The organism is Methylobacterium aerolatum (assembly GCF_022179085.1).
GTDB lineage: Bacteria > Pseudomonadota > Alphaproteobacteria > Rhizobiales > Beijerinckiaceae > Methylobacterium > Methylobacterium aerolatum.
The window spans coordinates 54,400-111,374 of sequence record NZ_BPQE01000005.1 but is presented as its reverse complement, the minus strand read 5'-3'; the positions used below and the strand labels follow the sequence as shown (position 1 = coordinate 111,374).

Below are 56,975 nucleotides of genomic sequence, written 5' to 3'. Positions count from 1 at the left end.
CAGAGGTATACTCATAGAAAAAATAGCAATCGTCAGCTGGCCTCAAATGATAATGAAGCTCTTGAGTAAGTTCGTCGATTTTTTGAAGTCGAGTCATCTTAGCCTAGATGCTGCCAAATATCAGCAGATTCCTGCACCCGAATGGCGCCTTGCTTTTCAAATCTTGCGGGCCATGTAAGGTCCGTCCTTTTGAAGCAAGAGTCCAAAATGAAAAGCTTTCGGCCTTGATAAAGTGCTGCTCGAGCCTGTGTCAGAGTCCCAGATGTTTCTCCAGCCTCCACTATGATAGTGGCCTCGGTCAATGCGCTCATCGTCACATTTCGTTCTGGGAAGAATAGGCGATTTTGACCGGGGTGCTGCTTGCTATATCTCAGCACTGGAATCTGAGAAATTACCAGAAATTGTTTTGCAATCTTTTCTTGAAGCTCTCGATTGGCGGCTGGGTAAACCGAATCAAGAGGTGTGCCCACAACAGCAATGGTGCGACCGCCTACCTCGATCGCCATAGAGTGCGCTTCGCGATCTATGCCCGCTGCCAAGCCCGATACAACTGTAAAATCACGCTCCACCAACTCGCGCGCGATTTTTCGCGCACGTCGTTTTCCATCCTCACTTGGTTCCCGAGTGCCGACGACAGCGACAGAACGCGTTTCGGTAAGCTCCCAATCTCCTCGATAATATAGTAGCTCAACAGGGTATTTCGCATCTCGAAGCCTTGAAGGATAATCACCCGCATGATGTACGCGGACGCCGAAGCGCTTCAAGCCTGCATTATCAAAACGCTCAATGACGGCACGGGCGCACCGCTCTGCCTCGCCGGGGGACACAAAATCTGACGGCAGAGCATGCGGATCGGCTGCGAAGCGATCCGCGATCGCCTTGAAAGACGCACCTTGCTGCAGCCAAAGTGCCTCATACGCACCCATTTCCCGGTACTGGGAAACAGGGGCTCGAGCTGCACCGGACGCCTCACCAAGCGTTGCCAGCATTCTAGACCCTCGCATTGCGTGCAAAGTGGCTTGAGCGATGCCCGGAGCACAAAGCCGCTTGCACACCCGAACTCATACCATCAACCCTTAAGAATGTCGTTACGATAAGAACATACAGAGAACAAGCGTTCATATGGGGCTAGCTATCATGCCGCAACGTCCAGGCTGTGCCGATGCTGGGTCGTATCACAGACGAAACTGTCCCCCCGATTTTGCGCCTCCGAAGCGCTTGAGAAACGCGTTTCGTGACCTCGCCCATTGGCTTCCTATCTCCTGCTGCCTGAGCTGCTACTGATAGGATCGTCCGGGTGATCTTTCGGCTAGAAAAAGGGTTTATTGCCTCTTGCAGCGCTTCAAGACACCCCCTGGTCAATTCGCCAGTCCCGAACAGAACTCGACGCTTTCGTCGTGGCATGGCGACATCAAGATCGCCCTCATAGCAATGGCGACGCTACGAACCCTGATTGAGCTGGAACGGAACAAAGACAACTCAGTGTGTCATCTGAGACAGTCGATCCAAGGCAGCCTCTCAATGCCAGCCGCAACGGCCTTCACTGTCACCTCGCCGTAGCTGCCTCCTGTCGTCCTCGGCGCGTGGCCTTGAATGGCGTCGAGTACGCGCTCGCCTATCCCGGCCTCAATCCCGACCGTTTTGAACCTATGCCGCCACCCGTGGTTCGGGGCCACGTTCGGGTCGGGGACGATGGCGCGGGCGAACTCAGCTAGCCGGTTCTTCACTCCCTGCCGTGGGCCAGCGACGTCTCCTAAGACGCCCAGGCGGAGGAAGAGGTGGCCAGGCGGCGCAGCGAGCACGAACTCCGGGAAGCCCTGCTCGACTAGGTGGGGGTGAAGCACCACGTCCCGCGCCTCATTAGTCTTCACGGTCCCAGCCTCGGGTGTGATGCGGATCACCCAGTGTGCCCCTTCCCGGCGGAGGTCCTGCTTGCGTAGCTGGGCCAGCTCTCCCACTCGCGCCCCGGTATAGGCCGCCAGCCATGGCACCCACCGTTTGGCGGCGGCGGTCTGCGCCATTTCCTGCTCCCCCCGGCGGTAGGTGAGCGCGGCCTTGAGGATCGCGCGGGCCTCGTCGTCGGTGAAGCCCTGCGACCGGACCTTAAGCGGCTTGCCGAGCTTCAGCGTCACGTCCTTCGCCGGGTTGGTGGCCATGCGCCGGTTCGCCACCGCCCACCCGAAGATGGCTTTGAGGCCCGAGATGTCGCTATCCTTGACGGTCTTCGGGGAGATGGGCTTGCCGGTGCGTGGGTTGATGGTGCGGAGGCGGTGGTCCTTGAACGCGATTACGTCCTCTACCGTCACCCGGCTCGCGTCGTCATGCTTCAGGAAGGCGACGAACGCAGCCATCGACTGCCGGTAGCTCTCGTGCGTGCTCGGCTTCAGGCCGGCGGCCTTCCGCTCCGCCCACCACCCGTCAACCAGCCCAGTGAGGGAGGTCTTCGGGGCGGCCTCGGGCGAGGGGCTTGGCGGCTCCCAGTCGGGGAAGCGAGCGGCCTTCGGGTCCGGGCTATAGTCCCCGTCTGCGTTCCTCGCCCGGCTGGCAAAGGCGTCCCTTAGGGCCATGGCAAAGGCATCGAGTAGGTCCGCGCGGGTCTCGGCGGTGATGGAGGCAAAGCCCCGCCTTAGGAGGAGTCGGTCTACCAAGGGCCCAAGTAAGGGCTCAAGGCTCTCCGGGTCGGCCCCTTCGAGCTTCGCCACCTGCCCAGCAAACGCTTCCCGCTCCTCGTCGGCGGTAGAGCGGTCCTGCACCCACTGCCCGGCGGTGAGTGTCATGGCGAGGGTTCGCCCCCGATCCTCATTCGCCCACCCCCGGTAGAGGTCGCCAGCGAGGGCGTTGGCTTGGCGGCGGCTTAGCGTAACGGGGCGATGGGAGCGGAGCGCAGCCCACGTGGCCGCGAGGTAGGCGCACACCTGCCCCTGTCGCGCCTGCACCTCGCTCGGGTCGCTTGTGCGCAGTGAAAGCCGGATCGCCGCCATACGGGGAGTGACGGTGATGAGGACGGTCTCGGCACCCACGGGGATCGCCAGCGTTCGGCCAACCGCGAGGGCTCGCACGTCGGCGGGGATGCGCTTGTCGAACTGCGCAAAGCGGGAGTCGGGGCGCTTCACCGGACGGACCAGCCGAAAGAGCATTTGCCACACGCCGTTGCTACACGGTCGCTTCGGCGTAACGTCCTCGTAGGGCTTAAAGTTCTGAGGCGAAAGCGCTTCTCAGAAGAATGGTGCCCAGGGGCGGAATCGAACCACCGACACTGCGATTTTCAGTCGCATGCTCTACCAACTGAGCTACCTGGGCATCGTCCGGTGCCGTGCTCGGCTGCGGACGGGCGGGGTATAGTGAGTGTCCCGGCTCCTGTCCAGCCTCTTCTCCGTACGATTGTGGAGACGCGGTGCCCCGGCTCGGAGGAGCCTGCGATCGTGGCCGTTCGGGCCATCCCCAAACGCGGCGCGGCGCGCTAGATCGCTGAGCTGGACAGGGAGGGTCCGTCGGCACGCCCCTCCCCTCGACCCGACCGGACGGAGACGACACCCGATGGATACCGCGTCCCCCGCCCACCCCGCACTGAACCGCAAGGCCGTGGGTGCGGTGGTCCTCGGCAACGCCCTCGAATTCTACGATTTCACCGTCTACGCCTTCTTCGCCAAGCCCATCGGTGAAGCCTTCTTTCCGGCCAAGGACGCGAGCCACAGCCTCCTCGCCTCCCTGGCCCTGTTCGGCGCCGGCTACGTCATGCGGCCGATCGGCGGCGCGGTGATCGGGGCGCTGGCGGACCGGGCCGGGCGCAAGCCGGCCATGCTCGTCACCATCGCCCTCATGGCGGTGGGGATGCTGATCCTCGCCCTCTGTCCGAGCTACGCGCAGATCGGCGGCTGGGCGCAGGTCATCGTGATCGTGGGCCGGCTGATCCAGGGGCTGGCGCTCGGCGGGGAGGTCGGCCCGTCCACCGCCTACCTCCTGGAGGCGGCGCCGCCGCGGCACCGGGGCTTCGTCGCGAGCTGGCAGATCGCCAGCCAGGGCTGCGCCGCCCTGTTCGCCGGCCTGATCTCCACCGTGCTGGCTCTCTCCGTCGGCGATGCCGCCATGAACGCCTGGGGCTGGCGGGTGATGTTCCTCCTCGGCCTCGCCGTGGTGCCCGTGGGGCTCATCATCCGCAGCCATCTCCCGGAGACGGCGGGCGAGGGCGAGGATCCGCAGGCGGCGGGTTCCACGGCAGGCGTCCTCCGGCGCCTCGTGCGCGACCACGGGCGCCTCCTCGCCCTCACCTTCCTGGTCATCGCCGCCTCCACCGTCTCGAACGCGGTGGGCACCAACATGCCGGTCTATGCCGGCGCGACGCTCGGCCTCAGCGAGACCGCCGCGACGGCGGTGCCCATCGCGCTGGGCCTCGCCTCGGTGGCCTTCCCCCTGCTCGGCGGCTGGCTCGCGGACCGCTACGGGCGGCGCCCCGTCATGATCTGGCCCCGGGCGGCGATCCTCGTCCTCGCCGTGCCGGCCTTCGTCTGGCTCCTGCGTTCGCCCGGGCCTGCGGCGGTCTACGCGGTGACGTTCCTGCTCTCGGCCCTGTCCTCGATCAACGCGGCGGCGATCATCGTCGGCATCCCCGAATCCCTGCCCCGCTCGGTGCGCAGCACCGGCCTCTCCATCGTCTACGCCCTCTCGGTCTCGATCTTCGGCGGCAGCACCAACTTCCTGATCAACTGGCTGGTGACGACGACGGGCGACCGCCTCGCCCCGGCCTACTACCTCGCAGCCTTCAGCCTCGTCGGCACGATCGCCGCGCTGATGCTGCCGGAGACGAGGGGGAAGGACCTCGACGCAGAAGTCTCGCCCGCCGCCACCCCCGCCGCCCGCGCGGCGGCGGAATGAGGGCCGGGCCGGAGGGCGACGGCCCGGCGATGCGGGGGCCGGAGGACGCGGCAGCCCTGCTGCGGACGCTGCTGGCCGATCCCGAGACCGCCTGGAGCCTCGGCAGCTTCGGCGCCATCGCCGAGTTCGTCCGCGATCCGGACGAGGCGGCCCGGGCCATCGACGACGGCCGCCTCGGCCTCGCGACGGAGCGGGGCGCCATCGCCCTGTCTCCCGTGCCGGAGCTGCGACCGCTGGCCTACGAGACCGCCTTCGCCTCGGGTTGGAACCACGCCATCGCCCTCTGCCTGCCGGAGGAAGCCTGCGCCATGGCCGGGCGCGCCACGGTGACGGAACTCGGCCCGGATGCGGAAGCCGCCCGGCCGGAGGATCGCGGGTCCATCCTGTTCGATCTCGGCCTCGGCCTGCGGGCTGTCGATGCCTGCGTGCGCACCGCCGACCCCGGCACCCTGGCCGCCCTGCGGCAGGGGGCCGGGCGACCGCTCTTCTCCCCCGGCAGCCCCGTCGCGGCGGCCCTGGTCGCGGCGGGCCCGCACCGGGTGTTCCTCACGCGGATCGGCCGGATCGAGGTGTTCACCCCGATCCCCGGCCCGGGCGGGACCAGCCCCGAGGGGCCGCACACCCACATCCTCCCGAAGCTCCTCTCCGCCGGGCGGACCCATGCGGCGACGACCCCGATCCCGGCCGGGCTCGTTCCCTGCGGGGCCATCCACCCGGCCCATCCCTACAAGGATATGCTGGGCCGCCGCATCCCCTTCCGGCGGGACCGGCTGGAGGCCTTCCAGCGCCACCTCGATGTCTGGGGCGATCCGGCCCTCGTCGCCGTGAAGCGGGCGGCGGAAACGGGGATCGAGGCGGGAGACAGGTCGTCGTGGCCACCGGGCCTGCGGCGGCGCGACGTCCAGGGCGCCCGCCGCGCCGCGGCGGTGCAGGCCGCCTTCCTGCGGGGCGACGACCCCCCTCCCCCCTCCGCCGGGGACGAGGCCGACGGGGAGCGCGGCCATGCCTGATGCGGCGATCCCGAACCCCGCCGCGACGCGGGCGCGCTTGTCGCGTCGACCGTCGGCGCCCTATCGTCTCCCGTGATCGCAAGGACCGACGTGACGCCGAACCCTCCGCCCGAGGCGCCCTTCCCCGGATCCGTCCGCCGCCGGATCGGTCTCCTCGGCCTGTTCCTGGTCGCCGGCAACGTGGCCGCCTGGGCCTGGGCCTGGATGCTGTTCGCCGAGCGCCCGGCCCTGCTCTCCACCGCCCTCCTCGCCTACGTCTTCGGGCTGCGCCACGCGGTCGATCCCGATCACATCGCCGCCATCGACAACGTGACCCGCAAGCTGCTGCAGGCGGGCCAGCGGCCGGTCTCGGTGGGGCTCTGGTTCGCGCTCGGCCATTCCACCGTCGTGGTGGCGGCGGCCGCCGCCCTGGCCCTCGCGGCGACGAGCCTGCTCAGCGCGCCGCCGGAGTTCCGGGAGCTCGGCACGTTGATCGGCACGGGCGTCTCCGCGGGCTTCCTCATCGTAATCGGCCTCGTGAACCTCGTCGTCCTCGTCGGCATCTGGCGCGGTTTCCGGGAGTTTCGCCGCACCGGGCGGGCCACCGCGACCGACCTCGACGGGCTCCTGTCGGGCCAGGGCCTGCTGGCGCGCCTGCTGCGCCCGCTGTTCCGGCTGATCACCCGGCCCTGGCACATGTACCCGCTGGGATTTCTCTTCGCCCTGGGCTTCGACACCGCAACGGAGGTGAGCCTCTTCGGCCTCTCGGCGGCGGAGGCGAGCAAGGGAACCGACCCCTGGGCGATCCTCGTCTTCCCCGCCCTGTTCACCGCCGGCATGGCGCTGGTCGATGCCCTCGACGGCGTGCTGATGCTCGGGGCCTACAGCTGGGCCACCGTCCAGCCGATGCGGCGCCTGTTCTACAACCTGACCATCACGTCCCTGTCGGTGGTGGTCGCCCTCGGGATCGGAACCCTCGAAGCCCTCAACCTCCTCGCCGACAGGCTCAGCCTGCAGGGGGCGTTCTGGGGCTGGATCGGCGCCCTCAACGACAGCTTCGGCCTCCTCGGCTTCGGGATCGTCGGCCTGTTCGCCGGAGCCTGGGGCCTGTCCTTCCTCGTGTACCGCCTCGGCGGCTTCGACCGCGCCGCCGCCATCCCCGCCGATCCGCGCTAGTGCAGACACGCACTCACGTCGTTCACGCGTGTCTGCACGAGCTAGTTGATCTTGCATCAATTTTTCCAGTCTCGGCTGACGCCTCCGACTGGATCGATGCACGAGGCCGCGCCGTCCCCGGCCTCGGCGCCCATCGGCCTCAGGCCGCGCCGCCCCCGGACGCGAACCCTTCCAATTCGGATTGGGCCTCCGCCAGCCGCCGTCCGGCCGCGCCGAGGAGCGCGGGCAATTCGCCCCGGAAATAGTACGGGCCCACATGGATGGTCCGCATCCAGGGCGCCGCGTAGAGGCGGCCGCCGATGTCGCGCCACTTCTTGCAGAAGGTGAGATCCTCCGAGAGCAGCCGCCCGTCCGTCTCGGTGACGAAGGCGAAGTGCTCCACCAACTCGTCGATGTCCGGCACGAGGTGGCGGTAGGCGTCCGGGAACTGGCCGCGGGCGGCGGGATAGGCCGCCTCGAGCTTGGTGAAGACTCCGTGGGCCAGCATCATCAGCCCCGTCCCGCCCGCGAAGATCTCGTTGAGCTCGTTCGGCTGGAAGCTCGTCTGGCCCTCCAGACCGTAAAAGTTCGTGCTGTAATCCGCCGCGTAGAGCGCGATGTCGGCCGGGGGCAGGTCGGGCCGTTGCCGGGCCATCTGCACCACCGAGCCCCAGTTGATGTGCTTGGCCGGGTAGGGCCCGAGCACCATTTCCTGACCCGTCCGGAACATGCGGACCACGTCCTCCCCCTCGAAGCCCACGTCGGCATCGATGAAGAGCAGGTGCGACAGGTCGCTGTGGTGCATGAAGGCGGCCACGGCCACGTTGCGTTGCTGGTGCAGCAGCGCCGTGCCGCTGACGTAGAAGTAATCGAACCCGATTCCCGCCGCGGCGCAGGCCTTCTGCAGCGAGAGCATGCCGGTGACGTAGGGCATGTAGCAGGACGCGCCGTAGACGGGGCTGGCGACGTAGATGCCGGGGCGGCGGGGTCGAGGAGTGGTCACGGAGCTTCCTGCCGCTTCGGTTCGGGCCGTTGCGAAGCGATGTACCGCAGAGAACTCGAATGCGAAAGTATTAATCCTCGGATTTCAAAGTAAATGCTCTGGTTGTTATTTGTATATCTAAACAATTCTGAGTTGGATCCGCCCTACCGGCGTTCGGGGTGAGCCGAGGAAACCTCGCGCCGCCGTCCCGGATCGCGGGCCGGCCCCGTCACGCGGAGCGGTGGGGCGCCGCGCGGCGCCCCCGATCCTCAATGATGGTGGTGGTCGCCACCGCCCTTCGTCGCCGTCGCGTCGCCCGGCGCCTTGGCGGCGAGGGTCTCGACCGCATAGGTCACCGGCACCGTTCCGGCCTTGGCGAAGGTCAAGGTGCCCTTCACCGTCTCGCCCTTCTTCAGCGGTGCCTTCAGGCCCATGAACATCAGGTGGTAGCCGCCGGGCTTGAGGGTCACGGTCTCGCCCGGCTTGATGGTCAGGCCGCCCTCGACCGGGGCCATCTTCATCACCCCGCCCTCCATCGACATGACATGGATCTCGACGGCGCCCGCCGCGTCGAAGGTGCCGCCCGTCAGCGAATCGGGCTCCGTCCCGGCATTGGTGACGGTGAGGTAGCCGCCCGCGACCTTCGCCCCGTTGGGCGTCGCCCGCGACCAGGGCTGGCCGATGGTGAGGGACCCGGCCTTGAAGTCCTCGGCCAGCGCCGTCCCGCTGAGCAGCGGCGTGAGACAGAGCAGGGCGAGACGGAGGGATTGACGCATCGAATGACCTTTCCTCGAGATGGGCGGGGCGACGGCCCCGGCCGGGGGAGCGGAAGTGCCCGTCGAACCGACGCGCGGACAACCGCCGAAGACGTTTCGCGCCCGGCCGGCCGGGAGGGCGGCCGGGGCCGGAGGGCCGCCAGGCACGGTGCGGGCCTTGGCGGGCCTCGTCCACGACCGGGATGTCGGGCGTGGTGCCGGGTTTTGCCAGATTGCGGGCCCCGTGCTCGGGCCCTCTCACGTCGGCCGTGCGAGTGAGCACGGGGCCAAGTCTTCGCATCGATCGGTCCAGCCCCGGCGGGCGCCTCCGTCCGGATCGAGGCATCGGCCGAGGGCGACACGCCGTAGATGGCGCCGATCCGGGACGCCGGGTGGCGGATACCGATCCGCGGACGGCGCGCGGGACCGGGCACGGTGTCCGGAAGTTCGGCAGTTCCCACGGGCGAGACGGCCCGGCGGGGGGTTAGCCCGGGAAGGCCGAACGCTCAGGCGGTGGGCGGGCCCCGGGCCTGCGGCAGGGCACGGGGCGACGTCCGGGGATGCCCGGCCGTCTCCTTCCGCCAAGCGAGGCCGATAGAGGGCCGCACCGGCCGGACGACGGCCGGCGTGGCCGGATCGGGCTCTAACGCCGGGAATGCCGGAAGGGCGGCCGTGCAGCAGGGCGGCAGCGCGTGCGGCGGCGCGGGCCGGCCGGGTTCGCCGCCGTGGTCCGCCCCCTGCGCGCAGAGGCGAGGGCGCGGCCCGGCATGATCCGCCGCCGCGACGCCACCGAGGATCGATTGGAGGGCGAGCGCGTAGAGCGCGGCCACGACGATGGCCGCGCGAAGAATCACCCGTCCGGTCGACCGGGAGCCGCGCATGGACGAGGGATAGGGCCTCGCCCGAGGGGGCGTCAACGGCCGTGCCCGCCCCTCCCCGCCACCGCCCCGGCCAATGTCCGGGCGGTGTCGGGGGGGCCTCCCGGGCTGGAGCGGTCCGGTTGTGGATCGATGACGGACCGGGATCACGCTTCTCCGCAGTAAAATTTTCGGTTCCTAAATATACAACTCCGAGTCCAATTTCATAAATCTGCACATAATCTCGAAATAGAACTTGATACGTAAAGTTTAAATCCCGAAAAATTTGGGCACATCCAATTACCGTAATGATGGCGGTCTATTGGAAGGGCCAACGGGAGACTGAGCGCCTTGGCGATGTGATGCCGTCCTCGCGCTGGTCGCGAGCAGGGCGAAATGCCCTCGATCCCGACCCTTAGGGTGTGAACCGGATCAAGGCATTGCAGTGTTTGGCAGTTTGTGATTCCAGGCGGCTGTTTGCGGCCTGGAGGTGACGATGGCGGCCCTGTTCTGGCTCTGCGACGAGCCGTGGGCGGTGATCGCGCCGTTCATGCCCTGGGACCAGCCCGGACCCGAGGGGAAGGACGACCGGCAGATCATCTCGCTGCGCGGTCCTTCGGTTCGGGTATCCTGCACGTGCTCACGTCAGGCTGCCGCCGGCGCGACTGCCCGGCCGCGTAGGGTCCGAGCACCACGGTCTACAACCGCTTCAACCGCTGGTCGCGGCGCGGCTTCTGGAAGGCGATGCTGACCGCACCGGCCAAGGCTGGGTGGGCTGGTGATGCGACGGCGCTGGATAGCAGCTACGTCCGGGCTCACCGGTCTGCTCATGGCGGGAAAGGCGGGCGCGGGCGCAGGCCATCGGCCCGTCGCGCGGTGGTCAAACGACCGAGATCCACGCACTCACCGATGCCCTCGGGCGGCCCGGCGTCCTCCTGCTGACGCCGGGCAACGCCAGCGACGTGACGACTGCCCCAGCGGTGCTGGCCGAGGCGCCGGGCCGGATCCGCCGCTTGAGCGCCGACACGGGCTACGATGCCGACTAGCTGCGCACCGACCTCCGCAACAGGGGGGGCACGCCCGTCATCCCGGGCAAACAGGGAAGAGACGTCGATGTGTGAAAGCGTGTTGCAGCGCGTGGCGGTGCGACGAAGGTCTTCAAGCCGGTTGTAGACCATGGTGCCTGGGCCATGCGCGGGCGTGCAGACGCTCCAAGCGACAATCCACTACTGCGTGTATTGGTGCAACATAATATAATACTATGACAGAATTTGCGCGCATAAATGCCCTTATCTATCAGTAAAACTTGCATTTCTTCGAAAAAATGAGTGTCTTCGATGATGTCGAGCCAGTGGTGGTCCCGGCATGAGAGGAGATCCGTACATATGAGCGAAATCGTCGCCAACTGAGATCAGGATCGGCAATCAAAAACAGTCACATTTGTGGCAACCGATGGCTCCGGCTCTTCTCTCGGCAGTGAGCACACGGGCAACATATGCGAGGATGGCAGCGCGATAGTCTTCGCGAGTGACGGTAGCGATGGAGGGCAGCAATCCGCGATGGATCCCCCCGTCACCGCTCAGGTCCGCATGCGCCTGCCGGCCGTCGGGGCGTATCGTGAGGTCCAGAGTCGTCGCACATGGATGGCCGTCGAGGAAGAGGCGGATTTCTACCGCGGCGAGATCGGCTGAGGCCGCCCGATCGTCCGACATGGACAGATAGCAGCCCACCGCGGTGAGTTCGGCATCGATCTCGACCACTGCTTCTCGAAGGAGGGTCCGGGCCGAGGTCCATTGCTGAATTTGCGCCGCCCGGCGCCGCAGACTCGAGCGGCGCGCGGCCTGAGCTTGGCGGCGCATGACATCGGCCTCTCTCTTCGACCGGGAGCGCCGGTCGAGTAGCGTGGCGATGATGGCTCCGATATCGCTGTGGCTCTTGGCCAAACCGGAGCCCCCGTTCACAGCCTGACGCTGCGTAGCAGCCTCGGCCAATCCGCGATCACATGGCTCGTCCATGATGGGGCTCAACGCTTCGCTGGATCCATGGCTGCTCTCTCCGAGACCGCTTTCCGGGTGCCTCGGCGACCCTCAAGATGCCGGGATAACCGGGTTCGGAAGGCCGACGTGGCCATTCCGAACCGCGTGTAGCGACCGCCCGTCAGCTGGCCAGCTTGATCGTTGAGCGGGAATGATCGGCGAGCACGGATTCCGTGCTGCCACGCACGGCTTGCAACTGGCGCAGGCTCCGTTCGTCAAAGCCGGCGTTCACGGCAACGATCTCGACCCCGTCGATCGTGCGCGGCAGCCCGAGCGGCAGGGCGTGGATGTGCAGTTGCAGAAGGCGCAGAAGCCAACTCGTCGGCATCTCGGAGACGAAACCTCGAATTCCCCGCGGCAGGCCCCATTCGACGATCGCCGTCAGGAGATCGAGCGCGGTGGGATTGAGCCGCCGCCCGGACGTCCGCACCTTCTCGGAGACACCGATCCGGCTCCACTCGACGATGTGGGGCGCTGAGGGCGGCGGCCCCTCGCAAAGCTCCGGCAGGTGGCTTGAGAGGACGTAGGGCCGGGTCGTCGGCAGCAGCCGGGAATAGCCGACGAGTTCCCCATCTGCGACGGCCAACAAATGAACGGCATGGTCGTCGTCGAATTCGTCGATTTCGCGCCCGTCGTCTCGTGCGATGGCGGACCAGCCCATTTCCTTGACGAAGATGCGGTGGCGCAGCCTCCAAGCTTCTTCGAGTAAATCGTGATAGTTGCGGAATTGATCGGCGTTTACAACGTGTATCATGGATCACCTCCGAGCACCGTTGTGATCGAGGGCCGTTCTTCCCGAAAGTACGCGTTCTCGTACGTTTTCCCTCGTGCTCAACGGTGCGCTGCGATAAGACGAAACTTGGGGTGATTCACTTGCGACATAACTCAATAAATCATACCGCCTTAGCGTGAGATCGAGCTATGAGTGTCGCATCTTTATCGGAGACTGTTTCCCTGCTGCGTCAGATCGACAAAGCCCCAAGCATTGAGCAGATCGTGAGCCATCTCGCCGCGCAACTCGCGAGCTTCGGGGTCGAGGCTATCATCGCCTCGCTTCTTCCCGGATCGGGCGACCTATGCCGCTACAATCGCCGCTTTCTCGTGATGGCAAAGATTTCGGAAGACTGGCAAAAGCACTACTTACGTCGGCAATACGCGCTGCAAGACCCGGTGGTGAGCGAGACGCTATGCCGTTCGTCCGGCTTTGGCTGGGACGACGAAGATTTTCTCCCCAAGCGAGCCGGGCGTGCGGCGCGGATCATGGATGAGGCCGCAGAGAACGGTCTTCGCCGCGGGTTCACCGTTCCCGTGGCGACCATCGAGGGCGCCCATGGGGGCATGACCTTCGCCGGACGGTTCATGGACCTCGCTCCGGAGCAGAGGGGCGCCCTGACGCTTGTGGCCGCGTACGCGTTCGGCCACGCCCTGTTACTTCATGACCATACCTCGAAACCCAAAGGAGCCCTCTCTCCGCGGGAGCGCGAAGCGCTGCATTGGATGGCCGAGGGGAAGACCGATATTGAAATCGGCGCGTTGATGAGGATCTCAGAACACGGAGTCGATCGCCACCTCCGGGGAATCCGGGCGAAGTTGGGATCGAAAAACCGTGCGCAAGCCGTAGCGGAAGGACTTCGTCACGGCTTCATCGCGTAGCAGGCGAAGCGCGAACCTTTCTGATCGTCGCATTTAAACTGGCCCCTGTGTCGGAGACCGCGTGCTTCAACCTGAGACATACCCGTGGAGGCCGGGCGTCGCCTCAGCTCACCGTCACGGTTGAGGACGCTCAGCGCACCGTACCTCGGACCGGGAGTGGCCAGGCCGAAGTTTGGTCGCGCCCCCCGTGGGCAAGTTCGCGGCCTCGCGCAGGTACTCGACGTTCAAGCTTCCGCGCTCGCCACGCGGAGCGCGGGCGGTCTCCGATACCTGGGCGACCGCGCGGATGCAGGTGTTGTGGCCAAGGACGATGAGCTCCTCGTAGGCCTCTTGGCCTTCGAGATTGATTCAACGACAAACTCTATGAAACCCGATCGCACGGGGTTGTCCAACGTGACCTTCTGCCTGATGCGCGGTGTGATTTGCTCGAAGGTGTAAGCCTCCGTCTTCGTGCAGCGTAACCTAAGGCGTTGGCCGCTCAGGATGATAGGAAGTCGCTAGTTGTCATTGAAGCGCAACAGTGTACGGATCGCCTTAAGATCGAGGTTTTGATATTCGTCCACCAACAAAAATTTGTCGTCGAGGCTCGCAAGATGCGCGTATTTCTCAGCGGCAGATTTCCATTTGCAGCCTGTCTTGTGAGCATGATTCCAATTTCCGGCTTCGATAAAGCCGGTGTGCATGCCCTTCGTCGTCTTAAACCGAGGCTATTCATCCAGAAGGAGCGCAGGACTGTCGTCCTCTCCAATCTGTCGGACCGACATCGTCTTGCCGTTACCAGGTCGGCCTACGACGAGCGGCACGGCTCGTCGTTCGATCGAAAATTGGACCGCCCCGCCAATCTGATCGTAGATCGAGGTTAGACAAATCGTCGAAGCCTCGCGGGTGTGTGGACATTCATAACGGATCTCCAGAGGTAGCGGTGCGATTGGCTTGTCTTTTGGCGAGGGCGGCGCGGCATCTGGTTCGCCTGGCAATAGAATCAGCTTCCGCGCGATTTCGTGCTGTTTCCTGGCGTCGGGCGAGAGCGGTCGTTGCGTGAGGCGAGAGCCCCGCGTTGAGGACGACACTCTCGGCTTCGGCGGAGAGGATCAGGCGCGCGAGGGGGCGGCTAGTGTCGGCGGGCTAGGCAATGTCAGGGCGAGCTTCCTGCGTCCGTCGAGCCTCTGTCGTGCCGCCGGTACAGAACGTCCACAGGATGAACGTCGCCAACCCAAATAACGGTAGGAGCAACGCCTGCTCTTAAGCACTCAATTCTTGGCTTCGCGGTCTCATAAGTCGTCCGATCTGCCTTGAAGGTGTGGACCCTCCGATAGCCGCGTTCGGCACGGATTGTATGGTAGGGAGCGACGCTGATTGCCTTCAGTGTCGTGGCATCGCCTGCGATGCCCGCCGCGCGGGTCAATTACACAAGGCGGCCAGCGGCGTAATATATGAAAGCGTCCCTCCGGCCTTGTCGAGACCGCGCACATACTGCCTCAGTTTCTGCGCTATACGTCGCTTCACCGGGTCCTCGAAGGGAACGATACGGTCCCAGGCGCGGCTCACGATGACGGCAGCTTCGCCGCTGTCCGCTCGCTTCTTGCACATGAGAGCCGTAAAGCTACCGAGGGGGGCTGGCCGTTCGAAGGCGTCGATCCAGCGCTGGAGGGTTCGCTCGCCGACACGCGCTCGTCGACCCTTCGACGATAGGTGCTCCCGACCAGCGATCTCACGCACAAGCCGAGCGCGATCCGCATAGCGCCTTGGAACTGCTAGAGATGGCTGAATCAATTCATATCGCCACTGGCACACAGCGGCGATGGTATCATCGGCCTTCAACGCCGGTGACAACGTTCAAGAAATCTTCGTTTTCAACGCCATTTGCCGATGGCAGCCGACCGCCGTTTTCTTCATCGACGGGCGCAGCACCGACGAAGGCCCGCGCTTCGCGCTTGCAGAACACTTGCGGAACGCTTAACGTGTTCGCGATTTGTTTCAGTGCGCCCGTCGCCGATCCGCGAGACCAAACCGATGCTCACGCGCAAGCAGTTGGACCTTCTGCGCTTCATCCAGCAGCGGATGCAGGAATGCGGCGTGCCGCCGTCCTTCGACGAGATGAAGGATGCCCTCGATCTGAAGTCGAAGTCCGGGATCCATCGCCTTATCACGGCCCTGGAAGAGCGGGGCTTCCTGCGGCGCTTGCCGAACCGGGCGCGCGCGATCGAGGTGATTCGCCTGCCCGACGCCCTCGGGCGCGGCCTTGAGGCGGCGGAAGCCGCCGCGGCCTCGGCGCCCGAGCCCCGGCGCTTCACCCCGAGCGTGGTCGAGGGCGGCCTGTCCAAGCAGCCGGCGGCGGCGGCGCCCCCGGCGCCCCGCGCCTATGAGGAGTTCCGCGGCGTCTCGATTCCGGTCATGGGCCGGATCGCCGCCGGCACCCCCATCGCCGCGATCCAGAACCAGAGCCACACGGTGACGATGTCGCCGGATTTTCTGGCCGGCGGGGAGCATTACGCCCTTGAGGTGCGCGGTGATTCGATGGTCGAGGCCGGCATCCTCGATGGCGACCTCGTGGTCATCCGCAAGCAGGATACGGCCAACACGGGCGACATCATCGTGGCGTTGATCGACGACGAGGAGGCGACCCTCAAGCGCCTGCGGCGCCGGGGCTCCTCCATCGCGCTGGAGGCCGCCAACCCCGCCTACGAGACCCGCGTGCTCGGGCCGGACCGCGTGCGGATCCAGGGCCGCCTCGTGAGCCTCGTTCGGCGGTACTGAGGGACCGGGCCGGCGCGTTCGGTCCGTCGCCGGGGGCGATGCTTGCCGGTCCCTGCGCAGGGCGGGGTCGGACGGGCGGTCAGAGCGGTCCTGGCGGGGCCTCGTCGGGCGCCGTGTCCATCGGCTCGCCCGTGGCCGATTCGCCTTTTCCGCCCTGCTCCGTCCTGGTCTGCTTTGTCCTGTCCTCGTCCGCCGAGCCCTGTGGCGGGCGCCAGGGCGGGATGCCGCGGCTGTTGGCGTGGGTCACCCGCACCCCATCGCCGTCGAGGCGCAGTGCCGCCGCGCCCCGGGCCGACAGGCGGCGGCGGTCGAGGACCAGCGGGGCGGCACAGGTCTCCGGCGCCGAGAGCGGGCTGATGACCACGGCCGCGCGGGCGCAATCCTCGGGGAAGGCACGGCGATCCTTCACCAGGGCGACGGAGCGCCCATCCGCCAGCGTGCCGGTGCAGCCGAGGCGGTCGCAGTGCCGGCCGGTGCCGGCGGCGAGGAGGTCTGCGGCCCGGCGCGCGTCGCCGTCGGCCTTCAGCCATTGTTCCAGCACGAAGGCGGAGGGCTTGCCGAGCACGGCGAGGTGTCCGTCCGCGCCCCGGAGTGCGGCGCCCAGGCCCTGGCGATCGACGTAGAGGTCGTGGTGCTGCGGTGTCGCGGCCAGGGCGAGGCCCGCGAGGGCCGGGGCGAGGGCGAAGCGGCGCAGGCCCGTCGCGGGCAGGGTCGCGAGGAGCAGCGCCGCGGCGAGCAGCATGAGCGCTCCTGGGCCGAAGGCGGGCACCACCACGATCGCCCGGCCGAATCCGGCGATCCATTCGGAGATGGCGAGCATCCCCGCCACCGCCTGCCCCATCAGCCACCAGACCGGCCGGTCGAGGGCGAAGGGCGCGGCGAGGGTGCCGAGCACCGCGCAGGGCATCACCACCAGGGACACCAGCGGCAGGGTGAGGGCGTTGCCGACGAGGCCGAAGGGCTGGACCGTCTGGAAGTGGTAGACGGCGAAGGGCGCGGTCGCGATCTGCGCGACGAGGGTCGTGGCCAGGGTGCCGACCGCCGTCCGCGCGGCGAGGCCCGTCAGGCGCCGCACGGGCCCGGCCCCCGGCCGGATGAAGAGGCTTCCGTCGATGAGGCGGGCGCAGGCCACGAGCCCCGCCACCGCGCCGAAGGACATCTGGAAGCTCGGGCCGAGCAGGGCCTCCGGCTCCCGGGCGAGGCCGATCAGCGCGGCCATGGCGAGGTTGCGCATGGAGAGGGCGGGCCGGTCCACGAGAATCGCGCCGAGCATCACCAGGGTCATCACGAGGCTGCGCTCGGCGGCGATGTCCCATCCGGAGAAGGCGCAGTAGGCGCTCACCCCCACCATGGCGCAGGCGGCGGCGATCTTCTTCACCGGCCAAGCGAGGGCGCAATGAGGCACCAGGGCCAGGACCGCCCGGACGAGCCAGAACACGACGCCCGCCGCGAGCACCATGTGGAGGCCGGAGATCGAGACGACGTGATAGATTCCCGCCGCGCGCAGGGCATCGTTGGCGCGGGGGCCGATCAGCCCGCGCTTGCCCGTCACCAGGGCGGCGGCGACGGCGCCGGGCTGGCCGCCGTAGCCCTCGGCGATCCGCCGGGTGAAGGCGTTGCGGGCGTCGTCCAGGGCGGCAGCGAGGCGCAGGCCGAGGGGCGCGTCGGCGGCGGGCGCCACCGTGATCGGGCCGATCAGGGAGCCCACCGCGCCGATGCCCTGGAAGTAGGCATCGCGGGCGAAATCGTAGCCGCCGGGCCGGGCCGCCTCGGGCGGCGGCATCAGCCGGGCGGTGGCGCTCAGCCGGTCCCCCGGCCGCAGGGGCGGCGCCTTGCGGAACGACACCCGCACCCGCAGGGGCCGGACCCCGGCGGCGAGGGCCCCGAGCGTCTCGACGCGCACGATGAGCCGGGCGCCCTCCTCCCGCTCGTCCAGCGCCTCGATGACACCGCTCAGGGGCGCGATCATCACCCGTCCCAGCACGGGGGCGGCCACCCGCTCCACCCGCCAGGCGGCGGCGGCGAAGCCGAGGCAGGCGAACCCCAGGGCGAGGGCGGCGGCCAGCGCCACCGGTCGCTCGCCGAGGCGGGCGGTCAGGGCGAGGGCGGCGGCGGCCGCGATCAGCGGCGCCGGGAGCCAGGGGCGCCCGTCGGTGAGGCCGAAGAAGACGAGGATGCCGACCCCGAAGGCCACGGCGAGCCAGGGGAAGAGCCGGCGCTGCTCCGCCTCCCGGCCCAGGGCCGAGGCGAAGCGTCCGCGAAGCAGACTCGGCACGGGCGCGCGCAGGACGGCGATGACGCCCCCCGCCGTCCCCGCGCCGATGCCCTGCATGGAAGTCGTCCGTGAAAGTTCGCATCGTCAGTGCGAGAGAAAGCCAAGCAATCCGGGGCGGTGGGACCTCGCGAGAACCCGGTGCATCCCCGGATTGCTTGGCTGTGCTCGCAGGGACGAGTGTGGCTCAGCTTGCGACGGCGGTGCATTCGCCACAAGGCGCCGGAGCCCGCTACCCACGCCTTCCGGCGGGGAACCGCGCGGAGCGCAATGACGCGCGCCCGCCGTGACGGGACTTGACCTCGAAGCCCTTGACCCGGAAGGCGGAGCGATGCCCTGTCCTGCGACGCGGTCCGCGCCGCGCATCGGGCCGAACGGGACTTGGCCCGCCGGCCTTCGACCCCACTTCCGTCGTCATCCCCTTCGGGGTCACGTCGTCCAGCCCTCTGCCGCACCGGGGGCTCGGCCGACGCCGATCCCTCCGCATCGCCGAAACATCATTGCAATGTCGTCAGACGTCGTCACGCGCTTCGCCCCCTCCCCCACCGGCTTCCTGCACATCGGTGGGGCGCGCACCGCCCTGTTCAACTGGCTCTATGCCCGCCACCACGGCGGGCGGATGCTCCTGCGCATCGAGGACACCGACCGCGAGCGCTCCACGAAGGCGGCGATCGACGCGATCCTGGAAGGGCTGACGTGGCTCGGCCTCGATTGGGACGGGGACGTGGTGTTCCAGTTCGCCCGGGCCGACCGGCACCGGCAGGTGGTGGAGGAGCTGCTCGCGGCGGGCCGGGCCTACCGCTGCTACGCCACGCAGGAGGAGCTGGTGCAGATGCGCGAGCAGGCCCGGGCCGAGGGTCGCCCCCTCCGCTACGACGGGCGCTGGCGCGACCGCGACCCGTCCGAGGCGCCCGCGGGCGTGAAGCCGGTCATCCGCCTGCGGGCACCCACCGAGGGCGAGACCTCGGTGGACGATGCCGTGCAGGGCCGCGTCACCTGGGCGAACCGCGACCTCGACGACCTCGTGCTGCTCCGCTCCGACGGGACGCCGACCTACATGCTCGCGGTGGTGGTGGACGACCACGACATGGGCGTCACGCAGATCATCCGCGGGGACGACCACCTCACCAACGCCGCCCGGCAGAGCCAGATCTTTTCCGCCCTCGGCTGGGACATCCCCCGGATGGCCCATATCCCGCTGATCCACGGGGCGGACGGGGCGAAGCTCTCGAAGCGCCACGGGGCGCTGGGCGTCGAGGCCTATCGCGACCTCGGCTACCTGCCGGCGGCGCTGCGCAACTACCTCGTCCGCCTCGGCTGGAGCCACGGCGACCAGGAGGTCTTCTCCACGGAGGAGATGGTGGCGGCCTTCGATCTCGGGGCGGTCGGGCGCTCGCCCGCGCGGTTCGACTTCGCCAAGCTCGCCAACCTCAACGGGCTCTACATCCGCCACGCGGCGGACGCGGACCTCGTGGCGGCGATCGAGACGATCCTGCCCCAGGTCGGCCCCGAGCGCGGCATTCCGGTCCCGATGGGCGACGACCTGAGGGACAAGCTGACGCTGGCCATGCCCGGCCTGAAGGAGCGGGCGAAGACCCTGATCGAACTCCTCGACAGCGCCTACTACCTCACCGCCGTTCGACCCCTCGCGCCGGACGACAAGGCCAGCGCACTCCTGTCCGAGGAAGGCCGCGCCCGGATCGCCGCGGTGCTGCCCGCCCTCGAGGCCCTGCCCGATTGGAGCGCGGCGGCCACCGAGGGTGCAGTGCGGCAATTCGCGGAGGCGAACGGCGCCAAGCTCGGCCAGATCGCGCAGCCCCTGCGGGCCGCCCTCACCGGGCGGACCACCTCCCCGCCCCTGTTCGACGTGATGGCCGTCCTGGGGCGGACGGAGAGCCTCGCGCGGCTCGGGGACCAAGTCGGGGACCAAAGGCCGAAGGGCTGAGGCCCCCTCGCCCGCCGGCCCGTCCAGGTCCTCCCTTCGCTTTGCGCCCCGCCGCCTCGCCTCGCGCCGCCGCGACCTCCCCCGCCCCGGCCCGATTTTCGCTTTCCGGCTTCCGGGCTTTGTCATCCGCTCCGTTGCTGTTGCAGCGCCGTTCGGCTAACCGGGGGTTCTGTGAGCACCCGCAACAATCGCGGTGCGCTTGCGGGTCCGGGGACGCCTCGGGGAGGGCGGGCCCGGCCTCGTCACGTCTCTTGAGAAGGGTCCACGTCCCATGAGCGCCACCAGCACCATCACCGTGGACGGCAAACAGATCGATCTGCCGGTCAAATCCGGGACGATCGGGCCGGACGTCGTCGATATCAGCAAGCTCTACGCCCAGACGGGCGCCTTCACCTTCGATCCGGGCTTCACCTCGACCGCCTCCTGCGAATCGAAAATCACCTACATCGACGGCGACGAGGGCGTGCTCCTCTACCGCGGCTACCCCATCGAACAGCTCGCCGAGCACGGCGACTTCCTCGAGACCTGCTACCTCATGCTGTTCGGCGCCCTGCCGACCGAGGCGCAGAAGGCCGACTTCGACTACCGCGTCACGCGCCATACCATGGTGCACGACCAGATGAACCGGTTCTTCACCGGCTTCCGCCGCGACGCGCATCCGATGGCGGTGATGGTCGCCTCCGTCGGCGCCCTCTCGGCCTTCTACCACGACTCGACGGACATCACCGACGAGAACCAGCGGATGGTCGCCTCCATCCGCATGATCGCCAAGATGCCGACGCTCGCGGCCATGGCCTACAAGTACTCGATCGGCCAGCCCTTCGTCTATCCGAAGAACGACCTCGACTACACCTCCAACTTCCTGCGCATGTGCTACGCGGTGCCCTGCGAGGAATACGAGGTCAATCCGATCTTCGCCAAGGCGCTGGACAAGATCTTCATCCTGCACGCCGACCACGAGCAGAACGCCTCGACCTCGACGGTGCGTCTGGCCGGCTCGTCCGGCGCGAACCCCTTCGCCTGCATCGCCGCCGGCATCGCCTGCCTGTGGGGCCCCGCCCATGGCGGCGCCAACGAGGCGGCCCTCAAGATGCTGATGGAGATCGGCAAGCCGGAGAACGTCAGCAAGTACGTCGCCAAGGCCAAGGACAAGAGCGACCCGTTCCGCCTGATGGGCTTCGGCCACCGGGTGTACAAGAACTACGATCCGCGGGCCCGCCTGATGCAGAAGGTGACCCACGAGGTCCTGAAGGAACTCGGCCACCAGGACGATCCGCTGCTCGAGGTCGCGATGCAGCTGGAGCAGATCGCCCTCAAGGACGAGTACTTCATCGAGAAGAAGCTCTACCCGAACATCGATTTCTATTCGGGCATCACCCTCAAGGCGATGGGCTTCCCCACCGACATGTTCACGGTGCTGTTCGCCGTGGCCCGTACCGTCGGCTGGATCGCCCAGTGGGCCGAGATGATCGAGGATCCGTCGCAGAAGATCGGCCGTCCGCGCCAGCTCTACGTCGGCCCGGCCCAGCGGGACTACGTGCCGGTGAACGCCCGCGGCTGAGCGGTCAGGGGTTTCCGAAGGGCGACCCTTTGGCGGCTGCAGGGCGGTGCCTTGCCAGTCCAGGGGCGTTGCCCCTGGACCCCACCAAAGGGATGACCCCTTTGGGAACTCCGATTTGCCCGTGACTCTCTTTCTGCCCGTTCGGGCGCCCTACGATTGGGCAGGGATCCGCGCCTTCCTCGCGGCGCGGGCCATTCCCGGCGTCGAGAGCGCAGACCCCACCGGGCCCTATGCCCGAACGATCCTGATCGCCGGCCGGCCCGGCCGCGTCACCGTCGTGCCCGAGGGCGATGCCCTGCGCGCGACGGTGGAGGGCGTCGCCCCCGTCGACCTCCCCGAGGTCGAGGCCCGCCTGCGCCGCCAGTTCGACTGCGATGCCGACCCGGCGGCCATCGGCGCGGGCCTGTCGCGCGATCCCCATCTCGCCCGCCTCGTCGCCGCCCGGCCGGGCCTGCGCCTGCCCGGCGCCTGGGACCCGTTCGAGACCGGCTGCCGGGCGATCCTGGGCCAGCAGGTCTCCGTGGCGGCGGCCCGGATGCTCGCGGGGCGGCTGGCGGCAGCCTTCGGTGCCCCCTTTCCCGGCCCCGGCGACGCTGCCCCCGACCGCCTCTTCCCCACGCCGGAGGCCCTGGTGGAGGCGGACGTGGCGCAGGCCCTCGCCATGCCCCGCGCCCGGGGCGCCGCCGTGCGGGCGCTGGCGGCGGCGGTCCTCGCCGACCCGGACCTGTTCGCCCCGGGCGACGGCCTCGACGCGGCGGTGGCGCGCTTCGTGGCGATTCCGGGCATCGGTCCCTGGACCGCGCAGTACATTGCCATGCGGGCCCTCAAGCTGCCGGACGCCCTGGCCGTCGGCGATGTCGGCCTGCTTCGCGCCCTCGACTGCGGGGCGGGACGGCCGAGCCCGGCCGACCTCGTCGCCCGCGCCGAGGCGTGGCGCCCCTGGCGAGCCTACGCCGCCCAGCACCTCTGGGCGGCCGACGAGGCGCGGGGCCGGCCCCGGCCGACGAAATCCGGTATCCGCCGCACGAAAGTTTCCGAATAATCTTTGGCCTGTCGCCAAGGGGATTTTGAATGCATCCCGCGCCCTCTTCGGATCGGCGCTTCTTTTTGTGAGGGCGGCCGTTTCTCAGACTTTCGGCCCACTTGGAGGCCCCCGGCAACGTCGCTATAGCCAAGGCCGAGAGGCATCGCGGCACTGCATAAGACCGCGGACACTTGAGGAGATCGACATGGCGGCGAGCGCTGCGCTCCAGGAGGCGGGTCGCGAGGTCAAGGACCTCTATGAGATGGGTGAGATTCCCCCGCTCGGCCACGTGCCGGCCAAGATGTATGCCTGGGCGATCCGCCGTGAGCGCCACGGGCCGCCGGAGCAGTCCCACCAGCTCGAAGTGCTGCCGGTCTGGGAGATCGGCGACGATGAGGTGCTGGTCTACGTCATGGCCGCGGGCGTGAACTACAACGGCGTCTGGGCCGGCCTCGGCGAGCCGATCTCGCCCTTCGACGTGCACAAGGGCGAGTACCACATCGCCGGCTCCGACGCCTCCGGCATCGTCTGGAAGGTCGGCCCCAAGGTGAAGCGCTGGAAGGTCGGCGACGAGGTCATCGTCCACTGCAACCGCGACGACGGCGACGACGAGGAGTGCAACGGCGGCGACCCGATGTTCTCGCCCTCGCAGCGCATCTGGGGGTACGAGACCGGCGACGGCTCCTTCGCCCAGTTCTGCCGGGTGCAGTCGCGCCAGCTGATGAAGCGCCCGCAGCACCTCACCTGGGAGGAGGCCGCCTGCTACACGCTGACGCTCGCCACCGCCTACCGGATGCTGTTCGGCCACGCCCCGCACACGGTGAAGCCCGGCCAGAACGTGCTGATCTGGGGCGCCTCCGGCGGCCTCGGGGTCTTTGGCGTGCAGCTCTGCGCGGCGTCGGGCGCCAACGCCATCGCCGTGATCTCGGACGAGTCGAAGCGCGACTACGTGATGAGCCTCGGCGCGAAGGGCGTCATCAACCGCAAGGACTTCGATTGCTGGGGCCAGCTGCCGAAGGTCAACAGCCCCGAGTTCCACGCCTGGACGAAGGAGGCGCGGAAGTTCGGCAAGGCGATCTGGGACATCACCGGCAAGGGCAACGACGTCGATATCGTCTTCGAGCACCCCGGCGAGGCGACCTTCCCGGTCTCGGCCCTGGTGGTGAAGCGCGGCGGCATGGTGGTGTTCTGCGCCGGCACGACCGGCTTCAACATCACCTTCGACGCCCGCTACGTGTGGATGCGCCAGAAGCGCATCCAGGGCTCGCACTTCGCCCACCTGAAGCAGGCGTCCTCGGCCAACCAGTTCGTGCTGGACCGCCGGATCGACCCCTGCATGAGCGAGGTGTTCCCGTGGGACAAGATCCCCCACGCCCACACCAAGATGTGGAAGAACCAGCACCCGCCGGGCAACATGGCCTGCCTCGTGAACTCGCCCCGCGCCGGACTGCGCACGGTCGAGGACGTGATCGAGGCCGGCCCGCTCAAGCGGTAAGCCCCCGGGACCGGGGCGGCGCCGCCTCGTGCGGCGCTGCCCTGCGCCTCGCGCCCTTGCCCGTCGCCGGGCCGGGCGCGACAACGGCCCCGCTTGACGGGCCGGCCCCGCCGATTCGGCGCGGGCGGCGGCCCCCTGTGGGAGCCCCGAGACGTGGCCGGCGACGACGAATCCTACGTGTATGACGAGGCCACCGGCGAGTGGCTGCCCCCCGGTGCGGCCTCCGTCGCCGCCGCGCGACCCGACGTCCGGGACGCCTCCGGCAACCCGCTCGCGGACGGCGATTCGGTGACGCTGATCAAGGACCTCAAGGTCAAGGGCACCGGCACCACCCTGAAGCAGGGCACCGTGATCCGCTCGATCCGCCTCACGGACGACCCCGCGGAGATCGACTGCCGCCACGACACAATCAAGGGCTTGGTGCTGCGCACCGAATTCGTGCGCAAGCGGTAGGGCCTGCCGTCACGCGCACCGTCGTCGCGGGCGCGGGGGACGCGATGGCGGCGGGGCTACCGACGCCGGGGCTCGTCCTGCGGCAGGTGGCGGCCGTAGACCTCTTCCTTCTCCGCCTTCTGGCGGATCAGGTCGGCATAGGCCTGTCGCATCTCCGGTGAGACGGCGATGCTCTTGCCCTTGTTGGGCTTGCGCTTCGGCGCCTTCTTGAAGCTGTCCCCCGTCCCGGCCATGCCGTCCCCTCCGATGGGCTGCATCCTCGCGAGGCCCGTAGCCAATGCAGGGATCCCCCGATTTGGCAAGGGTCGGGCGGCGCGACGGGTCGCCGTGCCCGTCGGCTCAGGCGGCCCGGTCGATCGCCGCCCCGAGGGTTTCCGCCATCTCCCCGATCTGGTCCCGCGTCACGATGAGCGGCGGCGAGAGGGCGATGATGTCGCCGGTGACGCGGATCAGCAGGCCGCGCGCGAAGCAATCCACGAACACGTCGTAGGCGCGCTTCCCCGGCGCGTCCGGCCGGGACGCGAGCTCGATGCCGGCGATGAGGCCGAGGGTGCGGATGTCGGTGACGCCCTTGCGCCCGCGCAGGTCGTGGAAGGCGGCGGCCCAATCCTCCGAGAGGTCGGCGGCCCGGGTGAGGAGGCCCTCCTGCCCGTAGATGTCGAGGGTGGCGAGGCCGGCGGCGCAGGCCACGGGGTGGCCGGAATAGGTGTAGCCGTGGAACAGCTCGATTCCGTCCGGCCCCTGCATCAGGGCGTCGTGGACGGCGCGGCTCGCGAAGACGGCGCCCATGGGGATCGTGCCGTTGGTGAGGCCCTTCGCGGTGGTCACGAGGTCGGGCGTCACGCCGAAGAAGTCGGTGGCGAAGGGGGCGCCGAGCCGCCCGAAGCCGGTGATGACCTCGTCGAAGATCAGCAGGATGCCGTGCCGCGTGCAGATCTCCCGCAGGCGCTCCAGGTAGCCGGTCGGCGGGATCAGCACGCCCGTCGATCCGGCCACGGGCTCGACGATGCAGGCGGCGATGGTCTCGGCCCCGTGCAGGGCGACGAGGCGTTCCAGGTCGTCGGCCAGCTCCATCCCGTGCGCGGGCTGGCCCTTGGTGAAGGCGTTGCGGGCGGGGTCGTGGGTGTGGCGCAGGTGGTCGGTGCCGGGGAGCTGCGGGAAGACCCGGCGGTTCGCCAGGATGCCGCCCACCGAGATGCCGCCGAACCCGACGCCGTGATAGCCGCGCTCGCGGCCGATCAGCCGGGTGCGGGTCCCCTGTCCGATGGCCCGCTGGTAGGCGAGCGCGATCTTGAGGGCCGTGTCGACCGATTCCGAGCCGGAGCCCGTGAAGAACACACGGTCGAGCTTGCCCCCATCCGGCCCCGGCGCGATGGCGGCGAGGCGCTCGGCGAACTCGAAGGCGATGGGATGGCCCATCTGGAAGGTCGGCGCGAAATCGAGGGTGCCGAGCTGCCGCTCCACGGCCGCCGCGATCCCCTGCCGCCCATGGCCCGCATTCACGCACCAGAGGCCGGCCGTGCCGTCGAGGACGGTGCGGCCGTCGTCGGCCCGGTAGTGCATCCCCTCCGCCGACACGAGCAGGCGCGGCGCCGCCTTGAACTGCCGGTTGGCCGTGAACGGCATCCAGAAGGCGTCGAGGGAGGGCGCGTTGCGCGGGGCGTGACCGGTCATGGAGGGGCTCCTTCAGAGGGGCACGGCCGGGGAGTGGGCAAGGTTCGCGCCAGGGGACAGACTTTCGGCCGGTGCCACAAGCGCTTTCTGCGCGGCGCCGCCATGCGAGACGCCCCGGCCGTGGCGCCGCCCGTCGGCCCCGGGCGACGGCGCTCAGAAGCCGTAGAGCCGCCTCGGGTTCTCGACGAACAGCATCCTCCGCCGCGCCTCGTCGGGCACCCACTCGGCCATCAGGTCGAGGAGCGCGGGGAGCTTCGGCGGCCCGTCCCAGGCGGCGACGTGGGGCCAGTCCGAGCCCCAGAGGCAGCGCTCCGGCGCGGCCTCGTTCAGGGCGCGGGCGAAGGGGACCGTGTCCGCGTAGGGCGGTCCCGTCACGGAATCGCGGAAGGCGCCCGAGAGCTTCACGTAGGCGCCGTCGCGCACCAGCCCCAGCAGGGTCCGGAAGCCCGGATGGTCCACCCCCTCCGAGGCCGGCATGTGGCCCATATGGTCGAAGACCAGTGGCACCGGCAGATCCGCCAGCGAACCGGCGATCGGCGGCAGGCTCCGCGCGTCGAGGAGGAACTGGAGGTGCCAGCCCATCTCCCGCGCGAGGGCGCCGTAGCGGGCGACCTCGCCGAGCCCCACGCCGCCGCCGAACAGGACGTTGAGGCGCAGGCCCACGATTCCCGCCTCCTTCAGCGCCGCCAGCTCCCGGTCGGGCAGGCCGAGCGGGATGACGGCGATGCCGCGCAGGCGCTCCCGGTGGGCGCGCAGGGTCTCGACCAGCAGGCGGTTGTCGGTGCCGTGGACGCTCACCTGCACGAGGACGCCGTGGGCCATCCCCGTGGCGTCGAGCATCGCCAGATAGCGCTCCGCCGTCGCCTCGGGCGGCGTGTAGCTCCGCTCCTCGACGAAGGGGTAGGCCGGGGGCAGGCCGATGACGTGGGCATGGGTGTCTACCGCGCCGGGGGGCACCGCGTAGCGGGTCGGGCCGCCGGGATGCGGATCGGGGGCGGGGCAGTCGCGGATCGCGGCCATGCGTCAGGTGTCCGCGTGCAGGAGGCGGCCCCGGGTCTCGGGCAGGGCGAAGGCGGCGACGAAGAACAGGCCGTAGGCCGCCGCCGCGAACACCGCGATGGCCGAGGCGAGGCCGATCCGCTCCGACAGGAAGCCGACCAGCGCCGGGAACAGGGCGCCGATGCCGCGCCCGAAATTGTAGCAGAAGCCCTGCCCCGAGCCGCGCAGGCGGGTGGGGTAGAGTTCCGTCAGGAAGGCGCCCATCCCGGAGAAGTAGCCGGAGGCGAAGAAGCCGAGGGGGAAGCCGAGCACCCAGAGCAGCCCGTTCGAGAGGGGCAACTGGGTGTAGGCGATCACCACGACGATGGCGCCGAGGGAGAAGATCAGGAACAGGGGGCGCCGCCCGAGCCGGTCGGCGAGCCACGCGCCCACGAGGTAGCCCGTGAAGGAGCCGACGATCAGCGCGGCGAGGTAGCCGGTGGACGAGACGATCGACAGGTGCCGCTCAGTGGTGAGGAAGCGCGGGACCCAGGTGGTGATGGCGTAGTAGCCGCCCTGGCACCCCGCCGCCGCCAGCGAGGCGAGGATCGTGGTGCCGAGGATCGGCCCGGAGAAGATCTCCCAGAGCTTCGGACGGTCGCCCGTCGCCGCGGCGGCGGCGCGGGTGCGGGCGGCGACCTCCGGCTCCTTCACGTGCCGCCGCAGGTAGAAGACCAGCAGCGCCGGCAGGGCGCCGACCGCGAACATCCAGCGCCACGCGCTCTCGGGCGGGAGCGCCGAGAACAGGATCGCCTGCGACAGGACGGCGAGCCCCCAGCCGATGGCCCAGCCCGACTGGACCGAGCCCACCGCCCGGCCCCGGTACTCGGCGCGGATCGTCTCGCCGATCAGCACGGCGCCCGCCGCCCACTCGCCGCCGAAGCCGAGGCCGAGCAGGGCGCGGGCCACGAGGAGCTGCTCGAAATTCTGCACGAAGGCGCAGACGAGGGAGAAGAACGAGAACCAGAGGATGGTGATCTGCAGCGTCAGCACGCGGCCGATCCGGTCGGCGGCGAAGCCCGCGATCCAGCCGCCCAGCGCCGAGGCGAGGAGGGTCACCGTGGCGGCGAGGCCGGCGGTGCCGGGATCGACCTTCCACAGACTGATGATCGTGCCGATCACCAGCGGGTAGATCATGAAGTCCATGCCGTCGAGGCACCAGCCGGCGGCGCAGGCCCAGAAGGTGTGCCGCTCCGGCGTGGTCATGTCGCGGTAGAAGGCCGTGAGGCTCGCGTCCTGGATCGGAACCGCCTCTACGCCGCCGGACGCGGACCCGCCGCCCCTGCCGTCACCGCCGACCGCATTCATGATGCACTCCCCTTTTGCCGGGAGTATCGGCGGCGTTCCCGGGCCTGTCCAACCCGGAAACGACGTTTCTCAGACAAAAAAGGCCGCCCTCGCGGGCGGCCCTCCGGTCAACCGGCCGGATCGTGCCGATCAGTAGCAGCGCTCGACCAGCACCCGGCGGTAGCCGTAGGGCGTCCAGCGCACGCGCGGGACGGTGTAGCAGCCGCCGTCGTAGCCGTAGCCGCCGCCGTAGTAACCGACCGGCGCATAGCCGTAGCCGCCGTAGCCGTAACCCGGGTAGCCGTAGCCGCCGTAGCCGCCGTAAAGGCTCCCCGCCGCCAGGCCGACGCCGAAACCGGCGAGCCCGAGGCCGATGCCGCGACCGTAGCCACCCCGGTACCCGTAGCCGCCGCGCCACCCGCCGTAGCCACCGCGCCACCCGCCGTAGCCGCCGCGCCAGCCACCGTAGCCGCCCCGGAAGCCCGCGCCCCGGAAGCCGCCGAAGCCGCCGCCATGGAAGCCGCCGCCGTGGAACCCACCACCGTGGAAGCCGCCCCCGAAGCCGCCGAAGCCGCGGGCGTCGGCGCTCGCCGGCGTCAGCGCCAGGGCGCCGGCCGCAAGCAGCGCAGAACCGAGCACTGCAATCTTCATGTCAGAACTCCAATAGAAAACCATGGCCCCATCGGAGTGAGAAACGCTCCGACCCTCACAACGGTTCGAGGATGAAAGCGCGACTCATCGGTCACGGTGCCGTGTGCATGTCGGGCAAGCCAGTCTTGTCCGCTAAATTCACGGATGAGAGGGAAGTTATTCCTGATTTGCGCAAGTCCGTACTGCACCCGATGGTTGATTTAACCTGGTATGCGCCCCGGGCCTTCTTGCGCGACGGGAGCGCCCCGGCCGTGGCCCGGACTAGAACGTGGGGGCGGGAATGCTCTATAGGACCGCCCCGCCGCCGAGGGAGACAAGCGCCGTCCGATGTCGTGTCCGATCCGCCGCCTTCTCGCCCTCGCGATCCCGCTCGTCCTCGGCTGGGGCCTCGCCGCCCCCGCCGCCATGGCCAGGGCCGAGGACGCGCCGGTCTGCAACCCGGTCTCCGCCCAGGGTGAGAGCTTCACGGTCTGCACCGTCGACTTGCGGACGCGGCGGGTGCGGCTGTTCTGGCGTCGCCCGGACGGGCAGCCCTACACCTCGCTGCCGGCCCTCGCCGAGGCGGAGGGGCCCCGTCTCGCCTTCGCCATGAACGGCGGCATGTACGACAAGGATCAGGCGCCCGTGGGCCTCTATGTCGAGGACGGCCGGGAACTGCACCCGGTTTCGACGGCGGACGGGCCGGGCAACTTCCACCTGAAGCCGAACGGCGTGTTCTACGTGAAGGGCGACCGGGCGGGCGTGCTCGACACGCCCCACTACCTCCGGGCACGCATGAAGCCGGATTTCGCCACGCAATCGGGCCCGATGCTGGTGATCGACGGCCAGATCCATCCCAAGATCTCCGCCGACGGTCCGTCGCAGAAGATCCGCAACGGCGTCGGCGTCCGCGACGGCGGCCATGTGGCGGTCTTCGCCATCTCCGAGCGCCCCGTCAGCTTCGGCGCCTTCGCCCGGCTGTTCCGCGACGACCTCGGCTGCCGCAACGCCCTGTTCCTCGACGGCTCCGTGTCGAGCCTCTACGCACCGAACCTCGGCCGGTCGGACCTCGGGCGGCCGCTGGGGCCGCTGATCGGCGCAGTGGCGCGGTGACGCGCGCGCGCCTCCTCTCGGGGCGGGCCTGACCGGAAAGGTTGCGGACAGGTTCGTCATTGCGAGCGCAGCGAAGCGATCCAGGGAGGCGCCGCGTCCGGAAACGGCCCGCCGCCCTGGATTGCTTCGCGTTGCTCGCAATGACGGCGAAGGCCGGCGGTCCTGGCCCTATCGCTGCCCGAAGGCCGCCTGCTTGAACAGGTCCTTCAGGTGGTGCGGCTGCGAGCGCCAGTATTGCTTGGGCGCCCTCACCTGTGCGCCGAGTTCGGCCGCCGCGTGCCAGGGCCAGCGGGGATTGTAGAGCATGGCGCGGGCCAGCGAGATCGCGTCCGCCTTGCCCTCGGTGAGGATCGCCTCGGCCTGCCGGGGTTCGGTGATCAGGCCGACGGCGATGGTGGTGAGGCCGGTCTCGGCCTTGATCCGCTCCGCGTGGGGGACCTGATAGCCGGGCCCGACGGCGATCTTCTGCTTGGGCGAGAGGCCACCCGTGGAGACGTGGATGGCCGGGGAGCCCGCCCGCTTGAGGGCGTGGGCGAGTTCCACGGTCTCGTCCAGGGTCCAGCCGTCCTCGACCCAATCCGTCGCGGAGACCCGCAGCCAGACCGGCGAGCCGGCGGGGACCACCGCACGTACCGCGTCGTAGACCTCCAGCGGGAAGCGCATCCGGTTGGCGAGGCTGCCGCCGTACTCATCCGTGCGGGTGTTGGACAGCGGCGAGAGGAATTCGTGCAGCAGGTAGCCGTGGGCCCCGTGCAGTTCCACCGCCTCGATCCCGAGGCGCACCGCGCGCCGGGCGGTGGCCACGAACTCCTCCCGGATGCGCTTCAGGTCGGCGGCATCCAGGGCGTGGGGCGGCACCTCACCCTCGGCGTGGGGCAGGGCCGAGGGTGCCTCGGTCCGCCAGCCGTAGGGATGCTCGGGCGCGATCTGGTGGCCGCCCGACCAGGGGGCCGCGCTCGACGCCTTCCGGCCGGCATGGGCGATCTGGATGCAGACCGGGATCGGGGCGTGCTGGCGCACGGCGTCGAGGACGCGGGCGAGCGCGGTCTCACAGCCGTCGTCGTAGAGGCCGAGGTCCCAGGCGGTGATCCGTGCCTCGGGGGAGACGGCGGTGGCCTCCAGCGTCAGCAGGCCGGCGCCCGACATCGCGAGCTGCCCGAGGTGCATCATGTGCCAATCGCTGGCTTGGCCGTCGCGGGCCGAATACTGGCACATGGGCGCGACGAGGATGCGGTTGTCGAGGGTGAGCGAGTCGAGGGTCAGGGGCTCGAACAGGCGTGAGGTCATCGACGGTCTCCGAATGATGAATGCATTGTGGGGCAGGGACGGCGCGCCGACCAGTCGGGCGAGGGCGATCGCGCACCTGTCGGCCCGGTGCGGCCAAGAGGCCCGATCCAGGCGTGGGGGGAACCCCCAAGACGATTACCAGTTTTGGTTAAGTCGCCGCGATGCGGCGGCGCGAGCCGCCAGAGGGGGCGAGATCGCCAAGGTCCTTGTCATGCCACTCACGAGACTTGCCGCCCCGTTTCTCCTGGTTGCCGGGTGCGCCGCCTTCTCGGGCGGGGTTCACGCGCAGCCCGCCGCCTTCGGCGGCCCGAAGATGCTGATCCACGGCAATTACTGCGGCCCGGGCAACAATGCCCCGCTGCCTCCCATCGACGCCCTCGACGCGGCCTGCGCCCGCCACGACGCCTGCACACCGCAGGGTGGCATGCCGTCGAAGGCGTGCAACCTGCGCCTCCAGCGCGAGGCCGAGTTGATCGCCCGCAACCCGCGCACGCCCGACAAGGAGCGCGCCATGGCCGGGATGATCGCCATGGGCGCCACGATGATCCCGACGGAGCCCCAGGCCGTCCCGGCCTCCGTCCAGCCCGATACCGAGGACGACGACGCGGAGTAACGATCGGGGATCCCAAAGGACTGAGTCCTTTGGTGGGGTCGAGGGGCGACGCCCCTCGATGTGCAGGGCACCGCCCTGCACCCGCCAAAGGGCTCGCCCTTTGGGATCCCTGTTTCAGGCCCCGCCGATCCCGCGGCCCTTCAGGCTCTCGCCGATCTCCTCCAGCGCCGTGGCGTCGTCGATCGTGGCGGGCATCGTCCAGGGCTCGTCGTCGGCGATCCGCTTCATCGTCGCCCGCAAAATCTTGCCCGAGCGCGTCTTCGGCAGGCGCGGCACGGTCAGCGCGAGCTTGAACGCCGCCACCGGGCCGATCTCCTCGCGCACCTTGGCGACGAGTTCCTTCTCGATCACGGCGGGATCACGCGCGACCCGCGCCTTCAGCACCACGAAGCCGCAGGGCACCTCTCCCTTGAGGGTGTCGCGGATGCCGATGACCGCGCATTCGGCGACGTCGGGGTGGGAGGAGAGCACCGCCTCCATGCCGCCGGTGGAAAGGCGATGGCCGGCGACGTTGATGATGTCGTCGGTGCGCCCCAGCACCGTGATGTAGCCGTCCTCGTCGATGATCCCGGCATCCGAGGTGTCGTAGTAGCCGGGGAAGGTCGCGAGGTAGCTCTGGCGCATCCGCTCGTCCGAACCCCACAGGGTCGGCAGGCAGCCGGGCGGCAGGGGCAGGCGGATGGCGATGGTGCCCATGGTGCCCGGCGGCACCTCCTTGCCCCCCTCGTCGAGGACGCGGACGTCGTAGCCCGGCATCGGCACGCAGGTGCTGCCGTGCTTCACCGGCAGCAGGCCGAGGCCCACGGGGTTGCCCGCGATGGGCCAGCCCGTCTCCGTCTGCCACCAATGGTCGATGACCGGCCGGTCGAGCACCCGCTCGGCCCAGGCCACGGAATCCGGGTCCGCCCGCTCGCCGGCCAGGAACAGGGTGCGGAAGGCCGAGAGGTCGTACTCCGCGGTGAGGGCGCCCTCCGGGTCCTCCTTCTTGATCGCCCGCAGGGCCGTCGGCGCCGTGAACAGGCACACGACCTTGTGCTCGGAGACGACCCGCCAGAAGGCGCCGGCATCCGGCGTGCCCACCGGCTTGCCCTCGTAGAGCACGCTGGTGCACCCATGCAGCAGGGGCGCGTAGACGATGTAGCAGTGCCCGACGACCCAGCCGATGTCGGAGGCGCAGAAGTAGGTCTCGCCGGGGGCGACGCCGTAGAGGTTCGGCATCGACCACGCCAGGGCGGTGAGGTAGCCGCCCGTGTCGCGCACCACGCCCTTCGGCTTGCCCGTCGTGCCCGACGTGTAGAGCACGTAGAGCGGGTCCGTCGCGGCCATGCTCGCGCAAGCGGCCGTGACGCCCCTCCCCTTCGCGTCGGCGACCGCTTCGGCCCAGTCCCGGTCGCGGGCGGGGTCGAGGGCCGCCTTGCCCTGCGGACGCTGGAGGATCAGGCAGGCCGTCGGCTTGTGGGAGGAGGCGGCGATGGCCGCATCCAGCAGCGGCTTGTAGGCGACGACCCGGTTCGGTTCGAGACCGCAGGAGGCGGCGAGCACCACCTTGGGCTCGGCATCCTCGATCCGCTTGGCGAGCTCGTTCGCCGCGAAGCCGCCGAACACCACCGAATGCACCGCCCCGAGCCGGGCGCAGGCGAGCATGCCGAACAGGGCCTCGGGCATCATCGGCATGTACAGCACCACCCGGTCGCCCCGGCCGACGCCGAGTTCGGCCAGGATGCCGGCCAGAGTCGCCACCTCGTCGCGCAGCGCGCCGTAGGTGATCGTGCGCTTGGTACCCGTCACGGGCGAATCGTAGACGATCGCCGCCTGGTCCCTGCGGGACCCATCCGCGTGCCGGTCGACGGCGTTGTGGCAGGCGTTGAGCGACCCGTCGGGAAACCAGCGGCCGTAGGGCCCTTGGTCTGGATCGAAGGCGCGGGTCGGCGCCCGGTCCCAGGTCAGGGCCGTGGCGGCGTCGAGCCAGAACGCCTCCGGGTCGCGCGCGGCGGCCGCATGGGTCTGCGCGTAGCGGCCGGGAAGGTCAGCGTTCGTCATCGGGGCGGCGTTTCCTCGCGCTCCGCTCTTCGGCGGGGGACGAACACCTTAGCCGATTCTGCCGCGAGGACGAGGCCGTCTCCCGTCCGAGGCTAGCAACAGGGGCGACGCTGTCAGATCAGGAAGGCGCGCCGGGCGGTCCATCAAAGCAAAATCGCGTCGCCCCCTGAGGGGAGCGACGCGGCGCAACGGACTAATGGAGAAGACTGATCAATGCAGCGTCGACTGACCCTGCAGCCGGTTCATCTCATCCTTGAGGAGGAGCTTCCGGCGTTTGAGTTCCGCGATCTGCTGGTCGCTCGACGAGGGCCTGTGGATGGCGTCCTGAATCTCGCGTTCGAGGGCTTCGTGCTTGCGTGCGAGTTGGCTCAGATGCGTCTGCAGCGACATGAGGCGAATCTCCTGTCATTGTTTCGACACGGACAGACTGGCACAGGTTCAGACCCTTGTCGAAGCGTTTTCGCCGGACGAGCTTCACAGAACCTTGCTCACAGGCCCTCTCCGGCGCTTGCTCCTCCTCAAGGCGTGACGCATGCTTCTGACCTTCGATGGATGCTCCGTTTTTCAGGGTGCGATGACGGCGGAACCGGGTGAGAACGGGCCGAGCGAGCTCGAGGGCGAGCTGGCCCGCCTGCGCGAGGAGCACCGCGACCTCGACGGCGCCATCGACGCGCTGGAGCGGAGCGTGGCCGGCGACCAGTTGCAGATCCAGCGCCTGAAGAAGCGCAAGCTGACCCTGCGCGACCGGATCTCCCATCTCGAGGACCTGATCACGCCCGACATCATCGCCTGAAGCGGTGGAAGCGGGGCGGTCCCGTCTTGCGGCCCGCGCCCGGCGCGGATAAGCGCCCTCTTTTGCTGGAACAACGCATGTCGGCGCCCCTCGTCGCGATCATCATGGGAAGCCAGTCCGACTGGGAGACCATGCGCCATGCCGCGCAGACCCTGGACGCGCTGGCGGTGCCCCACGAGTGCCGTATCGTCTCCGCCCACCGCACGCCGGACCGCCTCGTGGCCTTCGCCAAGGGCGCGCGGGCGGCGGGCCTCAAGGTGGTGATCGCCGGGGCGGGGGGCGCGGCGCATCTGCCGGGCATGACGGCGGCCATGACGAGCCTGCCGGTCTTCGGCGTACCCGTGGAATCGAAGGCCCTGTCGGGCCAGGACAGCCTGCTCTCCATCGTCCAGATGCCGGCGGGCGTGCCGGTCGGCACCCTGGCGATCGGGCGGGCGGGAGCCGTGAATGCCGCCCTCCTCGCGGCGGCGGTGCTGGCCCTGACGGACGGGGCCCTGGCCGGGCGCCTGGACGCATGGCGGGAGGCCCAGAGCGCGGCGGTGGCCGAGCGGCCGGAGAGCGACCAGACGTGACGGATACGAGAATCGCCCCCGGCGCGACGCTGGGAATCGTCGGCGGCGGCCAGCTCGGGCGGATGATCGCCCTGGCGGCGGCCCATCACGGGCTGAAGGTCCACGTCTTCGCCCCCGATGCGGACAGCCCCGCCTTCGACGTGGCCGCGCGCCACACTTGCGCCGCCTACGACGACGAGGCGGCGCTCGCCGCCTTCGCGGCCTCCGTGGACGTCGTGACCTACGAGTTCGAGAACATCCCCCGCGCCACCGCCGAGGTTCTGGCCCGGCACGCGCCGCTGCACCCGAACGCCGACGCCCTGGCGACGACCCAGGACCGGCTCTCGGAGAAGGAGTTCGTCAACGGCCTCGGCATCCCCACCGCCCCGTTCCGGGCGGTGGACACGCCCGACGACCTCGCCCGCGCCTTCGAGGTCATCGGCCTGCCCGCCGTGCTCAAGACCCGGCGCTTCGGTTACGACGGCAAGGGCCAGCGCATGATCCGCGAGCCCGGCCAGGGCGAGGGCGCCGCGATCTTCGCCGAGTTCGGCGGCGCGCCGCTGATCCTCGAAGGCTTCGTGCCCTTCGAGCGAGAGGTCTCCGTCGTGGCCGCCCGTGGGGCGGACGGGAGCTTCGCCGCCTTCGACCTCTGCGAGAACGAGCACCGGAACCACATCCTGGCCGTGACCCGCGTGCCCGCCCAGGGCGTGTCGCCCGAGACCGCGCGGGAGGCCGTGCGCATCGCCCGCAGCATCGCGGACGCCCTCGATTATGTGGGCGTGCTCGCGGTGGAGATGTTCCTCGTCCGTGACGGCGGCGAACGGCTCGTCGTCAACGAGATCGCGCCGCGCGTGCACAATTCCGGGCACTGGACCATCGAGGGCGCCCTCTCCTCCCAGTTCGAGCAGCATGTCCGCGCCGTCTGCAGCTGGCCCCTGGGCGACGCGGCCCGCGTTGGCGGCCTGCCCTGCGAGATGCACAACCTGATCGGCGACGAGGTCGACGCGTGGCCCGCCCTCCTCGCGGAGCCCGGCGCCCACCTCCACCTCTACGGCAAGGGCGAGGCCCGCCCCGGCCGCAAGATGGGCCACGTCACCCGGCTCAAAAGCTAGGTTTCCAAAGGACACGTCCTTTGGCGTGTACAGGGCGGAGCCCTGCGAGGTCCAGGGGCCCAGCCCCCGGACCTCCCCAAGGGACAAGTCCTTTGGGATCCTCGTTTTCGCGGCGGCGGGGCCACACCGGTACGACAGAGCGCGCTGCGGCGTCCCCTCGGATGGCCGGGGCCATACCTTCGCCACATCCCCCCGTTTCGAACGCCTCCAGATCTCCGGCAGGTCGTGACCTCCGCTTTAAGGCGGTCTTCACCGTGTTGCGCGATAGGGCGGCACGGACCCGGGCCGGGCGGACGGGACAAAGGGGGCGGGGCACCGTGCGGAGCGCGGGGGCACCCGGGAGAATGGGGCGATGACGCAACTGTTCGGGCGAGTGTCGAAGGCCGCGCTCCTCGGCGCGGCGGTGGCCGCGGCCGCGGGGCTCGCGGGGTGCGAGACCGTGGGCAGCGCCGCCGGACCGCGCCAGTACGCCGTCGTCGAGGCCGACACGACGGGTGCCGCGAAGAGCAATATCGCCTCGCTCACCGAGGTGATCCAGCGCAACCCCTCCGATGCCGCCGCCTACACCACCCGCGGCGCCGCCTATGCCCGCGCGGGCCAGTTCAGCGAGGCCATCGCCGACTTCACGAAGGCGATCCAGCTCGATCCGAACTCCGCCTCGGCCTACAACAACCGGGCGCTCGCCAGCCGCCAGCTCGGGCGTGACGCCCCGGCGCTTCAGGATTTCTCGAAGGCCATCGCCCTCGATCCGAATTACGGCCCCGCTTATATCGGCCGGGCCAACGTGGAGCGCGCCCAGGGCAACCTCGACGCCGCCCTCGGCGACCTGAACGTCGCGATCCGCCTCAACCCGGAATCCGCCGAGGCGTACCACGCCCGCGGCCTCGTCAAGCAGAAGCAGGGCCTCGACACCCAGGCCATCGCCGATTTCGACGCCGCGATCGACCGCAACCCCTTCGTCTCGGCGCCCTACGCCGCCCGCGGCCAGAGCCTGATCGCCACGAACCAGTACCCGAAGGCGATCGAGGACTACAACGCGGCCCTCAACGTGAACAACAAGGACGCCACGTCCTGGGCCTATCGCGGCCTCGCCTACGAGAAGTCGGGCCAGCGCAAGGAGGCCCTGGAGAACTACCAGCGCGCCGCCGGCATCGACCCGAACAACGCGGTGGCCAAGTCCGGCCTGTCGCGGGTGCAGGGTGGGATGGGGTCGCTGTTCAACTGAGGCCCAACGTTGGGGGCTCGAAGGGCGCCCCAACCTTCGCCGTCATTGCTTCGCGTTGCTCGCAATGACGGCGTTCAACGAGTCCGCGCTGGTTTGACATCGCCGCCGGGCGCGTGTCACCCACGCCCCGCCGCGAGCCGGGGATGAACTCCGCCGCGGGCCGCGCCGCCGGAGGAGATCGCCATGGAATGCCGCCCGACGCCGGACGTCCGCCTGCAGGATCTCCCGGCATGAGCGGCACCGTGTCCCCCGGCTCCGACAGCCGCCTGCCCCCCGTCCTGCGCGGGCGCCTCGCCCTGCCGGTCATCGCCTCACCGATGTTCATCGTGTCGGGACCGGACCTCGTCATCGCCCAGTGCCTCGCAGGGGTGGTCGGCTCGTTCCCGGCCCTCAACGCCCGGCCGCAGCCGGTGCTCGACGAATGGCTGACCCGCATCAAGCGGGAACTGGCGGAGGCCCAGGCGGCCGATCCCTCGCGGAAAGTGGCCCCCTTCGCCGTCAACCAGATCGTCCACGCCTCGAACGACCGGCTGGCGCAGGATGTCGAGACCTGCGTGCGCCACGAGGTGCCGATCATCATCACGAGCCTGCGGGCGCCTGACGCGGTCATCAAGCCGGTGCACGCCTATGGCGGCGTGGTGTTCCACGACGTGATCTCCGTCCGCCACGCCGAGAAGGCCCTGGAGGCCGGGGTGGACGGGTTGATCCTCGTCTGCGCCGGGGCCGGGGGGCACGCGGGCACCCTCTCGCCCTTCGCCCTCGTCTCGGAGGTGCGCCGCTTCTACGACGGGCCGATCATCCTGTCGGGCGCCATCGCCACGGGCCAAGCGATCCTGGCCGCGCAGGCCATGGGGGCGGACCTCGCCTACATGGGCACGCGCTTCATCGCCACGCAGGAGGCGAACGCCGCGCCCGGCTACCGGGAGATGATCGCGGGCTCCGCCGCCAACGACATCCTCTACACGCCCTGCTTCACGGGCGTGCCGGGCAACTACCTGATCCCGAGCATCCGCGCCGCCGGCCTCGATCCCAACGCCCTGCCGGAGCGCGACAAGACCGCGATGAACTTCGGCGGCGACAAGGTGAAGGCGTGGCGGGACGTGTGGGGCGCCGGCCAGGGCGTCGGCAGCATCGACGACGTGCCGGCCACCGCCGACCTCGTCGCCCGCCTCGCCCGCGATTACGCGCAGGCGAAGGCCCGTTTGACCGGATAGGCGCGACCGGCCCCGTCATTGCGAGTGAAACGAAGCAATCCAGGGACCCGCGACGTCCGAAAACGTCCCGCTGCCCTGGATTGCTTCGCTGGCGCTCGCAATGACGGCGAAGCTTTCCGCAGCCCCCTACCCCCGCGTGCCCCAGCGGGTGCCCATGCGGCTGCTGCCCGCGTCGGCACCGATGGCCGGGCCGGCGGCGCGGTCGGGGCGGTGGGTCGAGGGGGGAGCCATGGGGGTCGGCGCCAGCAGGTCCGGCACGCCGGCGATCGCCTCGGAGCCCCGGCCCTCCGCGAACTGGCCCGCCTTGCGGAAGGTCCAGAGGTAGCTCGGCACCACCGCCTCGGCGGCGGTCGGCACGATGCCGAGGGCCTCGAAGCTGCGTCCCTCCGCCTTGGCCGCCTCCGAGACCACGTTGTCGCGCTGGAGCAGCGTGACCTGATCGCGGGTGAGCTTCAGCGAATCGGGCAGGAGCCCGAAGGTCAGGGTGTCGACGATCTCGAGGATCCGGGCCTGGATCGAGGCGACGGCCGGCGGCAGGTCGAGGACGACGCGGCTGCGCTGGATCACGCTCAGCATGTAGCGCACGAGGTGATCGAGGGTCGCGACCTCCGGGCCGCCGAGTTCGTAGACCGTACCGGGCTTGGCGTGGCCGTCCACCGCGCGGGCGACGGCCTCCGCCACGTCGCCGACGAAGACGGGCTGGAAGCGGGTCTGCGCCCCGGCGAGCGGCAGGACCGGCAGGGCGCGGGCGAGGCCGGCGAAACGGTTGAAGAAGCTGTCGCCGGGCCCGAAGACCAGCGAGGGCCGGAAGATCACGGCGTCCGGGCAGGCGGCCAGCACGGCGCGCTCGCCCTCGGCCTTGGTGCGGGCGTAGACGGAGGGCGAGGCCGGGTCGGCCCCGATCGCGGAAACCTGGATCATCCGCGCGCCCGCGGCGGCGGCTGCCTTCGCGATCAGCGCGGCGCCCTCGGCCTGGAGGCGCGAGAACCGCTGCGGTCCGCTCTCCTGCAGGATGCCGACGAGGTTGATCACGATGTCCGACCGCTCGACGGCGCGGGCGACCGAATCGGGGTAGCGCAGGTTCGCCTGCACGGCCACGATCTGTCCGACCTTGCCGAGCGGCTGGAGGAACAGGGCCAGATCCGGGCGGCGCACGGCGACGCGGATGCGGTACCCGCGCTTGGCCAGCGCCCGCACCACGTGGCGGCCGACGAAGCCGGACCCGCCGAAGATCGTCACGAGCTGCGTGTCGGGGCGCCGCGCCGGCCCGGCGGGCGTTCCGTGGTTCAATCCGGCTGTCGTGTTCTCGCCCATCATCACCGTCGTCTCGGGCTCCTTGCGGTGCGAGAAAAGGCCACCGCCGGGGCTTCCTTAGCGCAACGGAGCGGCGCAGGGGAGTGACCCGTTCACCGAACTGTGCGCCGCGATGCGGTGCGGAGCGCGGAACGGCCCCCCGGCCCGCGCATTCAACCGGACGACACCCCCTCGTTTCCGGAGGACGCGATGATGTTCGGGATGCTTGTTTCGGCGGTCCTGGCCGCCGTCGGCCTGCTGGTCGGTCTCGGCCGGATCGGCCACCCCATCGATGCCCAGGCGATCATGCCCTACGGCTGGGGGCTGCTGATGGTGGGCGCCGCCCTGTTCGTGCTCTTCGCGTTCAAGAGGTACCTCCGCATCCGCGAGGGTCACTCGGCCTGAGGCCGACCGCGCCGTCGCGGGTGCGGGCGGGGCGCTGGGCCGGTCAGGCGACGCGGATGCGGCGCCGGGGCTGCCCCGCCGCCATGCTGCGGATCGCGGGGCGGTCCTGCGCGTCGCCGACGTCCTGGCCGCCCACCACCACGGTCTGGCACTCGCGGGCGATGAAGGCGCCCGGCATGGCGGCCTGCAGGTCGGCCTCCATGTCGCGCAGCACGGTGTCCGAGTGGGCGGGGTGCAGGTGGATGATGCCGAGCGTCTTCACGCCCGCCGCCTGGGCGAGCTCCACGCCCTTCTGCCACGTGGAATGGCCCCAGCCGCGGCAGGTGGGGTATTCGCAATCCGTGAACATGCCGTCGTAGATCATCAGGTCGACCCCGGCGACGAACTCCGCCAGCGCCGGGTCCGGCCACGGATCGCGGTGCTCGATGTCGCTGATGATGCAGAGACGGCGGCCGTTGTGCTCGAACTTGTAGCCCACCGAGCCCTGCGGATGGTTGAGCAGGATCGTGTCCACGCGGATCCCGTCGGGGAAGACCAGGGGCTGGCCCGCCTCGAAGCCGTGATGGCGGAAGGTGCAGCGGAAATCCTCGAGGCCGATCGGGAAAAGCGGCGGCGAGAACAGCCGGTCGAGGGTCGCCCCGGCGGATTCGCCGCCGAGGTTGCCGCACCACGTGTGGATCGTCCGCTCGCTGTCGAGGACCGCCGGCTTGAAGAAGGGCAGGCCGGTCGTGTGATCGAGGTGGAGGTGGCTGAACAGCAGATCGACGTGGGTCGGCAGGTCCGCCCGGTGATTCTGGCCCAGGTTGTAGAGGCCCGAGCCGGCATCGACCACGAAGAGACGCTCGCCGCAGCGGACCTCGAGGCAGGGCGTGCTGCCGCCGAACTCGGCATATTGCGGCCCGCTGACGGGCGTCGAACCGCGGACGCCCCAGAAGCGGAGGATCAGATCGTCGTTCGCGGCGCCCGGGCAGGGCGCGACATCGTGGGACATGGGTATCACGAAGCTCGGACGGACCAACCCGACCGCATTACGATCGGACCGCTATCGTCGTTCCGGAGAAAGTGGGCGAAATCTGCGGACGAATGGGACAGGAGTACCGTTTCGTCCCAAGTGAACAATGAATTGGGGAGAGGCTTTCGTCCGTGATGTGCGGGGCCACACACGGAGCCGAACCCGGCCGGCCGCCGTCCACAGGTCAGCCATGCGGCCGCCGCGTGAGGCAAAGCTTTGCCGCGACAGGACTTTTGTGGGCGCCGAATCACGCCGGTCAGAAGGGGACCGGCCCTGCGGCGCCGCGCGCCAGCAGCGTCGGCATCCGCGCTTGGTAACTCTTCGCCAGAGGAGCGCTCAGCGCGGCGAAGGGGTCGCCCGCGCGCTCGTAGGGCGGCACGAAGCCCCCCGTCCGGGCGAGGGCGGGGACGGCGGGAGAGACGATCCACCGGCTCCAGACCGCCTCGGGCACCGGCGCCGGGCGCCGCCGGGCCGGGACCATCACGATGTCCTGGGCCGCGAAGGCCAGGGCCTCGGGGCGGCTGATGTCGCCCACCACCCCGCCCTTTGAGACGTAGGCCGCCCAGAAGGCGTTCTGGCCGCCGTCGGAATAGGTGGTGCGGACGGCGGGCGCCTCGTCCGCCAGGGCGGCGATGCGCGCCTCCTCCATGGCGTGGCGGGTCACGTAGGCGGCCTCGCGCCGGGGATCCTTCGAGGGGGCGAAGGCGTAGCGCCCGGCCGCGACGGAGACCTGCGGCTCCTCGCCCGTCGCCTCGAACCGGTCCGACCCCTCCTTCAGGTTCTGCCAGAAGGGGAAGTTCGGGTCGGCCCGGTGCTTGGCCATGTTCTCGGCGGTCATCCGGAAGGGGAAGGATTGGAACTGGAACGCCGCCTGCCCGCCCGCCAGGGCCTCGCGGGCGATGGCGTAGATCTCCTCGACGGTGCCGTTCGTCATGGCGAAGCAGCCCATGGAGGAGCAGATGCCGTGCACCATGATCGCGGAGCCGGTGCCGCCGTGGGCGCGGTCGTACTCGTTCGGGTAGCCGACGTCGAAGGAGAGATGGTAGCGCGAGTTGGGGTTCATCTGCCGCTGGGACACGGCGTAGAACCCCTCCGGCACCTGCCGGTCGCCGTTCTGGCGCTTGGGCCCGAGCTGGCCCGACCAGCGGCAGATCGGGAAGGTCTTGATGAAGACGTAGCCCTTCGGACCCCGCTTCCACACCTCCAGTTCCGATTCGCGCTTGTAGGCACGGAAGACCACCGGCGCGGAGACGGAACTGCCCTTGGCCGCCATCAGCGCCACCGTCGCGGGCGGAACGGGCGCGTTCGCCTTGTCCTGTGCCGCCGCAGCCCCGGACAGGGCGAGGAGAACGAGGCCGGCGGCAAGGGATCTCCGGAGGGACATGGGCCGGCGGTGGGGTCCTGGCGGCGCGGATCGCGGCGCGAAGTCGGGCGGGGGTGACCCTGGAACAGGACACCCCGTCAGGGGAACAGCACCATGCTTAAGCGACTGTTAAAACGTGTGGATCGGACCGACCTTCGCCTGCCTTTGCGGCGGCGGTGAGGCCGGTCACGCGGGCTCGGGCTCCGTCACCGGCGCGACGGCCGGGGCGGGCGCCTCCCGCCTCTGGACCGTGCTGTTCTCGACCGCGATCACCGCATCGAAGGGCGCCAGGCCCCCGGGCATCTCGCCGCCGGGCAGGCAGACGATCAGCCCCCTCCCCGCGAGCGCCCGGCGGAGCGCCGCGAGGCGCGCCTCCGCCTCCTCCGCCGCGCGGGGCTCCAGCACGGCGAGCACGAGGATGTCCGGCCCCCGGGCGAGGCAGCGGACGAGTTCGATGGCGATCCGGTCGCGGCCGGAGATCGCCCCTTCCGAGAGGGCGCCGCCGCCCGCCGGATCGACCGGGCTGTCGAGGCCGAGGCGGTAGACCGCCGATTCGAGTCCCTCGTCCGCCAGGAAGCGTCGGAGCAGCGCCCTCACCCGCGGCTCGGCGTTGGCCTCGCCGAGGCTGACGCGCCCGAAGAGCAGGTTCTCCTCCAGGCTCGCCGCCGGGTTGATCCGCGCCGGATCGTGGAACTCCACTGCCCCGGCAAGGTGGGGCGGCAGCATCCGTGCGAAGGAGCGCCGGGCCTGGAGCAGCCGCTCCTCGAAGGGGGGATCGATCAGGCCGAAGCGGTGCCGGGTCTCGTTGTAGCGCAGGGCGAGGCCGACGAGGCGCGTCCGGTCGCGCTGACCCCCCGGCCCGCGCCGAAGCGCGCCCGAGGCGGGCAGGCGGACGAGCAGGTCCTCGAAATAGCCGCGCTCCGCCGCGGGGAAGAGGGAATAGGCGTCGAAGAGCGGGTGATCGTCGGGAAGTTCGGAGAAGATCTCCAGCGTCATCCGCGCCACGGCCAGGCCGATCTCGGTGAGGGGGCGGACGAGATCCTCGGCCTCCAGCACCGCGCGCATGTAGGGGTGGCGGGCGAGCCGCGCCGGCGCGAAGGCGTTGCCCACCGGCGTGCCGAACAGGATGTTCTCGCCGACGCTCGCTTGGTTGTTGTAGCGCTCGGGGTCGAAGGGCTCCACGAGGCGCCCGGCGCCCTCGGCCTGGAGCGCCGCCTGCATCCCCCGGCGCGCCGCCACCACGGCGGCGGCGAGATCGGAATCGGTCCGGGGGTCGAGGCGGCCTTCGAGGCCCCGCGCGTAGACGAAGGCGTCGAGCCCGGTGAGGCGGCACAGGCCCACCAGGGCGATGTCGTCGGGCGACGTCGCCCCCGGCCCGGCCGCCGCGCGCCCGGGCGTGCCCTCCGGTCCCCGAGGGGGCGTGGTCTCCCGCGCCTCACCCGGCTCCCGTTCGAGGGAGGGCGCCTTCGCCGGGTCGGTGCCGTAGAGCAGGTTCTGGCGCAGGCTCCCGCCGATCAGCACCGCCTCGCCGCCGGCGAAGGCGATCCGCCTCGCGCGCTCGGCCGGATCGAGGCCGGCGAGATCCTCGCCGTCGTAGGTCACCGTGCCGGCGGTGGGCTCGATCTGCCCGGCGAGGACGGCGGCGAGCACCCGCGCGCCGCTGCCCCGGCCGCCGGTGATCGCCACATGGCCGGGCATGGTCACGGCCACGTCCACCCGTGACAGCCGCTCGCCTGTCACCGGGTCGAAGGCGCCGACGTCCCGCGCGGCGAGCACGCCGCTGCGCGGCGGCGGGTGCAGGGCCTTCCGGGCCGCCGGTTCCGCGCGCCCGGCCCCGCGCCCTTCGAGGGCGTCCACGGTCCGGGCGAGGTCGCGCAGGCGCGGGCGCAGCGCCTGGCGCTTGAGCCACAGCCGCGCGCTCGCCCCGACGAGCCAGGCCGCGATGCCGAAGGCCCCGGCCGCCGCCGCGAGGTCGGCGGGCTCCACCGGGGCGACCATGTGGCCCGGGCTCGACGAGCGCCACAGGGCGGTGCCGACGGCCAGCGCCGGCAGGATCGCCGCGAGCGCCAGGGCGGGGGCCCGGGCATAGGCGAGGCGGGCCTCGGCCCGGGCGATGGTGGCGCGGTTGGCCGAGACCCGCGCCTTGATCCGGGCGACCTCCAGGGAGGCCGCCCCGTGGATGCGCACCGCCGGCATCCGGCGGACGAGGTCGGTGAGGCCCGCCTCGATCCGCGCCCCCATCCGCTCGCGCAGCTCCTGCCGGGCGCGGCTGCGGCGGAGGATCAGGATGTCGGCGAGGCCCGTCGCCGCGAGCCCCACCGCCGCTGGCGGGATGAGGCGCGGCGCCGCCAGCCCCGCGAAGGCGAGCGCCAGCAGCACTCCCACCAGCGTCATGGCCGGGACGACGATCCCCGCCGAGAGCAGGCGCTCGGCCCGGCCGAGGATCAGGCCGACCTGCCGGGCGAGGCCGCGCACCTCTTCCCGCCCGCTCGACGGGGCCTTGAGGATCGCCGCGATCACCCGCTCGCGCACCGCGTCGGCCGCCCGGTTCTGGGCCCGGAAGCACAGGGCCGCCACGAGCCAGCCCAGGCCCGCCAGCGCCACGGCGCAGGCGGCGAGGCCGGAGAAGGCGGCGAGTTCGAGATCGATCGGCGCCATGGGAATGCCCGGTACCAGCACCCGCTCGCCTGTCGGGAGGGCGAGGGCGAGGCGCAGGAACGACACGCTCGCCGCCTCGTCGCGGGGCATCACGGCGATGAGGTCCCGCAGGCACAGGAGCGCCAGGGCGCAGAGCGGCGCGCCGAGCCCGAGGGCCAGCGCCGTCGCGGTGGCGTGCAGGGTGCGGGCCTTCCGCCAGGTCAGGACGAGGGGGTCGGTTTCCATCGGAGCCGGTCATACACCGTTTTCGGCCCGGCCGTGCGATCCGCGCGTCGGCCCACCCATGCGGCCGTCAGGGTGGCGATCCGGACGAACCCGGGCTCCATTCGTCCTAGCGAGCGAAGCGAAAGCCGCACCGTCGAGGACTTTCCGCCCCGCCCCGCCCCGCCCCGCCCCGCCGGATCCGGGATCCCGCGGACGCGATTGGCCGCAGCGGCGGGGCTGGCCCGCCTCTGGTATGGCTCTACCTTCGCTGCGGTGCGAACGCGGCCCGACCGGGCCGGCTGAGGAGAGCGTGGTGAAGGGGACCGCCGACGACCGGCCATCGCGTCCCGCCCCGGCGCAGCTGTTCTCCCCCGGCGCCGACGCGATCTATCGCCTCGTGCTGATGACCGCGGCCGCCTGCCTCGTCGCCTTGCCGGTGCTCGGCGCGGGGATCGTGCGCTCGAACTACGTCACGGGGGTGGGCGTGGCCCCGAGCCAGCCGGTTCCCTTCAGCCACAAGCACCATTCGGGCGAACTCGGGATCGATTGCCGCTATTGCCATACGGGGGTGGAGAAGACGGCGAGCGCCGGAATCCCGCCCACCCACACCTGCATGACCTGCCACTCGCAGATCTGGACCGGGTCCGACATGCTGAAGCCCGTCCGGGAGAGCTACGAGCAGGACAAGCCCCTGGTGTGGCGGCGCCTGAACAAGTTGCCCGGCTACGTCTACTTCAACCACTCCGTCCATGTGACGAAGGGGGTCGGCTGCTCCACCTGCCACGGGGACGTGACGTCGATGCAGATGACCTACCGGGCGAACGCCTTCGAGATGTCCTTCTGCCTCGATTGCCACCGCGCCCCCGAGAAATACCTGCGCACCCCCGCCGAGGTCTGGAACATGGAGTGGGCGCCGCCTTCCGATCAGGCGACCCTCGGGCCGCAACTCGTCGCGCGCTACCACGTCCGGGGCGGGGAGCGCCTCACCGAGTGCGGGATCTGCCACCGATGAGCGGGCCGCCCGACCTGGAGGCCCTGCGCGGCCGGCTCGAGGGCGGCGACGGCCCGCGCTTCTGGCGCAGCCTCGACGCCCTGGCCGACTCGCCCGAGTTCCGGGACTACCTCGCCTCCGAATTTCCGGCGGCCTCCCGCCTCGCCGCCGCGCCCGACCGGCGGGGCTTCCTCAAGCTCATGGCCGCCTCCTTCGCGCTCGGCGGCCTCACCGCCTGCGGCGACGGGCGCGATTACGAGGTTCCCTACGTCAACCAGCCCGAGCGGATCGTGCCGGGCACCGCCCTCTCCTACGCGTCGAGCGCCGTGTTCGACGGCTTCGGCAACGGCATCCTCGTCACCACCCGCAACGGGCGGCCGGTGAAGGTCGAGGGCAACCCGGACCACCCCTGGAGCCGCGGCGGCACCGACGTGATCGGGCAGGCCTCGGTGCTCGGGCTCTACGATCCGTTCCGCAGTCAGGCGGTGCAGCATCTCGGCCGCCCCGCCTCCTGGGCCGCCTTCAACGCGGCGATGCTGCCGCAGATGGCGGCGTGGCGGGCGGGCCGGGGCAAGGGCCTCGCGGTGCTCACCGGCCCCGTCACCTCGCCCACCGTGGCGGCGGAACTCGCCCGCCTGCTGCAGGCATACCCTGAGGCGCGCCGGTACGCCCACTCGTCCCGCGACGGCCTGCTGGAGGGCGCCCGCCGCGCCTACGGCCAGCCGCTGGAGACCCTGCCGGACTTTTCCAAGGCGCGGGCCATCGTCTCGCTGGACGGCGACTTCCTCGATCTCGGGCCGGGGCAGGTCGGCCTCTCGCGGCGCTGGAGCGAGGCCCGCCGGGCGGCCTCGGCGCAGGGCCGTCTGCTGCCCCTGTTCTCGGCCGCGCCGACGCCAGGCCTCACCAGCGCCAAGGCCGACGACGCCGTGCCGGCGTCCGCCGCGCGCCTCGACGCGATCGCGCACGCGCTGCTCGCGGCGGCGGCGGGCGGAGCGGCGCCCTCGGGGGACGATACGGTCGACCGCTGGACCGGCCGGGCCTGGGCGGCGCTCTCGCAGGCGAAGGGCGTAGGCGTCGTCACCGCCGGCCTCGCGGCGAGCCCGGACCTCCACGCCCTCGTCCACCGCCTCAACGGGGCGCTCGGCAACACCGGCGCCACGATCCTCCACCACGCCCCGGTGGCCGAGGCCGGGGCCTCCTCCCTCGCCGACCTCGCCGGGGCGATGGACCGGGGCGAGGTCCGGGCGCTGATCGTGCTCGGCGCCAACCCCGTCTACGACGCGCCGGGCGCCCTTGACTTCGCCGAGCGGATGGAGCGCGTGCCGCTCAAGGTCCATGCCGGGCTCTACTACGACGAGACCGGCGCCCACGCGGACTGGCACCTGCCGCTGGCCCATCCCCTCGAATCCTGGGGCGACGTGCGCTCCCTCGACGGGACCGTGGGGCTGATCCAGCCGACCGTCTCGCCCCTCTACAACGGCCACACCGTGCCGGAGATTCTCGCCTTCCTCGGCGGCACCGACGAGGGGACCGACGCCCTCGCCCTGCTGAAGCGCCGGTGGCGGAACGAGGGCGAGGATGCGGCGGCCTTCGAAGCGCGCTTCGCCGGAGCCCTGCGGGCCGGGTTCTTCGAGGGCAGCGCGGCTCCCGTTCTGTCCCCCACCCTCCAGGGCGCGCCCCCCTCCCCCCTGCGGGGAGGGGTGAGGGGTGGGGGTGGTTCCGGAGAGATCGCACCGGTGCCTCCTGCGCCGCCTCCACCGCCCGCCCCTCCCCACACGGGCGAGGGCAACGACGTGGACGTGGTCTTCCGACCGGACGGCACCCTCTACGACGGCACCCATGCCGACCTCGCGTGGCTGCAGGAACTGCCGAAGCCCCTCACCAAGGTGGTGTGGGAGAACGTCGTCGCCGTGAGCCCCGCGCTCGCCGCCCGCGAAGGGATCGCCACCGGCGACCTCGTGCGGGTGGAGGCGGGCGGGCGCTCCATCACCGGTCCCGCCTGGATCCTGCCCGGTCAGGCCGCCGACACCGTGACGCTCGGCCTCGGCTACGGCCGGGACGTGCCGGACCACCTCTCCCGCGGCCTCGGCTACGATGCCGGGGCGCTGCGCCCGGCGGCGACACCCTGGCACCTCACCGGCGCGCGGATCGTCCGCACCGGCGAGCGGCGGAGCCCCGCGACGACGCAACACCTCGGCACCCTGCCGGACGACGAGGAGGGCCGGGCGATCCTGCGCACGCAGGTCCCCGGCGCCGCGCCCGTGGGGGATCCCCTGGGCGTGTCGGCGCCCTCCTTCTACCCGCCGCCGGACGCCCGAGACCGCTGGACCGCCGCCCAATGGGGCATGGCCATCGACCTCGACGCCTGCACCGGCTGCAACGCCTGCGTCACCGCCTGCCAGGCGGAGAACAACATCCCCGTCGTCGGCCGCGAGGAGGTGGCGCTCGGCCGCTGGCTCGGCTGGATCCGCATCGACCGCTACTACGAGGGCGACGCGGACGCCCCCGCGACCCACTTCCAGCCGGTGCCGTGCATGCATTGCGAGGCGGCGCCCTGCGAGGTCGGCTGCCCGGTGGAGGCGACGCTGCACGACAGCGAGGGCCTGAACCTGCAGGTCTACAACCGCTGCGTCGGCACCCGGACCTGCCAGAGCTACTGCCCCTACAAGGTGCGGCGCTTCAACTACCTCGACTATTCCGGCGGGATGCCCCCGGTGACGCAGCAGCAGCGCAACCCGGAGGTGACGGTCCGCGCCCGGGGCGTGATGGAGAAGTGCACCTACTGCATCCAGCGCATCGCGACGGCCCGGATCGACTCCGCCAAGGACGCCCACGCGCCGATCCCCGACGGCACCGTCGAGACCGCCTGCCAGGGCGCCTGCCCGACCCGGGCCATCACCTTCGGCAACGTCGCCGACCCGCAGAGCGCGGTCTCGGTCGCCAAGCGCGACCCGCGCCACTACGCGCTGCTCGGCCACCTCAACACGAAGCCGCGCACCACCTACCTTGCCGCCCTCGCACCGGAGGGACGGCGGACATGAGGGGGCACCAACGCCACGACGCCGGGTCGTCATCGGGAGCGCTGCGTGCCTTCCCCCTCCCCGTGCTTGTGGGAGGCGTCTCGCCGTCGGGCCTCCGGCCCGAGCTTGCCCCTCCTCACCCCGAGAGCCTCGCCGGGAAGGTCACAGTCCCGTCCGTCTTTGCGAGCGCAGCCAAGCAATCCAGGGCGGCGGGCCGCCTTTCGAACGAGGCGCGTCCCTGGATTGCTTCGCTGCGCTCGCAAAGACGCGGCGGGCTTCAGGAGCCGCCCGCATCGGTCCGGCTGGACATCGAGGCCCGCTCACGCGGGCACCTCAGGATGAGGGGGAGAATTGGACCTTCGGTGCAGAACCGCCTTCTCCCCGAAAGGCGGGGAGCGGGGATGCGCGCGGCGGCGGAGACCTGACCATGGCGCTGCGCGACGCCGAACCGGCGATCCGCCCCGGCGAGACCCTGCGCTCCATCGGCGAGCGCGTGGGCGAGATCGCCCTCGTCCACCCCTCCGGAAAGCGGTGGTGGATCGCCTTCGCCGGGGCGGGCCTGCTCGTCGGCCTGTTCGCCCTCACCCTCGGCTACCTCCTCTACGAAGGCGTCGGGATCTGGGGCAACAACAACGCCGTCGTCTGGGCCCTCGACATCGCGAGCTACGATTGGTGGATCGGCGTGGCCTGCGGCAGCCTGCTCGTGTCGGGGATCCTGCTGCTGCTGGAGGCCGAGTGGCGCGGCGCGGTGAACCGCATCGCCGAGACCGTCGCGCTGCTGGCGACGGCCGCCGCCGGGCTCTACCCGATCATCCATCTCGGGCGGCCGTGGTTCTTCTACTGGAACCTGCCCTACCCCAACACCTTCGATCTCTGGCCGCAGTTCCGCTCGCCGCTCCTGTGGGACGCCATCGACATCGTGTCCTTCCTCGTCGTGGCGGTGAGCCTCTGGTACATCGGCCTCCTGCCCGACATCGCCGCCCTGCGGGACCGTGCCCACGCCGAGGCGACCCGGCAGGCGGAGGAGGTCGCCCCGACCCGGACGAAGGCGCGGCTCCGGGCGCAGACCTACGGCGTCCTCGCCTCGGGCTGGCGGGGCTCCGCCGCCCACTGGCAGATCTGGGGGCAGGCCTACCGGATCGTCGCCCTGCTGGGCGTGCTCCTCGTCGTCTCGGTGCAGACCGGTGCCTCGGTGATGCTGGCCGGCTCGGTGATGCCGGGCTGGCACGGCACGCTGATGCCGGTGAGCTTCCTGATCCACGCGGTTCTCTCGGGAGTCGGCGTCACCGCCGCGATCCTCGTGTTGGTGCGCGGCGTCTACCGCCTCGACGCCGTCATCACCGGGCGCCACCTCGATGCCCTGGCGCGCCTCCTCCTCTGCCTCGGCTGCGCCAGCGCCTATTGCTACGCCGCCGAGATCTTCGACACGCTGCTCGCCGGCGACGCCGCCGGGCGGGCCGTGCTCCTGCGCCGGATGGCGGGCGGGCACGCGCTGGCCTTCTGGGTGGCGGTGCTCGGCCTCGTCCTGCCGCCGCAACTGTTCTGGTCGGCGCGGCTACGGCGCTCGCCCCCGGCCCTGGCGGCGGCCGGGATCCTCGTGGCGGCGGGCGCCTACGCCGACCACGTGATGATCCTCGTCGTCACCCTCACCCAGGACTTCCTGCCCTCCTCCCGCCTGCCCTACGGCGTGGACATCTGGGGCATCGCCACCTTCGTCGGGTCGCTCGGCCTGTTCCTCGCCCTCGTCCTGCTCTTCATCCGTTATCTCCCCTCGGTCTCGATCACGCAGGTCCGGCGCCTTGTCCCCCCGGAGGAGAGCAGGCAGGCCCTGCCCCCCGGGGGCGGGCGGGCCGGCGCGCCCTCCCCGGACGGCGCGCCGCTCTGGGGCGTGGCCGCCGCCTTCGGAAGCGAGGCCGAGCTCGCCGCCGCCCTCCAGGCGCTGACTCCGTCCCGCGGGCGGATCCGCCTCGATGGCTACGGGCCGGTCCCGATGCCGCGCACCCTGCGGGCGCTCGGCCTCGAGGGCCGCTCGATCCTGCCCTACGCCCTGGCGGGATCGCTCGCCGGCGGCGCGGGCTTCTACGGGCTCTGCCTCTACGCCACGGCCTACGACTACGTGTTCCTGATCGGTGGGCGGCCGCGCTTCTCCTGGCCCTCCTTCGTCGTGCCGAGCGTGTCCTTCGCGATGCTGACCGGGTGCCTCGCCGTCCACGCGGCCCTGCTGTGGCTGAACCGCCTGCCGCGCCTCAACCACCCGGCCTTCAACATCCCGGATTTCCTGCGGGCCACGGACGACCGGTTCTTCCTCGCGGCGGAACTCCAGGGCGACGGCGCCGAGGTCCTGCGCATCGAGCGCCGCCTCACCGCCCTCCCCGTCGGCGGCGGACGGCCCGTCGCCCTGGCGCGGATTCCGCGATGAGCGCGCGCATTCCCGTCCTGGCGGCGCTGCTGCTGCCCCTCGCCGCTTGCGGCGAAGCCAACATGGACGATCAGGCAAAGGCCCGGACCTGGGACAAGAACGCGTTCTTCCCCAAAGAGATGACCATGCGCCACCCGGTCGCCGGAACGGTGCCCCGGTGCGACCCGGCCGCCGACGTGCCGCAACCCGCCCGTGTCACCGCCGCCCTGCTCGACCGGGGGCGCGAGCGCTACGGCGTGTTCTGTACGCCCTGCCACGGGCAGGACGGGCGGGGCGGCCTCATCGTCGCGCGGGGCATGGCGGAGGCCGGCAACCTGACCGCCGACGGCGTCCGCCGGGAGAGTGCGGCGGAGCTCTACGCCGTCATAAGCCAGGGCAGGAAGAGCATGTTCGGCATGGGTGAGATGATCCCCCCCGCCGACCGCTGGGCGATCATCGCCTATCTCCGCGCCCTGCAACTCAGCCAGGACGCGCCCGTCGCGTCCCTGACCGAGGCCGACCGGGCGGCGCTGGAGGCCGGGCGATGAGGCGGCCGGTCCTGCTCGGGCTGACCGGGGCGGCGGCCCTGGCCTTCACCCTCTCTGCCGGGGGCGCGCGGGGGGCGGCGGCCTCCTGCCTCGCGGCCTGGCTCGTCCTCGTCGCCCTGCCGGTGGGCGCCCTGCCGGTGACCGTGGTGGCCGAGCGGTTCGGCCGGAAGGTTCGCGAGCGCGGCGGCACGGAGATGATGGCGGCCCTGCGCCGCCTCATGACGCTGATGCCCGCCGCCGCCCTCCTCGGCCTGCCGGTCATCGCGGCGGCCCTGCCGCTCTACCCCTGGATGAGCGCGTCGCCGCGCACGGCCCTCGCCGCCGTCTGGTTCACGGCGCCCTTCTTTTTCCTCCGGGCGCTGGCCTACCTCGTGGCCTGGACCTTCCTGTGCCTGCGCTTCGCCCGGCCCTTCGACGATCCCGGCGAGGGCCGCACCGTTCCGGCGGTGGCGCTCCACGCGGTGGTCGGCACCCTGTTCGCCATCGATTGCGTCGCCGCCCTCGATCCCCGGCTCGATTCGGCCCTCCTCGGCCTTCTGCTGATGACCGCCTGGAGCGGGCTCGCCTTCGCGGCGGCGATCCTGCTCGCCTGGGAGGAGCCCGAGCCCATCGGCCGCAACCGGGTGGTGCCGGGCCGGGGGCGGCTCATCCCCCTCGTCGTGCTCCTCGGCCTCTGGGCCTACATGCATTCCGTGCAGGCGCTGATCGTCTGGTCCGCGAACCTGCCGCAGGAGGTCGCGTGGTACATGGCCCGCGGCGGCTGGGCCGGGCGGACCCTGGCCATCGTGGCGGGGATCGTCGCCCTGCTCGCGGGCCTCGCGACCCTGAGGCCGGGCCGTGTGACCACGCGGGCGCTGGCCGCCGGGGCGCTCTTCGTCCATGCCCTGGAGATGTTCTGGCTCGTCACGCCGGCCCTGCGCGACCGCTTCGTGCTCCGCCTGACGGATGGGGCGGCCGCCCTGGCGGTGGCCTGCCTCGCGGCGGCGCTGACGCCGCCCCTGTCCGCCCTGCTCGGCCGCTTCCAGGCCCCCCAGGCCGGGCCGGCACGGTCCGGGCGCAAACCGTCCCGGCCCGCCCGCACCGGAGGCACGCCGTGACGGAGGGCCGACCCCCGAATCGGGCCGGGATGCTCGCCGCGATCCTGGCGGCGCTGGCGCTGAGGCGCAGCGGCATCGTCCCGCACCGGCCCTCCGCCCCGCAGGACCGGCCTGCGCGGGACGGCGATCCGGCGGGCGAGGGGCACGAGACGCGGGACGTGAACGTCCGCAACACGATCCTCGTCATGGCGGGCCTCGCGCTCGCCGCCGCCGCCGTGATCGGCGGCATGGCCTTCACGATGCGCGCGGTCGCCGCCCGCCAGCGCGCCGACCTCCCCGCCCTGACGCCGCAGCAGACCCAGACCCTCGTGCCGCCGCCGCCGAACCTGCAGGCGAATCCCTACGCCGACCTCGACAAGGCACGCGCCGCGAGCCGCGCGCGCCTCGACGGCTATGCCTACCTCGATCCGGCGCGCAGCCGCGCCCGCATCCCCCTCGACCGGGCGATGCAGCTCGCCATCGGCCGGTCCCTCGACGGCGAGGACCGGGGCGACCTCCACAGGGCGGCGCCATGACCCCCGATCATCCCGCCCTTCAGCTCTGGCCCGTGGCCGCCTCGGCCACCGCCGTCGAGACCGACGAGCTGATCCTGGCCTTCACGGTGCTGACCCTCGTCCTCACCGTGCCGGTCTTCATCGCCATCACGTGGTTCGCCCTGCGCTACCGGGAGGGATCGGAGGCCGACCGGACGCCCTCGGGCATCCGCTCGAACCTCATCGAGATCAGCTGGATGCTGATTCCCTTCCTGCTCACCCTGGTGTTCTTCGCCTGGGGGGCGAAGCTCTTCATCCAGTCCAAGAACCCGCCGCCGGATGCGATGGTGGTCGAGGTGATCGGCCGCCAGTGGATGTGGAAGTTCCAGCATCCCACCGGCCAGTCGGAGATCAACGACCTCCACTTGCCCATCGGCCAGCCGATCAAGTTGCGGATCATCAGCCAGGACGTGATCCACGCCCTCTACATCCCGGCGGTCCGGATGCAGATCGACGCCCTGCCCGACCGCTACACGCAGATGTGGTTCAAGGCCGACAAGGTCGGGACCTTCCACCTCTACTGCTCCGAGTATTGCGGCACCGACCATTCGGTGATGGGCGGCAAGGTCACCTTCATGAACCCCGGCGACTACCAGGACTGGCTCGTCCATGCCGGCGCGCAGCAGGGCAAGGTCGCCTCGGGCCGCGCCCTGTACCAAGCCTACGGCTGCGCCGGCTGCCACGAGCCCGGCTCGGCGGTGCGGGCGCCCGGCTTCGCGGGGCTCTTCGGGTCGCAGGTCGGCCTGGCCGACGGTCGCACGGTGACGGCCGACGCCGCGTGGCTGCGCGAGAAGATCCTGAACCCCAACGGCGACAGGCTCGCCGGCGGGGGCAAGCAGGTGATGCCGAGCTTCGCCGGGCGCATCCCGGAGCAGGAACTCGGCCTCCTCGTCGATTTCATCCGGTCCTACCCGGCCACGGGCCACGCGGCGGAGGCGACACGATGAGCGCATCGGGCACCATCGAGGGCGCCGCCCGCCGCGAGCCGCACGTCCCCGAGAGCACGATCGGGCGCAAGCCCGATTATCTCCACGCGGAATCGACCCTGCGGTCGTGGTTCTTCACCACGGACCACAAGCGCATCGCGATCCTCTACCTCACCTCCATCACCGGCTTCTTCGTGATCGGAGCCCTGGCGGCGGGCGTGGTGCGGCTCGCGCTGATCGTGCCGAACGGCGCGATCATGACCAACGACACCTACAACAAGGCCTTCACCATCCACGGCGTCGTGATGGTGTGGTTCTTCCTGATCCCCTCGATCCCCGCGACCTTCGGCAACTTTCTGATCCCCCTCATGATCGGGGCGAAGGACCTGGCATTTCCGAAACTGAACCTGACGAGCTGGTACGTGTTCATGGGCGGCGCCCTGTTCACGCTGGTCGCGGTGGTGCTCGGCGGGGTCGATACCGGCTGGACCTTCTACGCGCCGCTCTCCACCGCCTTCTCGAACAGTTGGGTGCTGCCGGCGCTGATCGGCGTGACCATCGTCGGCTTCTCCTCGATCCTGACGGGGCTGAACTTCGTCGTGACGATCCACACCATGCGGGCGCCCGGCATGACGTGGTTCAAGCTGCCGATCTTCGTGTGGGCGCACTACGCCACCAGCCTGATCTTCCTGCTGGCGACGCCGGTGATCACCACCGCGCTCGTGCTCCTCATCGCGGAGCGGGCCTTCCACGTGGGGGTGTTCGATCCGGCCTTCGGCGGCGACCCGGTGCTGTTCCAGCACCTGTTCTGGTTCTACTCGCACCCGGCCGTGTACATCATGGTGCTGCCGGGCATGGGGGTGATCTCGGAGATCGTCCCCGCCTTCGCCCGCAAGAAGCTGTTCGGCTACCGCTTCGTCGCGTACGCCTCGATCGGCCTCGCCTCGGTGACGTTCTTCGTGTGGGGCCACCACATGTTCGTGAACGGCCAGAGCGACCTCGCGAGCCTCGTCTTCTCCGCCCTCTCCTTCGCCGTGGCGGTGCCCTCGGCGGTGAAGGTCTACAACTGGACCGCGACGATCCATAAGGGGTCGCTCCGGCTCGACACGCCGATGCTCTACGCCATGGGCTATATCGGCCTGTT

47 protein-coding genes, 1 tRNA gene and 1 pseudogene (1 of these 49 running past the window's edge) are annotated in these 56,975 nt (G+C 70.4%); 27 read left to right on the top strand and 22 right to left on the bottom strand.

Annotated features, from left to right (window positions below; translation table 11 throughout):
* Positions 1–98 precede the first annotated feature (98 nt).
* From MFF06_RS04470 to MFF06_RS04460, 3 genes are all read right to left on the bottom strand, one after another.
* Positions 99–989, bottom strand: a complete 891-nt coding sequence (locus MFF06_RS04470) for a DNA-processing protein DprA (RefSeq protein ID WP_238201809.1) — start codon at positions 987–989, stop codon at positions 99–101.
* A gap of 498 nt (positions 990–1,487) precedes the next feature.
* The gene (locus MFF06_RS04465; protein ID WP_238201808.1) at positions 1,488–3,113 is read right to left on the bottom strand and encodes a tyrosine-type recombinase/integrase; all 1,626 of its coding nucleotides are present in this window, start codon (positions 3,111–3,113) and stop codon (positions 1,488–1,490) included.
* A 111-nt stretch (positions 3,114–3,224) separates the two neighbouring features.
* A tRNA-Phe gene (locus MFF06_RS04460) sits at positions 3,225–3,300 on the bottom strand.
* A gap of 237 nt (positions 3,301–3,537) precedes the next feature.
* On the opposite strand from MFF06_RS04460, the gene MFF06_RS04455 reads away from it, so the two are divergent.
* The 3 genes from MFF06_RS04455 to MFF06_RS04445 all read left to right on the top strand — a co-directional run bounded on the left by MFF06_RS04455 (position 3,538) and on the right by MFF06_RS04445 (position 7,037).
* A complete protein-coding gene (locus MFF06_RS04455) occupies positions 3,538–4,872 on the top strand; it encodes an MFS transporter (RefSeq protein WP_238201807.1) in 1,335 nt (444 codons plus the stop codon).
* Positions 4,869–5,882, top strand: a complete 1,014-nt coding sequence (locus MFF06_RS04450) for a DUF6925 family protein (protein ID WP_238201806.1) — start codon at positions 4,869–4,871, stop codon at positions 5,880–5,882. Before MFF06_RS04455 ends, MFF06_RS04450 begins: the two co-directional genes overlap by 4 nt.
* Before the next feature lie 90 nt (positions 5,883–5,972).
* Positions 5,973–7,037 (top strand): HoxN/HupN/NixA family nickel/cobalt transporter, encoded by a 1,065-nt coding sequence (locus MFF06_RS04445; protein WP_238201805.1) that lies wholly within the window; start codon positions 5,973–5,975, stop codon positions 7,035–7,037.
* A 139-nt stretch (positions 7,038–7,176) separates the two neighbouring features.
* On the opposite strand, the gene MFF06_RS04440 is transcribed toward MFF06_RS04445, so the two are convergent.
* The 3 genes from MFF06_RS04440 to MFF06_RS04430 all read right to left on the bottom strand — a co-directional run bounded on the left by MFF06_RS04440 (position 7,177) and on the right by MFF06_RS04430 (position 9,607).
* Positions 7,177–8,019 (bottom strand): hypothetical protein, encoded by an 843-nt coding sequence (locus MFF06_RS04440; protein WP_238201804.1) that lies wholly within the window; start codon positions 8,017–8,019, stop codon positions 7,177–7,179.
* A 248-nt stretch (positions 8,020–8,267) separates the two neighbouring features.
* On the bottom strand, positions 8,268–8,774 hold the full coding sequence (locus MFF06_RS04435; protein ID WP_238201803.1) for a copper chaperone PCu(A)C: 507 nt from the start codon (positions 8,772–8,774) through the stop codon (positions 8,268–8,270).
* A 485-nt stretch (positions 8,775–9,259) separates the two neighbouring features.
* Positions 9,260–9,607 (bottom strand): hypothetical protein, encoded by a 348-nt coding sequence (locus MFF06_RS04430; RefSeq protein WP_238201802.1) that lies wholly within the window; start codon positions 9,605–9,607, stop codon positions 9,260–9,262.
* Positions 9,608–10,106: 499 nt separating this feature from the next.
* Between MFF06_RS04430 and MFF06_RS04425 the strand changes: the two are divergent.
* Positions 10,107–10,716 (top strand): annotated as a pseudogene (locus MFF06_RS04425) (IS5 family transposase); the annotation flags it as partial.
* Between the two features lie 318 nt (positions 10,717–11,034).
* Here the strand turns inward: MFF06_RS04425 and MFF06_RS04420 are convergent.
* Together MFF06_RS04420 and MFF06_RS04415 are read right to left on the bottom strand one after the other, a co-directional pair.
* Positions 11,035–11,637 (bottom strand): hypothetical protein, encoded by a 603-nt coding sequence (locus tag MFF06_RS04420; protein WP_238201801.1) that lies wholly within the window; start codon positions 11,635–11,637, stop codon positions 11,035–11,037.
* 130 nt (positions 11,638–11,767) lie between these two features.
* Positions 11,768–12,400: an acyl-homoserine-lactone synthase gene (locus MFF06_RS04415; RefSeq protein ID WP_238201800.1), complete on the bottom strand. Its 633-nt coding sequence runs from the start codon at positions 12,398–12,400 to the stop codon at positions 11,768–11,770.
* 167 nt (positions 12,401–12,567) lie between these two features.
* On the opposite strand from MFF06_RS04415, the gene MFF06_RS04410 reads away from it, so the two are divergent.
* Entirely contained in the window at positions 12,568–13,299 is a 732-nt protein-coding gene (locus MFF06_RS04410; protein ID WP_238201799.1) for a helix-turn-helix transcriptional regulator, read from the top strand.
* Positions 13,300–13,796: 497 nt separating this feature from the next.
* On the opposite strand, the gene MFF06_RS04405 is transcribed toward MFF06_RS04410, so the two are convergent.
* Positions 13,797–13,982, bottom strand: coding sequence for a hypothetical protein (locus MFF06_RS04405; RefSeq protein ID WP_238201798.1), 186 nt, complete (start codon positions 13,980–13,982; stop codon positions 13,797–13,799).
* Positions 13,983–15,312: 1,330 nt separating this feature from the next.
* Between MFF06_RS04405 and lexA the strand changes: the two genes are divergently transcribed.
* Positions 15,313–16,056 (top strand): transcriptional repressor LexA, encoded by a 744-nt coding sequence (gene lexA / locus MFF06_RS04400; RefSeq protein WP_238201797.1) that lies wholly within the window; start codon positions 15,313–15,315, stop codon positions 16,054–16,056.
* A 79-nt stretch (positions 16,057–16,135) separates the two neighbouring features.
* On the opposite strand, the gene MFF06_RS04395 is transcribed toward lexA, so the two are convergent.
* Positions 16,136–18,388 (bottom strand): ComEC/Rec2 family competence protein, encoded by a 2,253-nt coding sequence (locus MFF06_RS04395; protein WP_238201796.1) that lies wholly within the window; start codon positions 18,386–18,388, stop codon positions 16,136–16,138.
* A 445-nt stretch (positions 18,389–18,833) separates the two neighbouring features.
* Between MFF06_RS04395 and gltX the strand changes: the two genes are divergently transcribed.
* The 5 genes from gltX (at position 18,834) to MFF06_RS04370 (ending at position 24,806) form a co-directional block, all read left to right on the top strand.
* Complete coding sequence (gene gltX, locus MFF06_RS04390) at positions 18,834–20,273, top strand: glutamate--tRNA ligase (RefSeq protein WP_238201795.1); 1,440 nt, start codon at positions 18,834–18,836, stop codon at positions 20,271–20,273.
* Positions 20,274–20,544: 271 nt separating this feature from the next.
* Positions 20,545–21,834 (top strand): citrate synthase, encoded by a 1,290-nt coding sequence (gltA, locus tag MFF06_RS04385; protein ID WP_238201794.1) that lies wholly within the window; start codon positions 20,545–20,547, stop codon positions 21,832–21,834.
* A 121-nt stretch (positions 21,835–21,955) separates the two neighbouring features.
* Entirely contained in the window at positions 21,956–22,876 is a 921-nt protein-coding gene (locus MFF06_RS04380) for a DNA-3-methyladenine glycosylase family protein (protein ID WP_370876647.1), read from the top strand.
* A gap of 187 nt (positions 22,877–23,063) precedes the next feature.
* Complete coding sequence (gene ccrA / locus MFF06_RS04375) at positions 23,064–24,353, top strand: crotonyl-CoA carboxylase/reductase (RefSeq protein ID WP_238201792.1); 1,290 nt, start codon at positions 23,064–23,066, stop codon at positions 24,351–24,353.
* A gap of 153 nt (positions 24,354–24,506) precedes the next feature.
* Positions 24,507–24,806 carry an alkylphosphonate utilization protein gene (locus MFF06_RS04370; protein ID WP_238201791.1) on the top strand — a complete coding sequence of 100 codons (300 nt, stop codon included), beginning with the start codon at positions 24,507–24,509 and terminating at the stop codon, positions 24,804–24,806.
* A gap of 56 nt (positions 24,807–24,862) precedes the next feature.
* Here the strand turns inward: MFF06_RS04370 and MFF06_RS04365 are convergent, their stop codons facing one another.
* The 5 genes from MFF06_RS04365 to MFF06_RS04345 form a co-directional block, all read right to left on the bottom strand.
* Positions 24,863–25,039 (bottom strand): hypothetical protein, encoded by a 177-nt coding sequence (locus MFF06_RS04365; RefSeq protein ID WP_238201790.1) that lies wholly within the window; start codon positions 25,037–25,039, stop codon positions 24,863–24,865.
* A 106-nt stretch (positions 25,040–25,145) separates the two neighbouring features.
* Entirely contained in the window at positions 25,146–26,480 is a 1,335-nt protein-coding gene (gene aptA, locus MFF06_RS04360) for an omega-aminotransferase AptA (protein ID WP_238201789.1), read from the bottom strand.
* Positions 26,481–26,633: 153 nt separating this feature from the next.
* Positions 26,634–27,500, bottom strand: a complete 867-nt coding sequence (locus tag MFF06_RS04355) for an amidohydrolase family protein (protein ID WP_238201788.1) — start codon at positions 27,498–27,500, stop codon at positions 26,634–26,636.
* Positions 27,501–27,503: 3 nt separating this feature from the next.
* Positions 27,504–28,724: an MFS transporter gene (locus MFF06_RS04350; protein WP_370876668.1), complete on the bottom strand. Its 1,221-nt coding sequence runs from the start codon at positions 28,722–28,724 to the stop codon at positions 27,504–27,506.
* Positions 28,725–28,955: 231 nt separating this feature from the next.
* The gene (locus MFF06_RS04345) at positions 28,956–29,456 is read right to left on the bottom strand and encodes a hypothetical protein (protein WP_238201786.1); all 501 of its coding nucleotides are present in this window, start codon (positions 29,454–29,456) and stop codon (positions 28,956–28,958) included.
* Positions 29,457–29,783: 327 nt separating this feature from the next.
* Between MFF06_RS04345 and MFF06_RS04340 the strand changes: the two genes are divergently transcribed.
* Positions 29,784–30,548 carry a phosphodiester glycosidase family protein gene (locus MFF06_RS04340; RefSeq protein WP_238201785.1) on the top strand — a complete coding sequence of 255 codons (765 nt, stop codon included), beginning with the start codon at positions 29,784–29,786 and terminating at the stop codon, positions 30,546–30,548.
* Positions 30,549–30,716: 168 nt separating this feature from the next.
* On the opposite strand, the gene MFF06_RS04335 is transcribed toward MFF06_RS04340, so the two are convergent.
* Positions 30,717–31,835 (bottom strand): NADH:flavin oxidoreductase/NADH oxidase, encoded by a 1,119-nt coding sequence (locus MFF06_RS04335; RefSeq protein WP_238201784.1) that lies wholly within the window; start codon positions 31,833–31,835, stop codon positions 30,717–30,719.
* Between the two features lie 211 nt (positions 31,836–32,046).
* On the opposite strand from MFF06_RS04335, the gene MFF06_RS04330 reads away from it, so the two are divergent.
* Positions 32,047–32,448, top strand: a complete 402-nt coding sequence (locus MFF06_RS04330; RefSeq protein ID WP_238201783.1) for a phospholipase A2 family protein — start codon at positions 32,047–32,049, stop codon at positions 32,446–32,448.
* A gap of 114 nt (positions 32,449–32,562) precedes the next feature.
* On the opposite strand, the gene MFF06_RS04325 is transcribed toward MFF06_RS04330, so the two are convergent.
* Both MFF06_RS04325 and MFF06_RS04320 read right to left on the bottom strand, forming a co-directional pair.
* A complete protein-coding gene (locus MFF06_RS04325) occupies positions 32,563–34,488 on the bottom strand; it encodes a propionyl-CoA synthetase (RefSeq protein WP_238201782.1) in 1,926 nt (641 codons plus the stop codon).
* Positions 34,489–34,698: 210 nt separating this feature from the next.
* Positions 34,699–34,878, bottom strand: coding sequence for a YdcH family protein (locus tag MFF06_RS04320; protein WP_238201781.1), 180 nt, complete (start codon positions 34,876–34,878; stop codon positions 34,699–34,701).
* Between the two features lie 184 nt (positions 34,879–35,062).
* Between MFF06_RS04320 and MFF06_RS04315 the strand changes: the two genes are divergently transcribed.
* The 5 genes from MFF06_RS04315 to MFF06_RS04295 all read left to right on the top strand — a co-directional run bounded on the left by MFF06_RS04315 (position 35,063) and on the right by MFF06_RS04295 (position 39,383).
* Positions 35,063–35,281, top strand: a complete 219-nt coding sequence (locus MFF06_RS04315) for a YdcH family protein (RefSeq protein ID WP_238201780.1) — start codon at positions 35,063–35,065, stop codon at positions 35,279–35,281.
* Between the two features lie 77 nt (positions 35,282–35,358).
* On the top strand, positions 35,359–35,853 hold the full coding sequence (purE, locus tag MFF06_RS04310) for a 5-(carboxyamino)imidazole ribonucleotide mutase (RefSeq protein ID WP_238201779.1): 495 nt from the start codon (positions 35,359–35,361) through the stop codon (positions 35,851–35,853).
* Positions 35,850–36,944, top strand: coding sequence for a 5-(carboxyamino)imidazole ribonucleotide synthase (locus MFF06_RS04305; RefSeq protein ID WP_238201778.1), 1,095 nt, complete (start codon positions 35,850–35,852; stop codon positions 36,942–36,944). The genes purE and MFF06_RS04305 overlap by 4 nt, the downstream gene beginning before the upstream one ends.
* Before the next feature lie 352 nt (positions 36,945–37,296).
* Positions 37,297–38,169 (top strand): tetratricopeptide repeat protein, encoded by an 873-nt coding sequence (locus MFF06_RS04300; RefSeq protein ID WP_238201777.1) that lies wholly within the window; start codon positions 37,297–37,299, stop codon positions 38,167–38,169.
* A 230-nt stretch (positions 38,170–38,399) separates the two neighbouring features.
* Positions 38,400–39,383, top strand: a complete 984-nt coding sequence (locus MFF06_RS04295) for an NAD(P)H-dependent flavin oxidoreductase (protein ID WP_238201776.1) — start codon at positions 38,400–38,402, stop codon at positions 39,381–39,383.
* Positions 39,384–39,509: 126 nt separating this feature from the next.
* Here the strand turns inward: MFF06_RS04295 and MFF06_RS04290 are convergent, their stop codons facing one another.
* Positions 39,510–40,700: a complex I NDUFA9 subunit family protein gene (locus MFF06_RS04290; protein ID WP_238201775.1), complete on the bottom strand. Its 1,191-nt coding sequence runs from the start codon at positions 40,698–40,700 to the stop codon at positions 39,510–39,512.
* Positions 40,701–40,886: 186 nt separating this feature from the next.
* Here MFF06_RS04290 and MFF06_RS04285 point away from each other — a divergent pair, with 186 nt between their 5' ends.
* On the top strand, positions 40,887–41,081 hold the full coding sequence (locus MFF06_RS04285; RefSeq protein ID WP_238201774.1) for a hypothetical protein: 195 nt from the start codon (positions 40,887–40,889) through the stop codon (positions 41,079–41,081).
* Positions 41,082–41,124: 43 nt separating this feature from the next.
* Here MFF06_RS04285 and MFF06_RS04280 read toward each other — a convergent pair whose 3' ends face one another.
* From MFF06_RS04280 to MFF06_RS04270, 3 genes are all read right to left on the bottom strand, one after another.
* Positions 41,125–42,072: an MBL fold metallo-hydrolase gene (locus tag MFF06_RS04280; RefSeq protein WP_238201773.1), complete on the bottom strand. Its 948-nt coding sequence runs from the start codon at positions 42,070–42,072 to the stop codon at positions 41,125–41,127.
* A gap of 277 nt (positions 42,073–42,349) precedes the next feature.
* Positions 42,350–43,477: a L,D-transpeptidase family protein gene (locus tag MFF06_RS04275; protein WP_238201772.1), complete on the bottom strand. Its 1,128-nt coding sequence runs from the start codon at positions 43,475–43,477 to the stop codon at positions 42,350–42,352.
* A gap of 165 nt (positions 43,478–43,642) precedes the next feature.
* Positions 43,643–46,339: a P-loop NTPase family protein gene (locus tag MFF06_RS04270; RefSeq protein WP_238201771.1), complete on the bottom strand. Its 2,697-nt coding sequence runs from the start codon at positions 46,337–46,339 to the stop codon at positions 43,643–43,645.
* A 382-nt stretch (positions 46,340–46,721) separates the two neighbouring features.
* Here MFF06_RS04270 and MFF06_RS04265 point away from each other — a divergent pair, with 382 nt between their 5' ends.
* From MFF06_RS04265 to MFF06_RS04230, 8 genes are all read left to right on the top strand, one after another.
* On the top strand, positions 46,722–47,330 hold the full coding sequence (locus MFF06_RS04265) for a cytochrome c3 family protein (RefSeq protein ID WP_238201841.1): 609 nt from the start codon (positions 46,722–46,724) through the stop codon (positions 47,328–47,330).
* Positions 47,327–50,350, top strand: a complete 3,024-nt coding sequence (locus MFF06_RS04260) for a TAT-variant-translocated molybdopterin oxidoreductase (RefSeq protein ID WP_238201770.1) — start codon at positions 47,327–47,329, stop codon at positions 50,348–50,350. The genes MFF06_RS04265 and MFF06_RS04260 overlap by 4 nt, the downstream gene beginning before the upstream one ends.
* A 406-nt stretch (positions 50,351–50,756) precedes the next feature.
* On the top strand, positions 50,757–52,748 hold the full coding sequence (locus tag MFF06_RS04255) for a quinol:electron acceptor oxidoreductase subunit ActD (protein ID WP_238201769.1): 1,992 nt from the start codon (positions 50,757–50,759) through the stop codon (positions 52,746–52,748).
* On the top strand, positions 52,745–53,275 hold the full coding sequence (locus tag MFF06_RS04250; RefSeq protein ID WP_238201768.1) for a c-type cytochrome: 531 nt from the start codon (positions 52,745–52,747) through the stop codon (positions 53,273–53,275). Before MFF06_RS04255 ends, MFF06_RS04250 begins: the two co-directional genes overlap by 4 nt.
* Complete coding sequence (locus tag MFF06_RS04245) at positions 53,272–54,372, top strand: hypothetical protein (RefSeq protein WP_238201767.1); 1,101 nt, start codon at positions 53,272–53,274, stop codon at positions 54,370–54,372. The genes MFF06_RS04250 and MFF06_RS04245 overlap by 4 nt, the downstream gene beginning before the upstream one ends.
* Positions 54,369–54,887, top strand: coding sequence for a hypothetical protein (locus MFF06_RS04240; protein WP_238201766.1), 519 nt, complete (start codon positions 54,369–54,371; stop codon positions 54,885–54,887). The genes MFF06_RS04245 and MFF06_RS04240 overlap by 4 nt, the downstream gene beginning before the upstream one ends.
* Entirely contained in the window at positions 54,884–55,852 is a 969-nt protein-coding gene (gene coxB / locus MFF06_RS04235) for a cytochrome c oxidase subunit II (protein WP_238201765.1), read from the top strand. The genes MFF06_RS04240 and coxB overlap by 4 nt, the downstream gene beginning before the upstream one ends.
* Positions 55,849–56,975, top strand: partial view of a cytochrome c oxidase subunit I gene (locus MFF06_RS04230; RefSeq protein WP_238201764.1) — the 5' portion only. 550 nt of this gene lie beyond the right edge of the window; the window shows 1,127 of its 1,677 coding nt (coding positions 1–1,127); the start codon lies at positions 55,849–55,851; the stop codon falls past the right edge of the window. The genes coxB and MFF06_RS04230 overlap by 4 nt, the downstream gene beginning before the upstream one ends.

Coding starts and splice junctions, on each gene's coding strand:
- MFF06_RS04470 (WP_238201809.1), bottom strand. CDS start 989: ATGCTGGCAACGCTTGGTGAGGCGTCCGGTGCAGCTCGAGCCCCTGTT.
- MFF06_RS04455 (WP_238201807.1), top strand. CDS start 3,538: ATGGATACCGCGTCCCCCGCCCACCCCGCACTGAACCGCAAGGCCGTG.
- MFF06_RS04450 (WP_238201806.1), top strand. CDS start 4,869: ATGAGGGCCGGGCCGGAGGGCGACGGCCCGGCGATGCGGGGGCCGGAG.
- MFF06_RS04435 (WP_238201803.1), bottom strand. CDS start 8,774: ATGCGTCAATCCCTCCGTCTCGCCCTGCTCTGTCTCACGCCGCTGCTC.
- MFF06_RS04415 (WP_238201800.1), bottom strand. CDS start 12,400: ATGATACACGTTGTAAACGCCGATCAATTCCGCAACTATCACGATTTA.
- MFF06_RS04410 (WP_238201799.1), top strand. CDS start 12,568: ATGAGTGTCGCATCTTTATCGGAGACTGTTTCCCTGCTGCGTCAGATC.
- MFF06_RS04405 (WP_238201798.1), bottom strand. CDS start 13,982: ATGCACACCGGCTTTATCGAAGCCGGAAATTGGAATCATGCTCACAAG.
- lexA (WP_238201797.1), top strand. CDS start 15,313: ATGCTCACGCGCAAGCAGTTGGACCTTCTGCGCTTCATCCAGCAGCGG.
- MFF06_RS04395 (WP_238201796.1), bottom strand. CDS start 18,388: ATGCAGGGCATCGGCGCGGGGACGGCGGGGGGCGTCATCGCCGTCCTG.
- gltX (WP_238201795.1), top strand. CDS start 18,834: ATGTCGTCAGACGTCGTCACGCGCTTCGCCCCCTCCCCCACCGGCTTC.
- gltA (WP_238201794.1), top strand. CDS start 20,545: ATGAGCGCCACCAGCACCATCACCGTGGACGGCAAACAGATCGATCTG.
- ccrA (WP_238201792.1), top strand. CDS start 23,064: ATGGCGGCGAGCGCTGCGCTCCAGGAGGCGGGTCGCGAGGTCAAGGAC.
- MFF06_RS04365 (WP_238201790.1), bottom strand. CDS start 25,039: ATGGCCGGGACGGGGGACAGCTTCAAGAAGGCGCCGAAGCGCAAGCCC.
- aptA (WP_238201789.1), bottom strand. CDS start 26,480: ATGACCGGTCACGCCCCGCGCAACGCGCCCTCCCTCGACGCCTTCTGG.
- MFF06_RS04355 (WP_238201788.1), bottom strand. CDS start 27,500: ATGGCCGCGATCCGCGACTGCCCCGCCCCCGATCCGCATCCCGGCGGC.
- MFF06_RS04350 (WP_370876668.1), bottom strand. CDS start 28,724: ATGACCACGCCGGAGCGGCACACCTTCTGGGCCTGCGCCGCCGGCTGG.
- MFF06_RS04345 (WP_238201786.1), bottom strand. CDS start 29,456: ATGAAGATTGCAGTGCTCGGTTCTGCGCTGCTTGCGGCCGGCGCCCTG.
- MFF06_RS04340 (WP_238201785.1), top strand. CDS start 29,784: ATGTCGTGTCCGATCCGCCGCCTTCTCGCCCTCGCGATCCCGCTCGTC.
- MFF06_RS04335 (WP_238201784.1), bottom strand. CDS start 31,835: ATGACCTCACGCCTGTTCGAGCCCCTGACCCTCGACTCGCTCACCCTC.
- MFF06_RS04330 (WP_238201783.1), top strand. CDS start 32,047: ATGCCACTCACGAGACTTGCCGCCCCGTTTCTCCTGGTTGCCGGGTGC.
- MFF06_RS04325 (WP_238201782.1), bottom strand. CDS start 34,488: ATGACGAACGCTGACCTTCCCGGCCGCTACGCGCAGACCCATGCGGCC.
- MFF06_RS04320 (WP_238201781.1), bottom strand. CDS start 34,878: ATGTCGCTGCAGACGCATCTGAGCCAACTCGCACGCAAGCACGAAGCC.
- MFF06_RS04315 (WP_238201780.1), top strand. CDS start 35,063: ATGACGGCGGAACCGGGTGAGAACGGGCCGAGCGAGCTCGAGGGCGAG.
- purE (WP_238201779.1), top strand. CDS start 35,359: ATGTCGGCGCCCCTCGTCGCGATCATCATGGGAAGCCAGTCCGACTGG.
- MFF06_RS04300 (WP_238201777.1), top strand. CDS start 37,297: ATGACGCAACTGTTCGGGCGAGTGTCGAAGGCCGCGCTCCTCGGCGCG.
- MFF06_RS04295 (WP_238201776.1), top strand. CDS start 38,400: ATGAGCGGCACCGTGTCCCCCGGCTCCGACAGCCGCCTGCCCCCCGTC.
- MFF06_RS04290 (WP_238201775.1), bottom strand. CDS start 40,700: ATGATGGGCGAGAACACGACAGCCGGATTGAACCACGGAACGCCCGCC.
- MFF06_RS04285 (WP_238201774.1), top strand. CDS start 40,887: ATGATGTTCGGGATGCTTGTTTCGGCGGTCCTGGCCGCCGTCGGCCTG.
- MFF06_RS04280 (WP_238201773.1), bottom strand. CDS start 42,072: ATGTCCCACGATGTCGCGCCCTGCCCGGGCGCCGCGAACGACGATCTG.
- MFF06_RS04275 (WP_238201772.1), bottom strand. CDS start 43,477: ATGTCCCTCCGGAGATCCCTTGCCGCCGGCCTCGTTCTCCTCGCCCTG.
- MFF06_RS04270 (WP_238201771.1), bottom strand. CDS start 46,339: ATGGAAACCGACCCCCTCGTCCTGACCTGGCGGAAGGCCCGCACCCTG.
- MFF06_RS04265 (WP_238201841.1), top strand. CDS start 46,722: ATGACCGCGGCCGCCTGCCTCGTCGCCTTGCCGGTGCTCGGCGCGGGG.
- MFF06_RS04260 (WP_238201770.1), top strand. CDS start 47,327: ATGAGCGGGCCGCCCGACCTGGAGGCCCTGCGCGGCCGGCTCGAGGGC.
- MFF06_RS04255 (WP_238201769.1), top strand. CDS start 50,757: ATGGCGCTGCGCGACGCCGAACCGGCGATCCGCCCCGGCGAGACCCTG.
- MFF06_RS04250 (WP_238201768.1), top strand. CDS start 52,745: ATGAGCGCGCGCATTCCCGTCCTGGCGGCGCTGCTGCTGCCCCTCGCC.
- MFF06_RS04245 (WP_238201767.1), top strand. CDS start 53,272: ATGAGGCGGCCGGTCCTGCTCGGGCTGACCGGGGCGGCGGCCCTGGCC.
- coxB (WP_238201765.1), top strand. CDS start 54,884: ATGACCCCCGATCATCCCGCCCTTCAGCTCTGGCCCGTGGCCGCCTCG.